The organism is Anaerovibrio lipolyticus LB2005, assembly GCF_000621545.1.
Taxonomy (GTDB): domain Bacteria; phylum Bacillota; class Negativicutes; order Selenomonadales; family Selenomonadaceae; genus Anaerovibrio; species Anaerovibrio lipolyticus_A.
The window spans coordinates 57,672-115,342 of sequence record NZ_JHYA01000007.1 but is presented as its reverse complement, the minus strand read 5'-3'; the positions used below and the strand labels follow the sequence as shown (position 1 = coordinate 115,342).

Genomic DNA, 57,671 nt, shown 5'->3' with positions numbered 1-57,671 from the left:
AGATTCAAGGAAACCTCACGAACAAGACCAGCATTCACATTTTCATCATTCTGGAACTTATAGAACTCATTAACCAGCTCCATAATAGAGCTGATGGCTGTATTGAACATGAAACGGTCACGAATGTCCTCTGTAACCTTCTTGATAGTAACATGAAGAACGCGACGCAGCTCCTTCTCATCATCAGTAAGAGCCTTCTTGTCATACTCATCACCAGCAGACTTAATCTTGTCCTCAAACTGGCTGATAATACGCCATACGCGGTTCAGGAAGCGGAAGGAACCGGCAACTCCCTCGTCACTCCAGTCAAGATCACGCTCCACTGGAGCCGCAAACATAATAAAGAGACGAGCAGTATCTGCACCATATTCGCCAATGATTTCCTCAGGAGAAACAACGTTGCCCTTGGATTTTGACATTTTGCTGCCGTCCTTAAGAACCATACCCTGAGTAAGGAGATTGCTGAATGGCTCCGCAAAATCCACCAGTCCCTCATCACGAAGAACCTTGGTTACAAAACGGGAATAGAGCAAATGGAGAATAGCATGCTCAATGCCACCAATATACTGGTCAACAGGAGCCCAGTAATTAACCTTGTCGCTATCAAATGGCTTCTTGTCATTCTTAGGATCGGTGTAGCGGAGATAATACCAGGAGGAACAAATGAAGGTATCCATGGTATCAGTTTCACGCTTAGCTGGCTTGCCGCACTTTGGACAAGTGCAATTCACAAATTCCTCGCACTGTGCCAATGGAGATACGGAGCCTGCCTCAAAGTTTACATTTTCTGGCAGCATTACAGGAAGCTGATCCTCCGGAACTAGCTGCTCACCGCAATCATCACAGTAAATAACTGGAATTGGGGCACCCCAATAGCGCTGACGGGAAATCAGCCAGTCACGGAGGCGATAATTTACGCGACGCTTACCAAAGCCCTCTCTCTCCGCCTTATCCATAATTCCCTTGCTGGCAGTCTTAATATCCTGGCCATCGAATTCGCCGGAATTACAGAGGATACCATCCTTGTCGGTGTAAGCCTCAGTCATTTCCTCAACCTTCAGCTCAACACCCTTTGGCTGCAGGGTAACAATTACATCTAAATTGTACTTTTGGGCAAACATCCAGTCACGCTGATCCTCTGAAGGAACACCCATAACTGCACCAGTACCATAATCTGCCAATACATAGTTGGTTACCCAAATCTCAGCCTTGTTGCCATTAAATGGGTTAATCATATATACACCAGTGCCAACGCCTTCCTTCTCGGACTCGGAGGAGGTACGTTCAATATCAGACTGGCTCTGAACCTTCTTCACGAAGGCGCGGATTTCATCTGCCTTTTCTGGCTTTGCCTTGCAGATAGTCTCCACCATTGGATGCTCAACAGCCAATGCCACAAAGGTAATACCATAGGCCGTATCAGGACGGGTGGTGTATACGGAAAGGGTTTCATTGAGCTCCGGAACCTCAAAGTTCAGCTCCAAGCCTTCACTACGGCCAATCCAGTTATCCTGCATGATTTTAACACGCTCTGGCCAGCCCTTTAAAAGGTCCAAATCCTTCAGCAGCACATCTGCATAGTCAGTAATCTTAAAGAACCACTGGGACAAATCCTTCTTTACTACTTCGTTATCACAGCGCCAGCACAGACCATCAATAACCTGCTCATTGGCCAATACAGTGCCGCAGGTATCGCACCAGTTTACATAGGCCTTTTTCTTGTATGCCAGACCACGCTTGTAGAACAACTCAAAGAGCCACTGGGTCCACTTGTAATAATCTGGACGACAGGTAGCCACCTCACGGTCCCAATCATAAGACAGGCCCATTTCACGCTGCTGACGCTTCATGTTGTCCATGTTGGAATAGGTCCAATCTGCTGGCTTTACACCATGCTTGATAGCAGCATTTTCCGCAGGCATACCAAAGGCATCAAAGCCCATTGGATGAATTACATTAAATCCCTCCATGGTCTTGTAACGGGCGAGTACATCACCAATGGAATAGTTACGCACATGGCCCATGTGAAGATTTCCGGATGGATATGGGAACATCTCCAGAGTATAGTATTTTGGTTTTTTAGGGTCCATTTCCGTCTTATAAACATTGGACTCAAGCCATTTTTTCTGCCATTTCTTTTCAATCTTTTGTGGCATGTATTTCTCCACAGTGAAGCCCCCCATACGTTTAATTCTTTATTTTTACAAAAATTTATTTTTTCTTCATGGACTGGCCCTTTACCACTGGAGTGATAACGATGTCCCAATCCTCGCGTTTTACTTTAAGGGTATAATTCTTGATGCCCTCGCGGAAAAGCTCCATTTTTAATTCAAGGAGCTTTCGTCCCAGCTTTTCCAGGGTTTCGTCATCAAGACCGGACATGGAAAGACTGTTCTTTCCGGTGCCGAAAATCTTTTCCCGGCGCTTTTTGTCCTCGGCAGCCTCCGCCGCCATAAACTGTGCCTCCATGGTTACCTCTTCAACGTAACCATCCAGCATATCCTTATCAGATAATCCCTTTGGTATCTTTCCCATAGTCTTATCCCTTCCTAGTTTTACTTAGCCCTTCTTGGCCTTGGCCCAGCTGTCCTTCAGACCAACTACACGGTTAAATACCAGCTTTTCAGGGGTGGTATCCTTATCAACTACAAAATAACCGGTACGCAGGAACTGGTAATGGGTTCCCACAGCGGTAAAGCTGGCACTTGGCTCAATAAGAGCGTGCTCTACAACCTCCAAGGACTGCTTGTTTACAGCTGCCAGGAAATCTGCTGGTACTTCGCCATTTTCGTCAGTTTCAATAAGGTAGTCATAAAGGCGAACCTCAGCCTCAATGGCATCCTCTGCAGATACCCAATGAATGGTACCCTTCACCTTGCGGTTAGCAGTAGCGCCGCCAGTCTTGGACTCAGGGTCATAGGTGCAGTGAAGCTCCACCACATTGCCTGCCTCATCCTTAATAACTTCCTCACACTTAATTATATAACCATGCTTTAAGCGAACCTCACCCTCTGGCTTTAAGCGGAAGAACTTCTTGGGTGCATCCTCCATGAAATCCTCCTGCTCAATGTACAGCTCCCGTGAGAATGGTACATAGCGATGGGCAGAGGTATTAGGATTATTATCAGCCACCATAAATTCCTTCTGTCCCTCTGGGTAATTGGTAATAACCACCTTCAATGGGTGAAGAACAGCCATAATACGGTCAGCGTTCTTATTTAAATCATCACGGACACAGTGCTCCAGCATAGCTACATCCACCAGGCTGTTGGCCTTGGCCACACCAATTTCCTCACAGAAGGTGCGGAGAGAATTAGGAGTGTAGCCACGACGACGCAGCCCAGAAATAGTAGGCATACGAGGGTCATCCCAACCGGACACATAGCCCTCCTCCACCAGCTGACGCAGCTTGCGCTTGGAGGTTACAGTATTAGTAAGATTTAAACGGGCAAACTCAATCTGACGAGGACGGGCACCGACCTTGAAGCCCAATGCCTCCAAAAGCCAGTCGTAGAATGGTCTGTGATCCTCAAATTCCAATGTACATACGGAATGGGTTATTTCCTCAATAGCATCGGAAAGAGGATGCGCAAAGTCATACATTGGATAAATGCACCACTCATCCCCGGTACGATGATGGGAAACATGGGCAATACGATAAATAACCGGGTCACGCATTACAATATTAGGCGCTGACATATCAATCTTGGCACGAAGCACCTTCTCACCATCGCCAAACTCACCGGCCTTCATTTTCTGGAAAAGCTCCAGATTTTCCTCCACACTGCGATTGCGGTAAGGACTTTCCTTGCCTGGCTCAGTGAGGGTTCCACGATAGGAACGGATCTCCTCAGCGGTAAGATCATCAACATAAGCCAAACCCTTCTTAATCAGCTCCACAGCATAATCGTAAAGCTTGCCGAAATAATCAGAAGCAAAAAACATTCTGTCATCCCAGCTGAAGCCCAGCCATTTAATATCCTCCTGAATGGAATCTACATATTCCACATCCTCTTTTACAGGATTGGTGTCATCAAAACGCAGATTACAAATACCGCCGTTATTTTTGGCAAGGCCAAAGTTCAGGCAAATAGACTTGGCATGACCAATGTGAAGATAGCCATTTGGCTCAGGCGGGAAACGGGTATGTACTCCCTCAGGATAGTACCCATTCTTTAAATCATCATTTATTTCATTCTGTATAAAGTTGGAACCAACAGAAGTGTTCTCAGCCATATAATCAATCGCTCCTTCTTTCTTTTACCCCACTAACGGGGCTGGGATGACCCTTTGGCCATCAGTAACTTTAAGTATACCATAAAATGAGATTATTCAGTAGGAGTTTTTACACGCCTTCTGTATTTAAGTAAACCGCCTTAGTCCAGCATATCCAAATCTGAGGAATTACACTTTGCCTCCACATATCTGTTTAGCTTGGCGTAACCCTCCTTCACCTTTTCAATCTGAGGCAAATGCTCCATAACCCGTGGGAGATAGCCCTTTTCCCGAATGCGAATCATGGTCCAGGCAAAATTTATATCATAGGCCCACATAAGCCGTACCAATATGCGATCATTGTTGGTACGGATTTCATTGTAGTCCACCTGCTCCCCACGGACGAATTTATCTATAAATCCTGGTGCAAAGAGCATTTTCTCATCCTCAAAAGGAATCTTGGAAAATGTCTGGATTTTCTTGCCCGTAAGATACGGCTCCAGCACCCTGAATATATCCAGCTTGTCCGCATCACGGATAATTCTGGCAAAAAGAAGATGTCGTTTGGTTGGTGGGGCAGCTATATCCTTCTTGTTGTGATTGCCAATGGCAAAAAGAAGAATGTCCCTGTCCTCCTCTCCTAACTCCTGGAAAAATGGCAGCTCCTGTATGACCTTCAAGCCAAGATTAGCATGGTCCTCTGACAAGGCATCAGAAAAGGTGCGATACAGCTTCCACTGACGGAACCGTCCCACATCATGAAACAGTCCCACCAGCTCTGCCAACAGTACGTCATGCTCATCAAGCTGCAAATGCTGTGCCAGCTCTCTGGCATAGGAGGTCACATACCCGGTATGCAGCTCCTTGGTTTTTATGCCCAGCATAACCTCCTCATCATCCTCATAGAAGGTTTTAACGTATTTATCCATCCAAACATGGGCTCTTTTAACAATTTCTTTCATCTGTATCACCGCTTAATTATTCATATTCGATTCTTCTATAATTTTACAAGTAAAAACAAAGGAGCTGTATCCACAGCCCCTTTAATAGGTTACTTATAGAAGTATATCATAATATGAAGTTTTTTAAAATCTCACATCACATCATATTTCATCACATTTTTTAATCTGCAACCTCCTTCACTAAAACCGTAAAATTTTGTAAAATGTTGTAAAAATATATTCCACGAGGTGATGCATTATGTATAAATTTTTATTGACCCTTGTAGTGGCAATTAACATTTGTATCCCCAGCATTGCTAATGCTGGCTTTGGTACGGGAATCGGTATCACCTTCCCTGTGTCCGGCTCCGGATCCAGTGTCCCAAGCACTAATTGTAACTACGCCGCCATCCAATTTGATAATATTATTCAGGAGCTTACCGTTGAAAAACGTAACGGAACACTTTTTATGGAGCTCAAGGTTACCAACAGTGGTGATTTGCCTTACAGTGTGAGCCATCGGGACGGACAGCTTTATGATTTTGTTATTACTGATAAAAACGGTGAAAAGCTCTGGCAGTGGTCCGATAACATGGTCTTCACCCAGGCACTGACATCTTCTTCCATTGACGCCCATAGCTTTGCGGTTTATAAAGTAGAACTGGACAGCAAAATCTTTCACAAAATCAAGGACAGTGCCATCCTTGTCACTGCCTACATGTTAGATACCTCTTATAAGCTGTCAACAAAGGTTCCCACTTGGACTGCTGCCAACGGAACACCTATTTTTATTCATGGCGGTATAATTCTTGGTAATTGACCTGCTGCCAATCATAGAGTAAAAAATAAAAATGGAGGCTCACAACACGAGAGCCTCCATTTTCGTTTGTTGCAGATGATATTCCTTTATTTCACAAATACCACGTTGCCCTGGCCAAGGAAGCCGGTTATCTGGTTTTCGCTTAAAATTCTGGCTGCATCAGTAGAGGATACCACTGGATTTACGAAGCCCTGAACTGACAGCGCTCTTACGATAAGCGGGTTAGAGCCGGCACGGGATACACCGCTGTTGATGCTTCTGGCATAGCCCACATAGCCCTTGTTTACAACCTGGTCATAGCTGAAGTTTGCCTTGCCGTATACCAGCTGATTATCTGCAGTGAATACACCAGGTGCCATGGCAGTTTCAAGACCAAGGCCAGTGCAGTCAACGATAAGACCTGTGTATGGACCAGTGCTTGCTGGAATCTCTGGTACAAATGTAGTGGCTGCTGGAAGTGGAGCCGGAGTAGTGGCAGTTGCTGGCATTACAGCTGCTGCCAGGGACTGGGCACCATGAACAGGGAACTCAATAACTACATGATAGCCATCAGCATCCTTATACCTCTGGACTACCTTGGCTCCCTTAATCATACCATTGATACGGGTTTTGATTACATCACTGGCCATAACGCTGTCCCGGACAGTAGTCTCAGAATCGATATATACTCCCTGAGCCTCCTCCAGTGCATTGCGCATAGCATCCATTTTGGCGGCTCTGTAGCCTGCCGCTGGATTAGGATTTTGCAGGGCACCCACGCCCTCAACCTTGATAGCCCCATCTGTGATGTCAGTTGCCGCAAAAGCTGTACAACCCATGAGCATCATTGCCAAAGCAACAATTACCGAAAATACCTTTTTCATAAAAATTCCTCCCAATTTTTTATTTATATGTACTATTTTTATGACCACTTATTTAAACCTTTTATTTATGTGTACGCCAATATTTCAATGTGCCATTGGCAATATCCTCTGCCGCATCCAGCCCTGCCTTTTCCATGGCCAGTCTTTCCGCTTCCTGAGGGGTATTGGCGAGAATTTCATAGGTTTCATAAAATCCATTCAAAACTGTTTTTCTCATGCAATCGTAGGCCTGCACCTTCACTGATGATTTTGCAATATAGCCTGTTCCTGCAGGAGCGGCTACCAGCTTATCAATACTGGCCTCACCGATAATAGCAAAGTTTGCCATAATCGAGTTATTATCTATCAGACTTTTTACAGAACCAAGATATTTGCCATAGGATTCTGCATCAGATAAAGACCTCACAATTCTTATATCGTCATCTTCTACCTCTGTCTGAAATCCCGAATTGCTAAATCTGTGATAAAATGCCTCATGAAGGCTATCACTAAAGCCCTGATTATCTGAAGTATTCACGGCCCTCATTAATATACTGGCTGTCATAGCATCATTTGTTACCTGTTTATTTCCAACATATTCCTGAAAATCCTTGTTTAGCTTGGAATGATTTACAGTAACCTCAGCAATAACCATCATTTTGGAGTTACTGGTGTCCCTGCTCAGTACCTTGCAGTCGCTGACGTAATCGCCATATCGGTCTATCATCTGTGAAAATATACTGGTGGGATCCCCTTCCGCCCTAGTTTCATGGGATAGCACCTTGAAAACGGCTCTTTTTTTGGCATCCTCCACGGCTTTATTAACCATACCTGCCGGAGCGCTACCACTTATCTTCACCACATCCAAAGGTGATGCCTCGACGTCCCCATGGGTAACTATACCGCAAAGCAAGGATATCAATAAGAAAATAAATAATATTTGCCATTTCATTTTTACGTAGCGTCTGTTCATGGTGCCCATCCTCCTTCCACGGCAATCATGATACATCATAAAAACTTACTGAACCTGAAGAATAATTTTTGTGGTGCTTTCCAAAGGCACAAGAGATAATCCATTACTGGCTGCTGCACTTACTATTTCCTGTGACAGCTCATAAAGATTTTCCCAGCCCTGAGCAATAACCTTCACCTTGTAAGCACCATTTGCAGAAAAGCCGGCTCTGGTAATTCGGCACCTGGCTCCCTCCAACAGACTGTTAAAAAATGCGCTTTGGTTTGCCCTATCCCACAATCCGTGGATTTCCACTGTGGTATTAAGGTTATTTACACCACCACGATTTTCAAACTGCATCGTCTTCAGAGCTGCTCTTGCCAAATGCTCCGTAGCTGTGGCTGCAGCTTCCCTTCTGGCTGCAAACAGGGCCTCATCTGCAGTCTTACCAAGCCCCACAAACTGTTCCATATAACTATTGGCATATCCGTTTTGAATCCCCACAAGAGAGAAGCTTGCTTCCACAACGCCCTTGTAATAGCCACTACTGTCACGACTAACATTTACATCTCTCAAGGAACCCGCCAAAACGGAGTTTGCTTCATTATCACCATCATTTCTGGCAATTCGTCTAAGATCCGAAGGATAAGGGTTAAGGCTGTGGGATAACAGCTGTGACACCCCTTCATTTTCCACCATCTGGATTCCCATGTCACTGAGGTACTGACCTACAATGTTCACAGCCCGTTCATCCCGCCTTATACTTCCATCTATACCGTAATCCACCACAGCCACATTTGCCACCCTGGGCTCCAATGCTGCCGCCATGGCCTTGGCCACATCATCCTTATATTTTGTTTCAATGTTGGTATCATCTGCATCCAAATCTGCCCTTACCACATAAACGTCACCCTCGATGCTTTCTGATACCACCTTATTAATACGAACATATCCAGTGGAACGGGCCATTATTTTGTCTACAACCAATACTCCCATATCCACCTCACTATTGCTGCGGATATACATGCCCACCTTTGATTCCAAAAGGGTTCTCATTGCATCTCTCAGGGCCATTTCCCTGGCCTTCTGGGCGTCCCCGTTATATATAGCTACTCCCTCTACAATTTCTGCAGAGCAAATTTGCTGATTAAGGAATCCGCCGCCAAGCAGGAATGCTCCAAAGGCCATTATAGGAATAATCCATTTTTTCTTTATGCATTTAATCATATTCCCATCATCCTTTTCCTGCCCACTATCATTTCCCTCGTTATTTCAATACATACTATTTATCCTGCCCGCCCAGCTCCTGAGCCAGTCCCAAAAGCAACGCGGCATAAATCTGATTATCATCGGAATCGGTGCTGGTGCCCGGTGGCAGCTTAACTGTTCTCTCATGCAATCTACTCAGCTCCCGCTTTTCCTTGCCATCCACTGGACTCTTTGTCAGCCACACCTTATGCAAAGTCGTGTATACGTTATTCCCTGAATCCACTACTTCACTGGCCAGCCCGGATATATCCAACCGTATAGAATGTCCAGGATTACTCATATGCACATCCACCTTACCATTGGCACTGTCAAGGCTTAGCTTGTAGGCTCCGTTTATCATACTGTTAACCAGCTCCTGTCCGCCAACTGCCGGTGGATACATTACCCGTTTGGTCTTTTTCTGATAAGCCGATGTGAAACAGTAGCCCACCAGAAATTTTAAATCCTCAGCTTCTTTTCCTGTAAATAGCTCCTTGGCCATCTCCGAGGACATATCAACATCTGTCACCTGATATGTATCCATACCCAGCTTTGCCTTGTCATCTCTAAGATTACCAATTATATTGGAAAAGCTGATATGATCCTTCATCATCTGTCGCACCAGGGAAATAAACTTTCCCGTCTTTTCCCATTCGCTTATGGGAGCATTGTGAATATTCTGCCATCTGTCATTGCTGGGATCATATCTGGAAAGGCCTATAGTTTCAGCCTCCACCATAGGCACTAGCCCCAAAAGCCTCAAGCTCACCGGATTTCCGTCTTCAGTTACCCTAGTTATATCCAAATTTTCCTCTGGCATACAGAACATTAGCGAAATCCCTGCAATTACAGTTGAAGTGTATGCCGTTTCCAGTGAATTATTATTAACTGTATCTATAGAAGTGCTGACCATTATAGTGGGGTAAAGAAATATCTTATCACTGTCTGTAATATGCTCATTGGTGCTATGATAGGAATCCGCCGTAGCCACTCTGACCTCATAGGGCAAATCCCCTGCATCAGCGATTTGCTTTAGCCTTTCTCCAATTATCCGCTCCACCTGCCGGCGGGTATCCTCATCAATATTTATCTTATTGATGGAATTTTCGTATGTCAGGGCTGGCTGAATATAAACAACCGGTTTTTCAGCAAATACAATCCTCATTGGAAGTACCACCATAACTACCAATATGAAAAATATACCCAGTGCCCGCCTCATATTTCATCCCCCATTAGTTAGCATCATCAACTTCCTTACAATAAATATAGCCCCTTTGCCCTACAGGGCAATTAGAGGCTAATTAGAAAAAAATTAAAAACTTCCACTTATTCGTTTTTTATCCACTGTCAAAGAATCAGGCTTTATCGTGCAGCCCAGTGTTAAAATCTGTACTTCTGCAGCCCTTGCCTGCTCCATGGCTTCCCCAAAGGCGGGATGGGTTTCAATATTTGGACGAACCTCACTGACCTTAGGCATTTGCACCACAAAGGCAATTCCAGCCCAATACCCTTCCTTTTTTGCCTTAATAAGCTCATGTATGTGCTTCACCCCACGCTCTGTAGGGGCATCGGGGAAAAATCCTATGCCATCTCTTTCAAGAGTACATCCCTTTACCTCAAGTAAATACTTTTGCCCTTGGCACTCCATGTAAAAGTCTATTCTGGAAGCACCATAGGTGTACTCCGGCTTTATATAGTCAAAGCCCTGAGCGGCCAGCCATTCTGCCATAACCTTATTAGGAGCCTGACTATCTATGTTTATAAGGCCCAATCCTGCTTTCTCCACAGCTATTAAATCATAACGGGTTTTGCGATTAGGGTTGTCTGCCTCTGAAAGCACCACATCCACTCCGGGCAGGAGAAGTTCCTTGCACCTGCCCGTATTTTTTACATGCACCGTTTCCAACGTACCATTTATTTCAACCTTGGCTACAAAACGATTAGGCCGTTCAATAAACTTAGCCCATATTACTTTTCCATACTGCATATATTTCTCCCAGTATTTATCCCTTCCGCAGGCGATCAGCGGCTTCTTTTATTTTCCTCTGATCCACTTCCACTTTATTCATGGCCCGAAGGGAATTCTCAAAGTTCTGATAATTTACTCCTGTGGAGCTGTCCACACTGTCCTTCCACTCGTTCAGGAGCATAGCACTGCCTATAAGCATAGCTATATTTCTGGTCTGGTCACCACCACAAAGTAAGGCCTGTGCTGCAAGGAAAGTTCCTTCGTCCCTTCCACGGGCAAAGCATTCATCCTTTAGCATAACCAGCTTCTTGGCCTCTGCCAGACGGGCATCCTCAGCAGGTATCATATTAAAGAACCTGTTGGCATCTATTTCAGGCATCTTCACTGTCTTGCCGGAATTGCCCTTCTGCATTACCATATCCACCGAGGAATCATATCCAGCGGTGGAAGCGTTTATGCCGTTTACATTTACCAGCTCCGCCTCTACTCCATAATCATTGAGCAGCTCGTGGGAAACTGCAGCCGCCCGGCTGCTCAGTTCAAAGCCTGCCATGTAATAAGAAATCATCTTTTTGTAGGAATTCTGAATTTCCTTCTTGGACGGAGCAAAGAGGCTGAAAATATTAAAGGCCTCCGCCCGGCTGTTTAAACCCATTTTAGCGGTAAAATCATTTTGCACTATCTGCCCCAGGCCCATATTCAGGCCTACCGCCAGGGCAATAGCAACTGCCAATTTCTTTTTCATATCCATCACCCTTTTTCCATTTTTCCATTATTCTTACCCAAAGAATAACACGCAAAAAAAGTAACCGCAATACGTCAAGCCCTTATTTAACGCAAGTTTAATGAGTAATGAGCTTTTATAATTTATTTTTTAAACATTTATAATTAAATTTTAATCATTAGAAAAGGCTATAACCATCCCATGGAAACGGGACGACTATAGCCTTTAATTTCATATTAAGCTTTAATAATTAAGCTCTAAACTTGCGCTTACGAGCTGCCTCAGACTTCTTCTTACGGCGAACACTTGGCTTCTCATAATGCTCACGCTTTCTAACCTCAGCGATGGTACCAGCTTTCTGGCTCATGCGCTTAAAGCGGCGGAGTGCGCTGTCAATGCTCTCGTTCTTACCAACTTTAATTTCGTTTGCCATCTATTTTTCCCCCCCTCCAATTGACTTGGGAGTGTATTTCATAACTACACCCGATTATTATACACAAAGATTTTAGCCATGTCAATATTTCATGGGAATTAATCCCCCATGCCCCAATGGTGTATGTTAACCTGGAGGCCACTGCATTGAACGACCACCTAACAGGTGGAAATGCAAGTGGTTGACGGTCTGGCCGCCTTCTGCGCCAGTATTGGCAACTACGCGGAAGCCACTATCGGCAACGCCCTGTTCCTTTGCAATCTTAGGAATAACCTCACAGAGAATATGGCCTGCCAGATCCTTGTCCTCAGACTTTAAGGCTGCAATACTAGCAACATGCTTTTTAGGGATAACAAGCACATGTACTGGTGCCTGAGGCTCCAAATCCTTAAAAGCAATGACTTGGTCATCCTCATATACAACAGTGGAAGGAATTTCCTTATTTGCAATTTTACAAAAAATACAATCTGCCATTTTGGTACACCTCCCTTTACATTATGCTTAAATGTTACTCACACCTCTGTATTTTACCATATAAGCCGTCTTTATACAATTTTTCGAGGCGCACTTTATATAGTTCCCCGGTCTCAACTTCATCATCGGTATAAACCCGAATATAAGTATCAGTAAGTCCATCCGTAATACCATCATTATTGGTTTCAAAGAGGACCTCCTGAACTGTGCCCAAATACTGGCTATGGAAATCCTCGGCCATCTGCTGGGCCAGGGCTTGAAGTCTGTGTACCCTATCCTTTTTCACCGGCTCAGGCACCTGATCCGGCATCTTGGCAGCCGGAGTACCCGTTCTTGGAGAATATGGGAATACATGCATTCTGGCAAAGCCAAGGGTCTTTATATACTCAAGGCTTTCAGCAAACATTTCCTCTGTCTCTCCTGGGAACCCCACAATAACATCGGTGGATATAGCCACACCTGGAACACTTTCCTTCACATTTTTTATTAGACTGGTGAACTCATCCCGATTATAGTGGCGATTCATCTTTTTCAGCACCTCATCTGAGCCCGCCTGTAACGGCAAATGAAGATGATGACTGAACTTAGGATGATTCTTAATCAGATCCAGTAGCTCCTTAGACAGTTCAATGGATTCCAAGGAGCTTAGTCGAAGCCGACGAAGGCCAGGCAATTCCAATACCGCCTTAGCCGCATCATAAAGGGATGTGCCATCCTTGAAATCCTTGCCATAGGCACCAAGGTGAATACCAGTCAGCACGATTTCCTTAAAGCCGTGGTCCAGCAGCTTTTTGGCTTCACTGCGAATGCTTTCCAGCTTGCGGGAACGAAGGGGCCCTCTGGTATAAGGGATAATACAATAGCTGCAAAAATTGGTGCATCCCTCCTGAATTTTAAGGAAGGCTCTGGTTCTTGCAGGCATTTCATAAAGAGGAATGTCCTCAAAATCCCGTGCCTTCATAATATCATCGACCCTGTCAATAATACCATCCTCTGCCATGGCCTGCTCAACATAGTTTACAATATTGGCACGGTCACTGGTACCAAGAACAACACGCACCCCCTCAATGGCCTTTACTTCATCTGGAGCCGCCTGGGAATAACAGCCAGTGACGGCAATAATTGCTTTAGGATTAAGGCGCTGTACCCGGCGAATAAGCTGACGGGACTTCTTGTCACCAAAGCTGGTAACAGAGCAGGTATTAATAACATAAACATCAGCCACATTGGTATTGGGAACAATATCATAGCCGGACTGCTTAAAAAGTCCTTCCATGGATTCCGTTTCAAACTGGTTTACCTTGCAGCCCAGCGTTATAAACGCCACTGTCGACATTAATTTCTACCTCCTAAATCACCTTTTTCATACTGGATAATGGACATGGCGGAAATAGCCGCCGTTTCTGCCCTCAAAATTCTGCTGCCCAGACTTACGGAAGGTATCCCCAGCTTTTTGGCATACTCCGCCTCATCAAGGGAAAAGCCCCCCTCCGGGCCAATAACCACAGCAAACCGTTTCTGGCTGCACTTTGCCAAAAACTCCTTTATTCCGGTCTGCTCCTCATTTTCGTAGCACATACAAAGGGCCACATCATCCTGATGAGCCGCCATTTCCTTCAGCCATTGCTTCAAAGGTTGAATTTCCTCCACTTCAGGGAGACGGCTTCTGCCACACTGCTTTCCAGCCTCATTGGCAATCTTCTGCCATTTATCACGCTTAGTCTTGGCTTTCTTGGCATCATAGCGCACGACACAGTTATCGCTGGTCAGGGGCACAATGGAGTTAATGCCCAGCTCCGTAGCCTTCTGGGTAATAAGCTCCAGCTTATCTCCCTTGGGCAGACACTGAGCCAAAGTAATCTCCACATTGGATTCGGTATTTTCATCAATATATGCCACCAGCTTCAACTCCACCTTATCCTCTGTAAAGCCAGTCATGACATATTCCCCAACCCTGCCTTCATCATCAGCCACCACAATATGGTCTCCCTCTTTGGAACGCATCACCCGAGAAAGGTGATGGGCATCAGGGCCGGTTATGGTTATATTTTCTTTTAATAAATCAGATATAAAGATTCTTCTCATTATTAAGCCTGCTTCTTAAACGTTATGCACGCCCAGCCCTTGTTTTCCATGCGCTTAACCACACCGTAGCCATGGGCCGTAGCAGCATTTATCACATCGTCAATACGATCCTCAATAATACCGCTGGTAAGGAGAGTGCCATCCTCCTCAAGATGGTCGTCCAGCTGATCAAAAAGACGAATTATAATGTCAGCCACAATATTAGCAATTACCAGATTGGCCTTGCCGTGAACATTCTGCATCAAATCGCTCTGGGCAACTGAAATCACATTTTCCACGTGATTTTCCTCCAGATTTTCCTGGACGATTTTCAATACGGAATCATCGTAATCCACTGCCTGAATATCCTTTGCTCCCAGCTTGGCAGCAATAATTGACAAAATACCGGAGCCTGTGCCCACATCAAAAACCTTCATGCCTGGCTGCACCAGCTTTTCCAGTTCGCAAATGCACATGGATGTGGTGGCATGAGTGCCCGTTCCAAAGGCAGCTCCTGGGTCCAGCTCCACAACGATTTCATCATCCTTTGGCTCATATTGCTCCCAGCTAGGCTTGATAACAATGCGATCTCCCGGCTTTTCTGTATGAAAATACTGCTTCCATGTATCTGACCAGTCCTCATCTGCCAGCTCGCTGGTGGTAATAATACCAGGTGCAATGCTTACGCCACGGCCTTCAAGGGCCTTGACCTCCTGTTTGAAGGTCTGGAGCTTGCCCTCCAGTTCTCCATCCACTGCCAAATATGCCTTTTCTGTAACCACCTCAGTTTCAGTGGCAATAGGAATATCTGTATAATCCCATTTGCCGGAGGTAATATAGTCGTTTACCAGCTCTGGATCCTCAATAACCACCCCGGTGGCACCCAAGTCATTGAAAATCTCTGCAATAAGCTCCGTAGCCTCATGGGTTGTCTGAATGCTTATTTCACACCACTTCATATTTCTCGCTCCTTAAAAATTCTCCTATACATGACGAATACCCTAGACGCATAATGCGCCCAGGGTAAATACATCAATTAATTCTTAAACAACTTCTTCATCTTATTAAAAAAGCTGTCCTGTTCAGGATTTACTTTTTTCCCGCTGATTTCGCCAAACTCCTTCAGGAGTTCCTTCTGCTTATCAGACAGCTTCTGTGGAGTCAGAACCTTGATACGAACGTGCTGGTCTCCAAAGGAACCAGAACGCCTCAAAATAGGAATTCCCTTGCCACGGAGACGCATAATGGTGCCGGACTGAGTACCAGCTGCCACCTTCATCTCAACCTTCCCGTGGATAGTAGGCACCTCTATGGTGTCACCCAAAGCAGCCTGAACAAAGGAAATAGGTACCTCGCACATTACATCAGCGCCCTCGCGGCTAAACAGCTCATGACGCTTAATGTAGATATATACATAGAGATCACCGTTGGCACCGCCGCGCTTACCAGCCTGGCCACCGCCAGCAACTCTGATGCGCTGCCCCTCGTCGATACCAGCCGGGATATTAACCTTGATCTTCCGCTGAACCTTCTTCTGCCCCTTGCCACCGCACTCCTTACATGGAGTTTTTACAATCTTTCCAGTACCACTGCAACGACCACAGGTGGAGGTACTCATCATACGGCCCAATGGGGTATTGCGTACAGTCTGAACCTGGCCAGTTCCATGACACTGCGGACATTCCTCAGGGGATGTTCCCTCTGCAGCACCAGTACCATGACACTTCTCACAGTTCTCAGTACGAGGAATGTTAAGCTCCACTTCCTTGCCAAATGCAGCTTCCTCAAAGGTAATCTCCAAGTCATAGCGAAGGTCTGCCCCCTGCTCAGGACCAGGACGACGGGAACGGCCGCCAAAGCCACCGAAGCCGCCACCACCGCCAAAGAAGGTTTCAAATATATCTCCAAAATCTCCGCCGCCAAAGCCGCCGAAGCCGCCACCGAAACCACCAGCTCCACCGCCGGGACCGTCAAAGGCTGCATGGCCAAACTGGTCATACTGTGCCTTCTTCTGAGGATCCTTGAGAACGTCATAAGCCTCGTTGATTTCCTTCATCTTGGCTTCTGCTTCTTCCTTGTTATCACGGTTACGGTCAGGATGATATTTTATAGCCATCTTGCGATATGCTTTTTTTATTTCAGCCTCGGAAGCACCCTTCTGGAGTCCCAGGACCTCATAATAATCTCGCTTTTCGCTCATATAATCCACCTTATCCTATCAAGTATGGGCTGCCACCATAAGGCAGCAGCCCATATATACTACAATACTTTTATGCATTATGCAATAGCTGCATCTATGCCTTCAATAAAATCGGGATTACTTATCTTCCTTAACCTCAGTGAAGTCTGCATCTACTACATTATCATCCTTTGGCGCCTGCTGGGCACCTGCACCGGACTGACCGCCCTGTGCTTGCTGAGCCTGCTGTGCAGCCTGATATGCTGCAGCGCTGATTTCGTAAAGTGGCTGCTGGAGCTCTTCAGTAGCCTTCTTGATAGCTTCGTTATCAGTACCCTTCAGTGCTTCCTTAACCTTCTCTACGCCAGCCTTAACCTTTTCGATCTGAGCCGCATCAGCCTTGTCGCCCATCTCCTTAATAACCTTCTCAGCCTGGTAAACCATGGAGTCAGCATTGTTGCGGATTTCAATGTTTTCCTTCTGCTTCTTGTCCTCTGCTGCGTGAGCCTCAGCTTCCTTAACCATGCGGTCAATGTCTTCCTTGCTCATGCCACTGTCAGACTGAATGGTAATATTCTGGGACTTGCCGGTACCAAGATCCTTAGCGGATACATGTACGATACCATTGGAGTCAATATCGAATTTAACCTCAATCTGAGGGATTCCACGAGGAGCTGGTGGGATATCAGTAAGATTGAAACGGCCCAGAGTCTTGTTGCCTGCTGCCATCTCACGCTCACCCTGGAGTACGTGAATCTCTACTGCTGGCTGGTTATCAGCTGCGGTGGAGAATACCTGGCTCTTGGAGGTAGGAATGGTGGTGTTACGCTCAATAATCTTGGTGCAAACGCCGCCCAAGGTCTCAATACCAAGGGAAAGTGGAGTTACATCCAAAAGAACTACGCCCTTCTCGTCATAATCGCCGGAGAGAACGCCGCCCTGGATAGCAGCACCAACAGATACGCACTCATCAGGGTTAATACCACGATGTGGCTCCTTGCCAAGATACTTTCTGATAGCTTCCTGAACTGCTGGAATACGGGAAGAACCACCAACCAACAGAATCTTGTCAATATCGTTGCCAGTGAGGCCAGCATCTTCCATAGCCTTACGGGTAGGAACCATGGTGCGCTCAACCAGATCAGCAGTGAGCTCATCAAACTTAGCACGGGTAAGGGTGAGGTCAAGATGCTTAGGACCGGAAGCATCAGCAGTGATGAATGGCAGGTTGATGTTGGTGGACATCATGCTGGACAACTCAATCTTAGCCTTCTCAGCAGCCTCAATAACACGCTGTGCGCTCATCTTATCTGCGGACAAATCAATGCCGTTTTCCTTCTTGAATTCCTCAACGATCCAGTTCATAACAGCCTGATCGAAGTCATCGCCGCCCAGATGGGTATCACCATTGGTAGCACGAACCTCAAACATACCGCCATCAATATCGAGGATAGATACATCGAAGGTACCACCACCAAGGTCGAATACCAAAACGGTGTGAGCATCTTCCTTATCAATACCATAGGCCAGTGCAGCAGCAGTAGGCTCATTGATAATACGGAGAACCTCCAAGCCTGCAATCTGACCGGCATCCTTGGTAGCCTGACGCTGGCTGTCGTTGAAGTATGCTGGAACAGTGATTACTGCCTGGGAAACGGTCTCACCAAGATAAGCCTCTGCGTCAGCCTTCAGCTTCTGAAGAATCATAGCAGAAATCTCTGGTGGAGTATAGCTCTTGTCATCTACAGTAACGGTGTAGTTCTTCTCACCCATGTGACGCTTGATGGAAGCGATGGTACGGTCAGGGTTGGATACAGCCTGACGCTTTGCCAGCTGACCTACCAGACGCTCACCAGTCTTGGTGAAGCCAACAACAGATGGGGTAATACGGCTGCCCTCAGGGTTAGTGATAACTGTAGGCTCGCCGCCTTCCATAACAGATACAACAGAGTTAGTTGTTCCTAAGTCAATACCAATAATCTTAGACATTTTATATTTCCTCCTTAAAAGTAACAAACTATTTTATTAAAACAAGCCTTAATTAGATACAACCTGAACCATGGAAGGTCTGATAACCTTATCCTTTACCATGTAGCCCTTTTGAAGCTCCATGACAATGGTATCGTCCTCCAGCTCAGGATTCTCCACACGCATTACTGCCTGATGGAAGTTTGGATCAAACTTTGCATCCTTGGTTTCAATCTTTTTCAGCCCCCGGTTCTTCAAAATTTCCATGAGCTGATTAAATATCATATCCACGCCCTGCTGGAAAGCTGCGGCATCAGTAGCCTCAGCAGCCATAGCGCGTTCAAAATTGTCAACCATTGGCAAAAGCTCAGTAATAAAATTCTGAACTACCAGAGCTGACAACTCTTCCTTTTCCTGGCGGGTACGACGACGGAAATTTTCAAAATCTGCCTGAAGTCGCTTATATCTTTCCTCATCCTCAGCCAGCTTTTCCTTTAATTCCTCCAGCTCATCCTTTTCCTCCGGAACATCCTCTACAACCTCAGTTGCAGCTTCAGCATCGGCAAGCTCCTCAGAAGATTCATCATGTTCATCAATCTCCCTCTGCATTTCCTCTAACTTTTCTTCATCCTTTTTCTTAAGCTTGTCTTTATCGAAAGGCATTCTGTTTTTTCACCTCTTTAGTATTCTACCAATTCAGCCTTTTTACGACTTCATTGAGATTTTGGTTCATATAATTTAAAAGGGACATTGTACGTCCATATTCCATTCTGGTTGGCCCAAGAACTGCCAATGAGCCAAGCAATTCTCCATCCAGATGGTATGTTGCAGTAATAATACTACAATCCTTAATGCCGCTGTATTCATTTTCCTGTCCTATGGATACGGTAAGACCATCTCCCAAATGGGAACGAAGAATATCCTTCATGAGCTGATCCTCCTCCAGCATGAGCAGAATCTCCTTAACCTTATCCACATTGTGAAATTCCGGCTGTGTCATCAGCTCCGTGGTGCCCCCCAAATAGAGGCGCTCCTTGCGGTCTGAATCCAATGCCTTGCTAATGAGGTCAAAGGCTGAATCATAAAGGCCCTTATCGCCTATAGCGGATTCTATCTGCTTCAAGCTCTTGGTATGAATGGTCTCCAGTGTGTGACCAGATAAATGGCCATTGGCCACCTGAGCCATACGCTGAAAATCTTCAAAGGACGCGCCATCCGGCATTTCCATAATGCGGTTTTCCACAAAGCCCGCATCAGTCATCAGCACTGCAATGACCCGGTGATCATCCAACGGAAGGAACTGCATACATTTAAAAGCTGCCTTTGAAATCTGTGGTGCCAACACCAGAGACACATTCTTGGTCATCTTGGAAATCAGCTTGGCCGTTTCCTGGAAAACCTGGTCTATGCGCTGAACCTTGGTCTTGTACCACTTATCAATGATAGCCTTTTCAGCATCAGTCATAGGCTTAACTGGCAGAAGAGAGTCTACATAAAGACGATAACCCTTGGAAGAAGGGATACGGCCTGATGATGTGTGAATATGTTCAAGATATCCCAGCATCTCAAGGTCTGCCATTTCATTTCTTATAGTTGCAGGACTTACGCCCAAATCATACTTACGGGCCAAGGTTCTTGATCCCACTGGCTCCGCTGATGATATATAATCCTGAATGACGGCCTGCAGTATATGCTGCTTTCTCTCATCAATCATAACAATCTCTCCTGTTGTTAGCACTCCATGTTGCTGAGTGCTAACTTCTATAAAGACTATAAACCTAAAGAACATAAAAGTCAATAAGTCAAGACAAAATATTTGACTTTTTACAATACAAAAGGTTTTATACGTCCAAAACTTGGTAATCTATTCAATTATGAATGCTCCAAATACCATATTGCCGTATTTCATACCCATTGGAGTTAAAGATAATACCCCATCATTTTCCTGCAAAAGGCCTTTGGCCGTCATTTCTTTTATGGCATTGCCAAAGACTTCATAGATGTCCCGATTGAATTTTTCCATGAATTTTTCCTTGTTAATGCCCTTAGTCATGCGCAAACCCAGAAAACAAAATTCTTCCATGTGGGCCTTTTCGCTGACAGCCTCCTCCACAATATGAAGGAATTTGCCCTCTGCTGTGGCCTTAATATATTCACAAATGTCCACTGGATTTTCATAGCGGTTTCCCCGCCAGTAGGAATGGGCACCAGAGCCAAATCCAAGATATGGTACATCCTGCCAATAAAGGGTATTATGGCGACTATAATATCCATCCATAGCATAATTGGATATCTCATAGCGGCTAAAGCCATGGGCCGGCAAATACTCCACTAGATAATCGTACATTTTCTCCACTGCTTCGTCATCCGGCAGCTCCAATCTGCCCATTTCCTGTTGCTTTGCCAGCACTGTACCTTCCTCCAGCTGAAGCCCGTAAACAGAAATATGTTGAATGCCTAACTCCATGGCCTTGTCCAGTGATTTCTTAAGCATATCCAATGTCTGCCCCGGCAGGCCATACATAAGGTCGATACTGATATTATCAAAACCAGCCTTTTGGGCCAGCCTAACCTTTTCAATTGCCATGCTGCTTTTGTGAATCCTGCCAATGCGCTGCAAGCAGCCATCATCAAAGCTCTGCACGCCTATACTTACACGCGTTATGCCATTAGCCTTCATTAAATGAAGTTTTTCTTCATCTATGGTGCAGGGATTTACTTCCATGGTAAATTCTGCCACATCTTTCACCTGCATATTAGCACGAATAGCTTCAAACAGCATTTGCATTTGAGATAAATTCAAATGACTGGGGGTTCCGCCACCAATATAAATAGTATGGGGAGTCAATTTCCCCTTTTCAGCGATTCTTTCTGCCCCCAGCTCCATTTCATGGTGCAGACTGTTAAGGTACTCATCTATGTACTTCTCCCGCCCCGCAAAGGATGGGAAATCACAATAAAAGCATTTCTGCTTACAAAAGGGGATATGGATATATACGCCAAAATCAGTTGTCATAACCTACACCAGCTCTATTATAGTCATAAAAAAAGAGGTATGTGATTACATGGCAATACGCACACACCTCTATTATATAGTCGTCGAAAGGGTGATTGTCCTGAGACATTAGGCTGAGGAACGTTAATAAACTGTTTTTTTCATACTTACACAGTGAGAAAACATCCACTGTTTGAGCGAAGCAACACCAATCGTATAAAGGCGAGCGAGTTTGGATTTTTCTCACTGACTAATTGAAAGAAAAAAATAGTTTTAGTGACGAAGCCGAGCGAAGGACAACACTCTTTTGACGTATTTAATCTATATTGAGTATCGCCATGAATGCTTCCTGTGGCACCTCTACCCTGCCCACAGCCTTCATGCGCTTTTTACCTTCCTTCTGTTTTTCCAGCAGCTTGCGCTTACGGGAAATATCACCGCCATAGCACTTGGCCAAAACGTCCTTACGCAATGCACGGACATTTTCACGGGCAATAATCTTATTGCCAATAGCTGCCTGAATTGGAATCTCAAACATCTGCTGAGGAATAATGGTCTTCAGCTTAGCAGCCAGAGAACGACCACGGGAAGCCGCATTATCCACATGAACAATGGTAGACAGAGCATCCACCGCTTCACCATTCATAAGGATATCCAGCTTAACCAGCTTTGCCGGCTGATAATCCGCCAACTCATAATCGAGAGAAGCATAGCCTCTGGTGGAGGATTTCAGCTTATCAAAATAATCATAGATTATTTCACTAAGAGGAATATGATAAATTACCATAACCCGGTTTACATCCAGATAGTCCATACTCTTGAACTCACCGCGCTTATTCTGGGAAATCTCCATAACAGCGCCCACGAAATCCTTTGGAACGATTACAGTGGCTTTAACGAATGGTTCCTCGATATGGTCAATAGTGGTTGGGTCAGGCAGGTCGGATGGATTATCCACCGTTACCATTTCCCCGTCAGTCTTAAATACGTGATAAATAACACTTGGAGCGGTTGTTATAAGCTTCAGATTATACTCACGCTCCAGACGCTCCTGAATAACGTCCATGTGAAGCAGGCCCAAGAAGCCACAACGATAACCAAAGCCAAGGGCAATGGAGGTCTCTGGCTCAAAAACCAGGGCAGCATCGTTAAGCTGCAGCTTTTCCAAGGCATCCTTTAAATTATCATAATCTGCACTGTCCACAGGATAAAGGCCGCAGTACACCATCGGAGTAACGCCCCGATAACCAGGCAAAGGCTCAGTAACGCCGCCCTCAGCAAGAGTTACAGTATCACCAACCCGCACATCACGAACCTGCTTAAGGGAACCAGCCAAATATCCTACAGAGCCGGGCCCCATTTCCTGAAGCTCCGTGGTCTGAGGACGGAAGCAGCCAATTTCTGTAGCATCAAACACCTTGCCTGTAGCCATCATTTTAAGCCCCATGCCCTTTTTAAGAACGCCGTCCATAATACGGATATGGGCAATGGCACCCTTATAGGAATCAAAATAGGAGTCAAAAATCAGCGCACTTAAAGGTTTGTCCGCCTCTCCTGATGGTGCAGGAATACGCTCCACAATGGCATCAAGGATTTCCTCGATACCCTGCCCGGTTTTGGCAGAAGCCAAAATTGCCTCAGAGGCATCCAGGCCAATAACATCCTCAATCTCCTGCTTAACTCTGTCGGGATCCGCGCTTGGCAAATCAATCTTGTTAATAACAGGAATAATTTCCAGATCATGCTCCAAAGCCATATAAACATTGGCCAGAGTCTGAGCCTCGACGCCCTGGGCAGCATCTACAATCAGCAGGGCACCCTCACAGGCAGCCAAGCTACGGGAAACCTCATAGGTAAAATCCACATGGCCCGGTGTATCGATAAGATTCAGGCAATACATTTCCCCGTCCTTGCCCTTATAATCAATGCGCACCGTCTGAGCCTTGATAGTAATACCACGCTCCCGCTCCAAATCCATATTGTCCAGCACTTGATTTTCCATTTCACGCTTGGAAAGGGTACCTGTATATTCGATAAGACGATCGGCAATAGTGGACTTGCCATGGTCAATATGAGCTATAATTGAAAAATTACGAATTTTCTTTGTATCCATAATCTCTTCCCTTCGAGTTAAAAGTAAACACAAATAGTCAAATTATTATAACCCAGTTATTAATATTTTTCCATATTTATATAGAAAAAACTCCCATTGACAGAAAAATAATCATAAATAAAATGTTGCATTTTTCATTTTACCATGCTAGAATACATAGGTACTGAAATTTCAAGGGGGTGAACTAATTGCCAAACATTAAATCTTCTATTCTGAGTGTAAAGACTGACGCGAAGCGCCATGCTAAGAACCTGGCTGAGAAGTCTCGCGTAAGAACTGCTTCCCGCAAGGTTATGGACGCTGTTGAAGCTGGTAACGTTGAAGAAGCAAAGGCCCTCCTTGCACTTGCATGCAAGACTATCGACCAGGCTGCTGCAAATCATGTATATCACAAGAATTGTGCAAGCCGTAAGAAGTCCCGTTTAGCTCGCAAGGTTAACGCAATGGCATAATGATTCGCATGAAATAAAAGCCTGTCTCCCATGGAGGCAGGCTTTATTACATTGCACTTTATTTATTATTGGCACAAAGACTAATGATTACCCCTTCCACCTCAGCATTATCCAGACGGCCTGTTTTGGCTCCCAAATCACACTCTGCCAACTGGAGGAAGGCATTTTTAAGGGTTTCCTCTGAAAAGCCCTGACATTCTCTAATTATTTTTTTTATTATAAAGGGGTGAGATACCCCAATGGCCTGTCCCAAGGCCTTATCCCTAAGCCCCTTGTTCAGCATGGTTTTCGCCTGCCACATCTGACGAACGAAATGTACCAGCTGACCTATTATAGGTACTATATATACTCCCTGCTCCTGCTGCTTATTAAACAGGTACAGGGCTTTTTTTATGTCGTGATTGCTTATGGCATCATTCATGGCAAAGCCGTAAATCTCCGGCATATCAGAAAAGACCTGTACCAGAGTATCACGATCTATCAGCTTCTGCTCCGGCCCCATAAATAGGGAGAGCTTTTCCATTTCCTTATCTAAAAAGCCCAAAGGAATATTCTCCATCATACTCACAGCCCGGACAAAATAGGCATGGGCCTCCCTGTCCATGGTTTTATGAATCTCCTGGAGCTTCCCCTGAAGCCATTCATCAATATTATAGGCCTTTACTGACGCAGCCTCCATAATCTGAGCGTGCTTGGAAAATTCCTTATAGAGCTTCTTCCTGCCATCCGCCTTTCCCCGAAGCTCAAAAATAACAATGCTGAAATCAGGCATATTGGCAAACAGCTTATATAGACGATCCTCCATTGCAGATGCCTGCTTGGCAGAGTCCTTGCCAACAGCTTCATTTTCTGCACTCTTTTTTGCCTTAAACATGATGGCATCTCTTACAATAATTACATTTTTAGGCGAAAAAAACGGCACTGTTTCCACCATACCAACAAAATCCACAATAGACAGACTGGTGCCGTCTACAAGCTGTACATCCTCAACATTATATCCCTTAGGAAACAAGGTATTTAAAATTGCTTCTTCAGCCTTCTGTATATAATAGGATTCCTCACCGGACAATAAATAAAGCCGGCTGACATCACCTTTTTTTAAGCGTGTTTTCAATTCCCCAAAATTCATATAATCACCTTCGTATATCATACAGTGCTTATTTATCATACACTATTTGAGCATCAACACGCAATTTTTCTCCATCACTATAAAATACAACCGCCCCATTTTCATCTGTTCTCAAAACCTTACTGTCAGTACAGCTTTCCAGTCTTTGCAAAATTTCTTTTTTAGGATGACCAAAGCTATTGCCATATCCCACACTGATAACGCTCCATTTAGGCTTTACTGCCCTCAGGAACTCCTGGGAGCTTGAGGTATTGCTTCCATGATGGCCCACCTTCAAAACTGTACTTTCCAGAGGTGTCCCCCTGCTGCACAATATGCTTTCATGTTCACTGGACAAATCCCCGGTAAAAAGAAAGCTATGCTTACCATAGGATACCCTTATCAAATTAGAAAACTCATTTCCCGTACTTCCACCGGTTTTATTTTCCTCCGGAGCATATAATACCTGAATCCGTACACCGTCAAGGTTCATCTCAGTACCTTCCTTAAGAACCACCATGGGCTCTGTTTTCACGGCCGGATTTAAGCCACCAAAGGTTTTTAAATAGGCCTCCTGGCCTTCATGGCCTATCATAACAGCCCCCACTGGTATTTTTCCCAATATGCCACTTACTCCCTTGGCATGATCATCATGGGCATGGGTAAGCATTATAAAATCCAGCTTTCTTACCCCATAGTGAAGCAAATATGGCACATCCACCCTGGCACCTATATCATAAGCCCCCTGACGGGTACCTCCCGTATCAATCATAAAGGCATGCCCATTTGGAGTTATTACAAGAGCCGCATCACCCTGCCCCACATCAATAAAGTGAACCTGCATTTCATTTGGCCTAATTGCATAGCTAATTACAGCTACAGCCAACAGCAACGCCACTCCACCACCAATTATTTTTCTGTCTTTCCTTTCGTTTTTTACAATACAACACAAATTGCTGAGCTTATTGCGAAAATAAGCTCTTTTATCCTCAGGCATAATAAAAATTAACAATAATACATAGTACATCCCCCAAAATGTTATGCAAAGGGTTGGCAAATAGACCTGACTCCCCGGCAGCCTGGCTATAAGGCGGGTTAGCTCGTATGCCAAGCCCAAAAGCATAGAGGATACAATAAAAATGAACTGCCCCAGCACCGGAAGAAACCCAACCAAGACACCTGCCAGCAGGCTTATCACAATAATCAGTTCCACCACGGGAGCCACCACAAGATTTGCCAGCAAGGAACTTATGGATATTACATTGAAGTACCAGGCCATGAGGGGCAAAACAGCCAGCTGTGCACCCAAGGTTACTCCCAAAGAATCAGCCATATAATGAGGTAAATACTTTCTCAAATATCTGCCAATTAGCGGTGATATATAAAGCAATCCAGCCGTAGCCCCAAAGGATAGCTGAAAGGATATATCAAAAAGGGAAAGTGGCCATATCAACAATAATCCCAAGGCCGTAACGCTCAAAATATGCCGGGCATCCTTTTCCCGTCCCAAAGACAGGGCCATAACAGTTAATATTCCCATAATTGCCGAGCGAATAACCGGGGTGGTAAAGCCTGCCAACAAACTGTATACTACAATAATCACTGTTGCCAAAAGGGAAGTCAGGCCACCACTCAATCCCAGTAATCGCCCTATAACATTGGCGGTGCCAGCCATCAAAGTGATATGGGAACCGGATACTGAGAGAATATGAATCAAGCCTGTAATCGTAAAGGCCTCTAGCAGCTCCGGCTTAATACCTCCATAACCTCCAAATAACATGGCAAATATGGCAGCACTGTCCTCTCTGGGCATAACAGCCTCCAGCTGACTTTTATATAAATGACGTATTTTCTCAGCCACCCGTGACATTATATTTTTTTCTTGCCCCGTAAGCTCAATGCTGTATTTCCCTGCAGACATCTGACCATGAATTCCCTGGGCAAAATTGACCGTTATCATATCTATACGCCCGGGATTTTGATAGTCATGGAGCTTCATCAATTTACCGCTGACTTTGATTTGATCCCCTGAACGACCATATTTTTCTTCGCCGTATTCCCCTTCCCTCAACAGCCCCTTATGAGTATCGAAAGAAGTATCATTGGCATACAAAATAATTTTTCCGTGGGTATCGGTCCATTTCCCTCCTACAAGAACCTGATTACTGGCTATTACATATTTTATATGACGCTTACCAGCATCATCAATACGCATCGCAGGTGCATTCACCAGCTCTCCCACCACTGTAATCTCCCGCTCCGCCCATTGGCCAATATCTCCCTGATCCATATTCATGCCGGGTAAACAGGCAAACTTCCTTCCAAGTAGTATTGCCACAATAAGCAAAGCCAGCAACCCGTTTACCAATACCTTAGGTGACAGCCGTCCATTAAACATATTGTTCTCCATCATTCTTCCGCATCGAATAAATCCCATTTAAATATCAGCAAGTTAAATGGTTATTTTAGGCGCCATTTTTTCAAACTTCGCCTTGCCAATCCCCTTGATTTTCTTTAAATCTTCTATATCCTCAAAAGTACCGTTCTGAGCTCTGTAATCAATTATTCTCTGGGCTGTTGCCTTGCCTACACCTGGAATCCTTGTCAATTCCTCAATGCCGGCTGTGTTGATATTGATTTTGCCATCAGCCGATTCCCCTTTTCCTGGTAAGGCAGTCCCCTGCCCCATTCCCTCACTACCGGGATTCATATTCCTTGACTGTACCTTTATCTGCATCCCATCCTTAATCCCCTCCGCCAAATTAATGTTTTCTGCATTGGCATTGGGAAGCAGGCCTCCACAACTGTTTATGGCATCTCCCACACGACTGTTGGGACTTAGCAGCACTACTCCAGGATTCTTCACCGCCCCACAAACATATACTGCAATATTAGCTGCTCCACCACGCTCCTCTGTGGTATTATCCAGTGTCTGTCCGCTGGTTGCCCCGTTTTCAAGGTTTTCATCACTGCCCAGTTGCCAATAGATTATACCAACTGCAAGTAATAATATCCCCGCTAACATTAGTAGTGATTTTTTAACAATATCCATGTTCTCACCTTCTTTTTTAATTAAATTATATATCATTATTAAATATTTTCAATATGATACTCTATTTATTTTTCTATTTTAATGTAAAAAAATACCCCTGCATAAAATATACAGGAGTATTCTAAACACTCATTAATAATTATTTTATCGGTTATCCACTTTGTCCATAAAGGCCAAATCATGCTGCTGAAATCTGTGCCAGGCCAGCTCCTCAAACTTGGTTCCAGGGCGACCATAGTTGGTATAAGGATCAATGGAAATACCCCCCCTTGGAAGGAACTTGCCCCACACCTCAATATACTTTGGGTTCATAAGCTTAATAAGATCCTTCTTGATAATATTCACCACATCCTCATGGAAATCACCATGATTGCGGAAACTGAACAAATACAGCTTCAGTGACTTGCTTTCCACCATCTTAATATCAGGTACATAGGAAATATAGATGGTAGCAAAATCCGGCTGCCCTGTAATAGGGCACAGGGAAGTAAATTCAGGACAGTTGAACTTTACCCAATAGTCATTGTCTGGATGCTTGTTATCAAAGGTCTCCAGCACCCCCGAATCATATTCGAAACCATATTTAGTATTCTGATTGCCCAATAGGGTAATCTCCGGCATTTCTTCCTTATCTCTTGGCATAAAATCTCCTAAAACAAACTACAACTTTACAAAAACACTCTATTCCGCGCGGGTGGATTCACCTTTAAAATATTTCAATTCGAAGTTTTCCGGCGACTCAGGACGACCAAACAAATATCCCTGAATACAGTCAGCATGGCATATATCCCTAAGGAGGGCATATTCCTCCTCGGTTTCCACGCCTTCTATACAACACTTGATATTAACACTATGGCACAAATCCACAGTAACCCCTACAAGTCGACGGTCAAAGGCATTATCCTTCTCTGTAATGTGAGTAACAAAGGCCCGGTCAATCTTTACGATATCACAGGACAAATTTTTCAAATAAGCCAAAGAAGAATAGCCTGTACCAAAATCATCCATGGCAATCCTTATACCCAGCTTGCGGAAATCATCAAACTGGCGGTTAATATTGCTCCAGTCAGACACGATGGTTGATTCCGTCAGCTCCAGCACGATTTGCTCCGGGGCAATCTCATACCGCTTTAGACAATCCACCACAAAATCCTTGAAGGAAGCATCCTTAATCTGCTCATAGGACAAATTGATGCTGATGCTCATGTCCGGATTAATCTTCTGCCACTCCTTGCATTGCTTAACAGCAGTTTCAAAAATCCAGTGTCCCACCGGAATAATCATCTTAGTTTCCTCAAGAATACGGATAAATTCCATTGGTGAAACCATGCGTCCCTTAGGATTGCGCCAACGAAGCAAAGCCTCCGCACCAATAATTCTATTTTCCTTGGCGCTGACCTGGGGCTGATAAAACAGAGAAAATCCTTCACAGCCCCGCTCAATACTTACCCTGAGATCATCACGCATACTCAGTGAACGTATCCAGCGATTGTAGTTCTCCTTTGAGAAAATACAATTCTTGTTTTTACCATCCTTTTTGGCCAAATCCAAGGCAGCCTCTGCATGCTTATGAAGAACCAGATAGTCCTTGCCAGCCTGAGGGAACAACACAGTACCACAGGAAACAGTACAGAAAAATTGCTTGCCGTCAATATTATGAGGACGGGCAAAGCTTTTCTGAATACTTCCGTAAATATCTTCAACCTTTTCTGTGTCCACATCCTGTATAACCAGGGCGAATTCGTCACCGTCCATCTTATACAGCATTACCCCAGCTGGTAATACATCTGATATCATCTTTGCAGCCAGCTTCAGCACCTCATCACCGTAGTGACGGTTATAGGTTTCATTAACAATTTTAAAATTATCGATTCCGAGCACCATCAGAGCCCCGCCGGTTCCATCCACGCGATACCGGTTCAAGGCTACCTTGACAGCATGTTCAAATTGATACTTGTTCAGCAATCCCGTAAGCTCATCGGCATGATTCCTCTGGGCCAGCTTTTTGATACAGCCAAGAAACAAGAAAGGCTTATCCGTACGGGTATCAAAGGCATACTGCCCCCGACAACGCACCCATACGTAATCTCCTTTTCTGTTCTTCACACGATATTCATAATCGTGACCAATATTAGCCTTTCTGGATTCCGGTATCTTCATGGATTCATAAAAACCGTCCAAATCATCCGGATGAATCAACGGGGTCCAATAACGATCCATATCGTAGAAGCACTCACTGGGAACCTCAAAATCATTGACCATATTCGCCGACACAGTAATCAGATTCTCATCAATGTCCGTAGCAAAATAGTAATCATCCGTGGTTCGCTGAATCATTTTGAAAAATAAGGATATTCGTCTGAGAATAGAGCCTTGTGGGATATTCGTACGCTTATTCATTGATATCACTCATCCCCCAATCGCAGATACTAGCACTCTTATATACAATGATATACAAATTCCCCTGTTAATTCAATATTTTTAGCTAAAAAAGAAGCACCCTGAATTACATTTTAAAAGTAATTCAGGGTACTATTTTTCATGAAATTAAATGTTATGCACCAACAGGTTCAGAATCCTTGTGACGTTTTCTCTGCAACAGCAAAATTGCCATGAGAATAATCATACCTGGAATATCGGTTTCAACACCAGGAATGATCATCAAAATACCACCTACAAAGAGGATAACTCTTTCAATAGGCTTGCTGTGATCTGCCAGATAGCCAATCATTGCAGAGCTTACACCCACCATTCCCAATATTGCCGTGACCGTGGAGAATATTAATCCAAAGGCCGTGGCATTTATCATCAATATCATTGGCGACATTACAAATATATATGGTATGATGAAGGCTCCTATAGCCAGCTTCGACGCATTTACACCTGTCATCAGCGGTTTACCACCACTGATACCCGAGGCCGCATAGGCCGCCAAGGCTACAGGTGGTGTTACATCCGCAATTATTCCGAAGTAGAACACGAACATGTGGGCAGCCAATACTGGTACACCCATCTGCACAAGAGCCGGAGCCGCAATAGTTGATGTAATTACGTAGTTTGCGGTGGTAGGAACGCCCATGCCCAAAATGATTGAAGTAATCATGGTAAAGAACATTGTAAGGAGCAAATTGCCTCCGGACAATGCCAAGAGACCAGATGCCAGCTTCAAGCCAATACCAGTCTTGGTTACAACACCAATAATGATACCTGCGGAAGCACATGCAATAACAACGCCCAATACATTACGGGCACCAGCCTCCAAGCCCTTGATAATCTCGATTGGCTTCATGCGGGTGGACTTTCTTAAAGCAGATGCCACAATAGAAAGCACAATTGCTACCAGTGCAGCACGCATTGGAGTATAACCGGTTACCAACAGATAAACAATAACTACCAGCGGAATAGCCAAATGACCGCGTTCCTTGAAGATAACCCATGCCTTTGGCAGCTGATCACGAGGTACACCCTTCAAATTATTGCGCTTGGCTTCCAGATGAACCCCCAGCCACAAGCCTGTAAAGTACAAAATTGCTGGAATTACAGCAGCTGCGACGATATCAATATAAGGCACACCTACAAACTCCGCCATGAGAAATGCAGCAGCGCCCATTACTGGTGGCATCAGCTGACCACCAGTGGAGGATGCGGCCTCAACTGCTCCCGCAAATTCCTTGCGATAGCCCAGCTTTTTCATCATTGGGATAGTAAAGCTTCCAGTGCCGGCAACATTGGCAACGGAGCTTCCGGATACAGTACCCATAAGAGCACTGGAAAGTACAGCTACCTTTGCCGGGCCGCCACTGGCCCAACCAGCAATTGCATTAGCAATATCAATAAAGAATTTGCCCAATCCAGTTGATTCCAGATAAGCACCAAACAAAATAAACAGGAATATGAAGGTCGACGATACACCCAACGGAATACCAAAAATACCCTCAGTAGTAAAATACAAGTGACCTACCAGCTGTTCTATGGACAATCCTCTGTGAGCAAGAACACCAGGCATATAAGGTCCTGCAAATGCGTAAGTTAAAAATACCAACACCACAACAACCATTGGGATACCAACTACACGGCGAGTGGCCTCCACCACCAGCAGCAGACCGAGAACACCAATTATCATATCTGTAGGTGTTACCATACCAGCACGCATGGCCAGCTCACGGTACATAATACAGATGTAAGCAGGTGCTGCAGCACCCAATATTGACAGAAGTACATCAAATGGGTGGACTTTGGTTCTGGACCAGGATTTTCTGGTAGGATAAAGTAAATATGACAGCGCCAAGGCGAACCCTAAATGCACAGCTCTCTGGAGCTGGGCATCCAGTACACCAAAGATAGCGGTATATAACTGGAATACTGAAAACGTAATTGCAATGGCCGAAACGATCTTGGCCATAACCCCTGTATACAGCATAGTATCTGACTCTTTATCGTACTTTTTCAGCACTTCGGCGGCCAGTTCTTTTTCATCTTTTTCTTCTGCCATAGCTGTATAATCCCTCCTTCTTACCGTTACCTTAAAAAGGTCTTATATCTAGGTATAATAACAATATCTATTTTTTGACCAGGCTCAAACATTTCATAAAGCTCAAATTTCTGATCATCAACCGTAACCGTCAGCTTAGTACCCACTCCAGTACGCAGGTTCAATTCATTGAAGTGACGGTTCATATCATCCATAATAAAGGCATTTCCTTCCTGTCGAAAGGCACCATCTGACTCCATAAAAGGCAATCCAACACCAAAGGAATGATATTTGGTGGAATTCAGCACAAAACCTTTTAGCTTCTCATCGGGGACGAGAAACTCCTCCACTAAAGTCTTTTGTACTGAATGTATAAAGCTTATTTCCAGTTTGGTTTCTGGTGTAACATTCATAGTTACAACTTTTTGAGTTTCATTTCCATATATACTGAGCATTGGCCTTGTCAGCCACCAACCGGTACAGCACAAGACCAATACCAGTATACATGATACAAGTATTCTTTTTATCATTTTAAAAAGGGGAGCTGAAAGAATAGCTTCTATAACAGCTCCCATAGCTTTCATATTCTCTTACTCTTTAAAGAACTTCTCAGCACCGGCATTCATAGGAATTGGCATACCCTTAACTGCGCCTTCCTTGCTAATAGCCTTTGCTGCTGCATGTGCTGCCTGAATGCGATCAAGGTGAGTGAAGAGAGCCTTGGTGATTTCATAACCAAGAGCATCGTCAACCTTGTCAGAGCATACGAGCATAGCCATAACAGAAATAGCCTCTACTGGCTCAGTCATGCCATAAGTACCTGCTGGAATAGTAACCTTGGTGTAGAATGGATACTTGGCAATCAAAGCATCAGCCTTTGCAGCCTCTACAGGAAGCAGACGAACCTTGTTCTGGGAAGCGATATCCTGTACTGCAGCAGTAGGATAACCAGCGGTGAGGAATGCTGCATCAACGTTACCGTCCTTTAATGCGCTTGCAGCCTCACTGAAGGAAAGGAACTGCTCATCAATATCATCATAAGTAATGCCATAAGCGGCGAGAATCTGACGTGCATTGGCCTCAGCACCACTACCCATAGCACCTACAGCAACGCGCTTGCCCTTCAAATCTGCAATTGTCTTGATGCCCTTACCATCAAGAGTTACAATCTGACAGGTCTCTGGATACAGAGTAGCAATACCCTTAATGTTTTCTACCTTCTTGCCTTCGAACATCTCTGTGCCGTTAGCAGCATAGTAGGTAATATCGTTCTGAACGATAGCCAGATCCACCTGACCTTCTTTCAACATATTGATGTTTGCTACAGTTGCACCAGTACTCTGAGCGCTTGCGTTCATGCCCTTAATCTCATTGTTCAGGATCTCAGACATTGCGCCACCGATTGGATAGTAGGTACCAGCAGTACCACCAGTAGCAATGTTCAGGAATTTCTTACCGCCATCGCCGCCGCAACCTGCAACCAGTGCAATAATTGTCACCAGCATGACGCTTAACAGAGAAAGTTTGCCAAACAGTTTCATTTCTTATTCCTCCTTATACATTTACACCTCAAAACCCCTTATAAAGTTTTGGCATACAACAAATAATATTATATCATAATATTATTTTATTGTCATAGTAGATATAACAAAATTGTTAAATTATAATGTATACACGGAAATAACCAAACCAAGGCTAATTTTATCGTTCAATTAACCCATTACACAGATCCTTCACTACCTCACTGGCTACGATAAGGCCGGCAACTGAAGGAACGAACGACACGCTGCCTGGAACAGCCTTTTTTGATGCACCATTGGAAATATCATCTGTCTCCCCAGATTTTTTCTTTGGCTTAATAGGTTCTTCTTTGGAATAGACCACCTTAAGCTTCTTCACTCCCAGCTTTTTCAGCTTCTGACGCATCACTCTTGCCAAGGGACACACGCTGGTTTTATATATATCCGAAACCTCAAATTCTGCCGGATTCAGCTTATTGCCAGCTCCCATGCTGCTGATAATCGGTATTCCCATTTTATCAGCCTGCACAGCCAAGTCTATTTTGGCTGTCACTGTGTCTATGGCATCCACAATATAATCAATCTTCCCCTTGAGGAATTTATCCCGGTTATCTGGCAGATAAAAATCCTCAATTGTTTCTACCACCGCCTTTGGATTAATCTCCTTTATGCGTTCAGCCATAAGCCTGGTCTTGTACTGCCCCACTGTACTTGTGAGTGCATGTAACTGCCGGTTGATATTGCTTACACTGACTACATCATTGTCTATAAGCAAAAAATGCCCGATACCGCATCTGGCCAAGGCTTCAACGGTATATGAACCAACACCACCAACACCAAAAACAACTACACGGCTACCGGACATCTTCGTCAGAGCCGCTTCTCCCAGAAGCAGCTCTGTCCTTTCAAAACGAGTTTCCATAAATCTATTTATTAATCTTTCTTCTCTTCTATTTTAACTGCATTTACACTGCTGCCTCCCATATGGGCAGGACGCTTCATAAAGCCAATAAGCTCAGGACCATCATTGGTCTGAACATTTCCCTCTGCATCTGGCTGAGGCTCTGGCTTCTTATCCACGTAAAGCGGTGGAACAGGATTAGGTGCTTCCACCTTGCCAAACTGAATTGGCTTTACAATGCTGTTTTTATCAGCAAGAACAGCAGGGTCAAAGTTAGTGGCTATAACTGTAGCTCTTACTCTGTCCCCCATATTATCATCAACAACCAAACCAATAATATTCTCTACATCCGGATGGGTGTTATCATAAAGGAATTCATTGGCTTCCCTAACATCATGGAGAGGCAAATCCTTGCTGCCTGTCAGATTTACTATAAGTCCACGAGCACCCTTAATGGATGTCTCAATAAGCGGAGAACTAATTGCAGTCTGAACAGCCTCCAAGGCATTGGCTCCCTCACCCATACCCATGACAGCATCACAGTTCTCACCACTCTTAAAAATGGTTGTAACATCTGCAAAATCCACATTAATAACGCCTGTGGTCTGAATCATTTCCACTATGCTGCTGATGGACTGACGCAATACATCATCCACCATGCTGAAGGACTCACCGACAGACTTCTGTTTAAACTCAGGCAGACGCTGAATATTATCATTTTTAACCTCAACCAGTGCATCCATGTGTTCACGCAGGAGCTTTACACCATCCCGTGCGACTTCCATTTTACGGCTGCCCTCATGGGAAAATGGTAATGTTACCATACCTACTGTGAGGATGCCCATATCATGGGCAATCTTGGCCACTACAGGTGCCGCACCGGTACCAACGCCTTTACCCATGCCAGCAGTAATGAATACTAAATCAGCTCCCTGAATTGCCTCTGCAATCTGATCCGCATCAGAAATAGCTGCTGACTGTCCTTTTTCAGGATCGCCACCAGTACCACGGCCTCTAGTTAAATTTGCACCTATCAAAACTGCAGGAATACCTGCAGCATCAAGGATTCTGAGCTGACGCACGTCCGTATTAACAGCTACAAGCTGGCTCTTGTCCATGCCATCCTCAGCAAGACGGGCCAAAACATTATTGCCGCCACCACCGACACCAACGATTTTTATAGTAACAACTGCTCCTCTTATTGAAGAATTAGATTCAGTCATCCTTACAATCCTCCCCATAGTGTAAAAGAATCCTTTATTTCTTCTATACTATACTATATTTTAAACGAATGATTTCTTATAATAACGCTACCCTGAGTAATCAGCATCCCCATTAGCATCATCATACAGCCAAACACTTCTATATGGGACATTTGCTCATTAAGCACGAACCAACCTCCCACAGCACCAAACACTGACTCAAGACTCATTATAATAGCTGCATGAGCTGGTTCCGCATATCTCTGCCCCACAATCTGCAAGGTAAAGGCTATCCCGGAGGACATTACCCCGGCAAAAGCTATTGGAAACCAAGCATCTACAATGTGTTGCCAAACTACACTCTCCATGGCAAAGGCGGCTATACCGTTAAGCACAGCACAAACCACCAGCTGTGATGCCGATATATCTATGTTATCCTTTTTATCTGCAAAACGGTCAATATACATAATATGCAATGACCAAAATATAGAGCAGATAAAAGCAAGAACATCACCGTAATTTAAATCAAAATCTCCTTTTATGGACAAGCAATATAGCCCAATAAGAGCTGCCAAGGCGCCTATCCAATTTTCCAGCTTCAATATTTTTCCTATGACCACCGAAATAATCGGGACAAAAATAATATATAAGCAGGTTATAAATGCTGTTTTGCCGGCAGTCGTATACTGCAGCGCACACTGCTGAAAGGCGGAAGCCACAAACATAATTACGCCGGCACCCATGCCAGCCTTCCAGCCTGAATAATACTCACCATGCTCCTTGGCATCACGGCGTTTTCCTCTAAAGCCATACCAAATAACAAATATGGCCATAACGCCTACCACATAGCGGGCAAAGCCGTAGGTAAAGGGGCCAATATTGTCCATTCCTACCAGCTGGGCCACAAAAGTGACACCCCAAATAAAAGCTGCCAGCAACAGACATAAGCTTCCTCTTAACTTCAATCGCTACCCCTCCCGACTACTTTATTATAGCATATTTTGTAAAGAAAAAGGAATATTTTAACAATTTCAAATCATCCTTTTGCTAATTTTTTTAGCCAATTTGTTGTCTAATTTATATATGCCATGTAAATTTTCTTTTTATTATAAAGACTATGGTACTATTTCATATTATGTATAAAGAAAAAACTGCGGATGTATGACATCAAACAGACATATCCGCAGCCTCATATTATGTATTGTTATATTGGTAAAACCAATCAGTTATCTAATTTTTTAGTATCTCTTGCTTCATCAACCTTTTCCTGAAGCTCCTCCAACGGAGTACCCAGTGATGCTTCCAGGGCTACTACAACGCCGCCTTCCACAACAGGACCATCCAGCATAACAATCTTACGGCCTTCCATTGCCTCAATAACCATTTCAGTGGTCATTACAGCACTGCCCATATCCATGAGAACTGCAACACCGTCATCAGAATAAACTTCCTCAACTGCATTGTAAATCTTCTCAAAGCTGGTACCAGGAGTACCATCGTCAAGACCGCCCGCTGCAACAATCTTTGCATCAGAAGCCATCAGTTTTGCCAATTCAACTACGCCCTCGGCCAAAGTCTGGCTATGGGAAACAATAACTACACCAACCATATTTCAATTCTCCTTAAAAGAAAAGCCAGGCCCAGGAGCTTCCCCTAAGCCTGGCTCTAGAAAACTTAATTATCAGATGTTTGCCAACAGGGTCTCCAGCATATAGAATGCGGAGGTTGCGCCAGGGTCCTGATGACCAATACTACGGTCACCAATGTAGCTTGCGCGTCCCTTGGTAGCCTTGATGGTCTTGGTGTACTCCACACCATCTTCAGCCGCCTTAACAGCCTTAGCCAAAGCATCCTTAAGATCCTCACCAGCCTCTATGCCTTCCTTCAATGCATCAAAAGCAGGGCAGAGAGCGTCCAGCATGGTCTTTTCGCCGGTGGTAGCCTTGCCACGCATCTGGATACCGCCAATTGCAGCCTCCAATGCATCAACAAGGTCCTTGCCATCCATTTCATTCTTGCCAGCCAGCTTGGCACCAGCCTTCATAAAAGCAGTACCATAAAGAGGACCGGCAGAACCGCCAACGGTAGATACCAGTGTCATACCAGTTGTTTTAAGGATACTTCCAATATCCTTTCCAGCCATAGCGTCCAATTTTGCTACAACTGCATCAAAACCCTTAGCCATGTTTACACCGTGATCACCATCAGCAATCTCGTTGTCAAGTTCAGTGAGATAATCCTTTTCTTCATCGATCTTGGCAGCAATAGCCTTCAAGATGTCAATCATCTGTGCATTAGTAATCGTTTTAAACAGCTCCCCTCAGTTTATTAGCGCTTCAGAGCTGGTGTATCTGCCTTTGCATTGTACAAGGACTTAAGTTCATCATCCAGACGAAGCAGAGTAATGGAGAAACCAGCCATCTCGATAGATGTCATATAGTTTCCTACCATAGTATCATAAATCTTAATACCCTTCTTGTCCAGATAATCATGAACGAAATTGTTAACAATGTACAATTCCATGAGAGGAGTACCACCCATGCCATTGACAATAACAGCTACTTCCTTGCCAACAAAGTCAATATCATCAGTAATCTTGTTGAGGAGCTCCTCAGCAATTGCATTAGCAGGCTTTAAAGCCTCACGGGAAGTACCTGGCTCACCATGGATACCGATACCGATTTCCATCTCGTTGTCAGCAAGCTCGAAACCAGGCTTGCCAGCTGCTGGCATGGTGCAAGCAGTAATAGCCATACCCATAGTACGAACATTAGCAATAACCTTTTCAGCTACAGCCTTAACCTCTTCCAGGCTAGCACCCTTCTCTGCCAATGCACCGGCAATCTTGTGTACCAGAACAGTACCAGCTACGCCACGACGGCCAGTTGTATAAAGAGAATCCTTAACAGCAACGTCATCGTTTACTACTACATAATCAGCCTTGATACCCTCATCCTTGGCCATATCAATAGCCATCTCAAAGTTCATGATATCACCAGTGTAGTTCTTTACGATACAGAGAACACCTTTATCAGTTGCTACAGCTTTAATGGCCTCATAAATCTGGTCTGGAGTAGGAGATGTAAATACAGCACCTGCTACTGCACCATCCAGCATGCCTTCCCCAACATAACCGCCATGTGCAGGCTCATGACCACTACCGCCACCGGAAACCAATGCAACCTTGCCTTCTTTCTTGTTGGCTCTTACTACAACAGTACCGCAATCCAATTTACGGAGCTTGTCTGGTGCAGATTTTACCAAACCAAGAATCATTTCCTCTTCAACATTTACAACTTCGTTAATAAGCTTCTTCACAAAAATCCCTCCTGAAAAGTTAATAAAAACTAATACCCCTGTTTAATAAAAGCATCCCCACCTATGAAGCCACAAGTGGGGATGTTTAATTAACTCATACTAGCAAATGCTATCAGATAATACCGAGAGCGCTGGATACAACATAAGCTGCAACACCACCGCAAAGAGGAGCTACTACTGGAACCCAAGCATAACCCCAGTTGCCGTCGCCCTTGTCAGGAATTGGCAGGATTGCATGAGCAATTCTTGGACCAAGGTCACGAGCAGCGTTCATTGCATAACCAGTGCAGCCGCCAAGGGAAAGACCAAGAGCCCAGATCAAGCAACCTACGAGATAAGGGCCAAAGCCAGGAGCAAGGCCGATGGAGCCCTGAACACCCTTGGAGAAGATGCACCAGATACCGAACATCAGGAAGAAGGTAGCGATAAACTCGCCGAGGAAACCAGTCATCTGGTTACCGCAAGCATTTGCAGTGGAGAATACACCAAGCTTGCTGCCTTCAGTCTCTGCCCAATGTGGGAGATATGCCAGGTAAACAATGATTGCACCGAGGATACCACCGAGAATCTGAACGATGGAAGTAGCAGCAAACTGATCCCAAGTGTAAACGCCTGCCAAAGTCTTGGCAATAGTAACGGAAGGATTGATATCAGCCTGAGGAGCGCCCAGAGCTACAGAGGTGTAAACACCCATTACTACTGCAAAACACCATCCAGTGGTTGTGCAGATCCAGCCGCCACCGCGACCATAACACTTAGCCAAAGTCATGTTTGCATTAACACCGCAACCAAATACCATCAGTACCATAGTGCCGACGAACTCGCCTAACAAATTATCCATTTTCTTATCCCTCTTCTTTCAAAAAAATAATAAAAATAATTGCTGCAATTCATATCCAGTACCAGCCCCGGATGGGGCCGGTACCAGAAATTGAATTCTTAAAAAATGAACAACTTAATTTAAGAAACTAATCTTTTTTGATTAGTCCTCATCCAGCCAATGCATGGAGTGCTTAACAGCCTTCTGCCAGCCCTTGTAGAGCTTATCAGCTTCGGACTTATCCATTACTGGCTCGAAGCGAACATCCAACTTCCAAGCAGTCTTCAGTTCTTCCTTGTTGCTCCAAACGCCTACAGCAAGACCTGCCAGGTAAGCTGCACCAAGAGCAGTAGTCTCAATAATCTGAGGACGATCTACTGGAACGCCGAGGATATCAGCCTGGAACTGCATCATCAGATTGTTGGCAACAGCACCACCATCAACCTTCAGGGAAGCCAGCTTAATGTTGGAATCTGCTTCCATTGCACCCAGAACATCTCTGGTCTGATATGCAAGAGACTCCAGAGTTGCACGAACGATATGTGCCTTGGTGGTACCACGGGTAATACCGATGATCATACCACGAGCGTTCTGATCCCAGTATGGAGCACCAAGACCTACAAATGCAGGAACGAGGTATACACCAGCAGTGTCACGAACCTTCTTGGCAACCCACTCAGAATCTGGAGCGGAATCAACCATGCGAACGCCGTCACGCAGCCACTGAATAGCGGAACCTGCTACGAAGATGGAACCCTCGAGAGCATACTCAACCTTGCCATCGAGACCCCAAGCGATAGTGGTTACCAGACCATTCTTGGAATCATAGATATCAGTACCAGTGTTCATCAGCATGAAGCAGCCAGTACCATAGGTGTTCTTAGCCATACCTGGCTCGAAGCAGTTCTGACCAAAGAGAGCAGCCTGCTGGTCACCTGCAGCACCTGCAACAGGAATAGCAGCACCCAAAATGGAAGGAACAGCCTCACCATACACGCCAGAGGATGGACGAACCTCTGGAAGCATGCACTTAGGAACACCGAGATATCCGAGAAGTGCATCATCCCACTTCAGTTCCTTGATGTTGTACATCAAAGTACGGGAAGCGTTGGAATAATCAGTTACATGAGCCTTACCACCGGTCAGCTTCCAAATCAGCCAAGTATCGATAGTACCGAAGAGCAACTCACCCTTCTCTGCGCGCTCACGAGTACCTGGTACATTCTCGAAAATCCAAGTAATCTTGGTACCAGAGAAATATGCATCGATAGTCAAACCAGTCTTGGACTTGAACTCCTCAGTGAGCCCCTTCTTCTTCAAGCCATCTGCGATATCAGCGGTCTGACGGGACTGCCATACAATTGCATTGTATACTGGACGACCAGTGTTCTTATCCCATACAACTGAAGTCTCGCGCTGGTTGGTGATACCGATAGCTGCGATGTCGCTAGCTGCGAGGCCACTCTGCTCCAGAGCTTCTTTCATAACAGTAGTCATGGTGCTCCAAATCTCATCTGCATCATGCTCAACCCAACCTGGCTGTGGGAATATCTGAGTGAACTCTTTCTGAGAAACACCTACGATCTTGGAGTTCTCATCAAAGATGATAGCTCTGTTACTAGTGGTACCTGCGTCTAACGCCATTACATACTTCTTTGCCATTTTAAAAAATCCCCCTCTAAAATTAAAATACGGCAGCCGATATAATCCCCCGATTTATCGGCTCATAAAAGGTGAAGTTAATTTTTTAGCCTGGCCTATCTCTCTGCAAGCAACTACATGATACCCGAATCAAAAATGTTGCTCCAGCAATATGGTGCCAACCATCACAGGTGCTATACCATTCACGACCTTTTCTCCTTGGTCTGGCAGCACATACAAGAATCCTCTCTTAAGGTACGGCGGCTAAACTCATATTACCAGGAGCAGTTGATAGATGGTTTCCTCTGCCATATTGGCATTTGGAACGCATCCAAGCCTATTAACTTTTTCCTCGCGTGTATATTTCGCCATAATAAACTAAATTCCTTCTTTCTTCTGAAAATTTTTAAAAAATTTTTTGAACAATTATTCTGAGCACTTGTAATCACTGATTTTACACTGAAAAAATAATTTTCAGGGCAGAAAAAATGTGCTTTCTGAAATCTCAACGAGATACCAGAAAGCACATTTGAAACTTTTTACATACAAGCTTTCAACTGTATTTTATTTGTAATAGGCTACTCCAGCCTCGAAGATCTGCTGATCCTGCTTGCCTGGAACATTCTTGGCAACACAGCCACCAATACGCTCAGAATGCCCCATTTTGCCCAGCACACGTCCATCAGGGCTTGTAATACCTTCGATGGCATTAACAGAGCCATTTGGATTAAATGGAATATCTGCTGAAGGAGCACCAGTAGAACCCACATACTGGGTGGCTATCTGACCGTTAATACGGAGCTTGCCCACAACAGCTTTGTCAGCTACAAAGCGACCCTCGCCATGGGAAACAGGAATGGTGAATATATCTCCCACCTTTACATTGTTAAACCACGGAGAAAGGTTTGACACAACCTTGGTGCGCACCATACATGATACATGGCGGCCGATCTGGTTATGAGTAAGGGTTGGGGAACTATCATTCAGATCGCGAATTTCGCCATAAGGAACCAATCCTAATTTTATCAATGCCTGGAAGCCATTACAGATACCCAGCATCAGACCATCACGCTTCTGAAGAAGCTCATGGACTGCATCCTTTATGCGAGGATTGCGGAACATAGCTGCAATGAACTTACCAGAGCCATCCGGCTCATCACCGCCACTGAACCCACCAGGCAGCATCACAATCTGGGAATCCTTAATCCCCTTTACAATGGCCTCTACAGATTCCTCAACTGCAGAAGGAGTCAAATTGCGAATAACCAGGGTCTGTGGATCGCCACCGGCCCTCTCGAAGGCCCGTGCAGAGTCATACTCACAGTTAGTGCCAGGGAATACAGGAATAAAAATCTTTGGCTTGGCAATGGTAATCTGCTTCTTTATGCGGTTGCCGCTCTTATACAGAAACTCGTTAACCGGCTTCTTGTCTATTTTTATCTTTGTTGGGAAAATCTTCTCCAATGGATTGGTATATGCTTTAAGGGCATCAGCCAAGGTAATAACCGCATTGCCACAAACAATACTGGTAACTGCTGTAGTTTCACCAAGTTCAATATAACGAACACCCTTGAGAGCTTCCTTCACATCAACATTATCTGCCAATTCCAGAATAATTCCGCCATAGTCTGCACGGAACAAATCCATCTTTTTCATATTGGCACTAAACTTAAAGCCAATATTGTTACCAAGACACATCTTTGTAATGGCAGCTGCCACACCGCCCATGCGAACACTGGAAGCAGCAAATACCTTCTTTTCGGCAATCATCTGGCTAATCTTGCTGTATGCCTTTTTCAGATATGTAAAGTCAGGCATCTCAAACTCATTACGAAGAGATTCAACATAATAAACCTTGTTGCCAACATACTTAAATTCAGGTGAAATGGCATTATCAGCCTTCATAACATCCACAGCAAAAGCCGTAAGTGTAGGAGGCACTGTCATATCCATAAAGGTACCAGACATGGAATCCTTACCGCCAATGGCAGGAATCTCAAACTGATGCTGTGCCCAAAGAGCACCTAAAAGGGCACTGAACGGCTTGCCCCACTTGGCAGCATCTCTGCCCAGACTTTCAAAATACTCCTGGAAGGTCATACGAATAGTATCAGCACGACCGCCCAGAGCCACCATCTTGGCCACAGCCTCCACTACAGCATACAAAGCACCATGGAACGGACTCCACTCCATAAGATATGGATTGTAACCATAGGTCATAGCAGTCGCTGTTGTAGTTTCAGCACCAAGAACAGGCAGCTTGGCCACCATACCTTCAGTAGGGGTTATCTGCTGGGTTCCTCCAAATGGCATAAGAACGGTATTACCGCCAATGGTGGAATCAAAGCGCTCAGCCAGCCCCTTCTGACTGCATACATTAAGATCCTTTAAGTTTTCCAGCCAAGCCTTTTCTATATCAGAGCCCAAGGCCTCAATTTTCTTAGGCAGCCTTCTAAAGTAGCAATCTTCCTTGGCTGGAGCTGCCACCTCCACATCAATATGCTGCTTAACGCCATTGGTGTCCAGGAAGTCACGGCTGAGATTAACAATATTATTGCCACGCCATTTCATCACCAGACGTCTGTCGTCAGTAACCAGGGCAACAACTGTTGCTTCTAAATTTTCCTCATCGGCATATTTAATAAAATCGTCCACATTGCCGGCATCAAGAACCACTGCCATACGCTCCTGGGATTCGGAGATAGCCAATTCTGTACCGTCAAGGCCTTCATATTTTTTCTTTACGGAGTCAAGATTAATCACAAGGCCATCCGTCAGCTCACCGATAGCTACGGAAACACCGCCGGCGCCAAAGTCATTGCACCGCTTAATCATCTTGCTCACAACAGGTATACGGAAAAGTCGCTGAATCTTTCTCTCTGTTGGAGGATTACCCTTCTGAACCTCTGCCCCGGCAGTGGTCAAAGACTCAGTGGTATGCTCCTTGGAAGAGCCAGTTGCACCGCCACAGCCATCACGGCCGGTACGTCCGCCTACCAGGACAACTACATCGCCCTTCTTTGGAACCTGACGAACTACGTTTACCTTTGGAGCAGCAGCAATAACGGCACCTATCTCCATGCGCTTGGCCATAAAGCCCTCATGGTAAACCTCAGTCACCTGGCCAGTGGCCAAACCAATCTGATTGCCATAAGAACTATAGCCTGCTGCGGCCCCCTGAGTGATCTTTTTCTGTGGCAGCTTACCCTTTATTGTCTCAGAAACAGGACGACGAGGATCAGCAGCACCGGTTACGCGCATAGCCTGATATACATAAGAGCGTCCTGAAAGAGGATCACGTATAGCACCGCCAAGACAGGTTGCAGCACCACCAAATGGCTCAATCTCTGTAGGATGGTTATGGGTCTCGTTTTTAAACATAACCAGCCATTCTTCGTTTTCGCCGCCAATATCCGCATTGACAACGATACTGCAAGCATTTATTTCCTCGGACTTATCCAAATCCTCCAGTTTTCCCTGCTGGCGAAGGACCTTCATACCGATAACAGCCAGATCCATGAGAGTAACGTCACGATCTTCATCACTGTATACCAGATTTCTGTCCTCCTGATACTGTCGATATGCCTGGGCTATAACTGGTGTATATGGTCCTTGTTCAATCCCCACTGAATCAATTGCAGTGGTAAAGGTGGTATGACGGCAATGATCAGACCAGTAAGTATCAATAACCCTAATTTCAGTAATGGTTGGATCACGATGCTCTATATCCCGGAAGTAATTCTGACAGAATTTCAGGTCCTCAAAGCTCATGGCAAAGCCACGATTATTCATGAAGGTCTTAAGTTCACTATCCGAAAGAGATGTAAAACCTGTAAGGACCTCAACATCCGCAGGCGCCTTCAGCTTCATCTCCAAGGATTCCGGCTTTTCCAGCTTAGCCTCACGGCTTTCCACTGCATTAATATAATAATCCTTTATTTTGGCAAAAGTGACATCATCGATGCTGCCCACCAGAACCACAACCCTTGCAGTCGCAATAATAGGGCGTTCCTTCTGGGTAACAAGCTGTACGCACTGAGCGGCAGAGTCCGCGGTCTGGTCATACTGTCCTGGCAGATATTCGGCAGCAAACATCCTGGAATTTGCAAATTCAGGAAGCTTCTCCTCGTATACTACATCAACAGGTGGCTCGGAAAAAACCACAGACTTTACTGTAGCATATTCCTCATCACTAAGGCCCTCGATATCGTAGCGGTTAAACAACCGTACAGCTCTAAGATCAGTCAGGCGAAAACTCTCAATAAGGTCATCGCAAAGCTGCTGAGCCGGGATATCATAGAAACCCTGACGCTTCTCCACGTAAATTCTTCTTACAGTCATCAATCATGCCTCCAAAAACTTAATAAAAAAACAGCATCACTTTATGTAATCCACGGCAATCTTTACGACTACCTTGGTAACTGGTGCGAGTTTTCCATCCACGGAACCGCAAGGACGATGTACGTCAGCAGGATAAAGAACAGCAAATGTACCCTCATCAAGCACTACACTGCTTCCAGGTACAAGCTTTTCATAAAATACTATGTCTTTTTCAATATCGTATGGGGAAGCCTCTATAAGCTCAGGATTCAATGGACACCAGCCCAGCTCCTCCCTCCCCCTGACAATATACTGGATATCCACATATTGCCTATGGGCCTCTGGTTTGCCGCTTTCCGGCAGTCTGGTACTATAACGCTGCAAAATTGCATAGCTGTTTTTACCATCAATGGGGTAAGTACCGTCTTTCATTTCATTAAAATTGTGTTCAGCCAGGAAAAACAGGGCTTTCCGTATGGCATCCGGGAACTTTGTGAAACCTGAACTTACTTCTTTGATTTTTCCAAGTACCAAAATAATCGACTCCTTTAACAAGCAGCGAATTTACTCCTTTTTTCATTGTACTCAAATATTCGCTTCAATGCAACGAAAGGAAGTAAACAATTCTGCACCATTGGAAACAATATCAAACAAGACCTCTTGCAAAATGAAATTCAATGTGCTATAGTATGCAAAAGAATTTTAAATTGCTAAGGCGATGATTGAAAAAGTACGCTTACGAAATAATTCAGAGAGGCAATGTCTGGTGAAAATTGCTATTATTAATAAGCGGAAAGCTATTCATGAGCCGCAGATTATTATATCCTGCAAGGGGTAAAAATTCTGCCGTCAGCCAGCGATAATGGCAGCTTAAGTGGCTCTCATCAGTAGAGCCGAATAAGGTGGTACCACGGGAATATGCCTCGTCCTTTTGTTGGACGGGGCTTTTTTTATTATTAACAATGACGACAAAGGAGTATTTACAATGCGTGAACTTTTGGAGCTTTTAAAACACGATGCACGCCGCCCGGCCAAGGAGCTGGCATCAATGCTGAATATCAGCGAATATGAGGTTGAGGAAAAAATGGCCAAGCTGGAAAAGGATAAAATCATTCTCAGCTACAATACCCTCATCAACTGGGACAAAACCGGTGAAAATACCGTTACCTCCATTATCGAGGTAAACCTCACTCCACAGAGAGAGGTGGGCTTCGACGCCATTGCCGAGCGCATTTACCGCTTCGACGAGGTGCGCACCGTATATCTCATGTCCGGTAGCTTTGATTTGCTGGTAATTATTGAAGGAAAATCCATGCAGGATGTGGCCAATTTCGTAGCCACCCGTCTGGCAACCATTGAGGGTGTAACCCAGACCCGCAGCCATTTCCTGTTGAAGCCATACAAGAAAGATGGCATTATCATTGATGATAAAGAAAAAGATCGTAGGTTGGTGATGAGTATATGACAAACTGGAATGACAGAATTTCACCTATCGTAAAAAGTGTGCCGCCTTCTGGTATAAGAAGATTCTTTGATATTGCTTCCGAAATGGAGGATGTTATTTCCCTTGGTGTTGGTGAGCCTGACTTCGTCACTCCATGGTCCATTCGCGAAAGCTGCGTATACGGGCTGGAGCAGGGCTACACATCATATACTGCCAATCGTGGTCTTATGGAGCTTCGTGAAGAAATTTGCTTCATGCATAAAAGACGTTTTGATCTTGATTACGATCCAAAGACCGATGTACTCGTTACTGTAGGTGTAAGTGAAGCTCTGGATATTGCCATGCGTACCATTCTCTCCCCTGGAGATGAAATTCTCATTCCGGAGCCATGCTATGTTTCCTACAAAGCCTGTGCTACTCTGGCAGGTGGTATACCGGTGCCTGTACCAGCCAAGGCTGAAAATGATTTCCGCATCACGCCTGCTGATTTGGAGCCTCATGTATCTCCAAAGACCAAGGCTCTTCTTATTGGGTATCCAAACAATCCAACGGGAGCCATTCTTTCCAAGGAAGATTTGGAGGCTATTGCCCGCTTTGCCGTAAAGCATGACCTTATCGTTATTTCCGATGAAATATACGGTGACCTTACTTATGGGGACACCAAGCATGTATGCTTTGCCGGACTCCCTGAAATGAAGGACAGAACCATCCTTCTAAATGGTTTTTCCAAGGCTTATGCCATGACTGGCTGGCGAATTGGCTATGCTCTGTCCAATCCTGACATCATTGCCGCCATGACCAAGATTCATCAGTATACCATGCTCTGTGCTCCAATCACCGCCCAAATTGCTGCTGTGGAGGCCCTGCGCCACGGTGAGAAATACATGAGAAAAATGGTTTCAGAATATGATAAGCGCCGTCGTCTCATTTACGACGGACTTCAAAAGGCTGGTTTAAAGTGCTTTGAGCCAAAGGGTGCCTTCTATATTTTCCCTGACATCACCTCCACTGGTCTTTCGTCAGAGGAATTTGCCGAGAAAATCCTCATGCAGGAGCATGTGGCACTGGTACCAGGAAACGCCTTTGGTGAATGTGGCGAAGGCTTCGTAAGATGCTCCTACGCCACCTCCATAGAACAAATCTCCGAGGCCCTGGCCCGTATCGAGCATTTTGTAAATCATTTATAATTATTTTTAAATACAAAAGGCACTCTATCCTCTCCATGAGATAGAGTGCCTATTTTTTATGCAAAATATTATTTTTAAACATCAATGTCTTGGGTGTGCCTCCACCTGTTCGATGGCCGCAGCAATTTGTTTGACGATTTCCACTTCACTTTGACTGTTAAAGCATTCCACACGGGCAAAAACATGTCCCTTATCCGTAGATACATATTTAGGTGGCAAGTGATTAAGTGCCAAATTTACTATATCCATCCTACAATTTTCGCAAAAACAACATCCAGGATATTTTGGAATAAGCTCCTCCAGCTTATTCAGAACACATTCCTCCATGTAGTTCTTCAATACCATCCCATTAATCCTCCCTGATTAAATTAGCCATCCCTTGGCTAAGACTAATAAGTATAGCTATTAGAAATTATCCACTGACTATAATTCTAACATCATACCAATTTCCAGGCAATGTATTATTAATATTTATTGAAAAATATACTGTATACATATTTAGGCCAAAAAAGTTTATCTAAAATTGGATTTAAAGCATAATAAGCAAGATGAAAGCATATGGGCTTTCATCAGCCCTTACACGAAATCTAAAATTCATCTTCATCTTTCAGATTTGATTCACTAAGATTTCATAGTAAAAATAGGGTCCATGACAAGGCATTTATCTCGTCACAGACCCTATTTTTTATTATCAATTAATATCCTTACTGCAGGAAAGTATATGCAGCCAAATTCGTAAGCTCTGCCAGCTTCTCAGGCCATACACCAAAGAGAATAGTAGCGATGACACTCAATACAGCGGCAGCCCTAACTGCACCGCTAATATGAAGCTCCTTGCCATCACCCTCGGCCAGATACATAGCCTTGGCTACCTGTAAATAGTAGTAAACGGAAATCATGGACATTATAAAGCCCACAAAGGCCAGCCATAAATAACCCTGATTTACTACAGCTGTAAAGAGATACAGTTTTCCGGCAAAGCCAGCTGTAGGCGGAATACCCGCCATGGACAGCAAGGAAATGGTCATGACAGCCGCCAGAACAGGGGCCGACTTGGCAAGCCCAGCCAATGACTTGTAATCAGATCCCCCGCGCTGCTGTTCCACCACTGTAAGAGCCGTAAAGGCACCTACATTGGCAAATACGTACAGCATGCCGTAGAACATTACAGCCTTCATTCCAGGATAATCAGCAGATACCATACCCACCATCATGTAGCCTGCCTGTGCAATAGATGAATAGGCCAGCATACGCTTTACATCATTCTGACGAATGGCCATAATATTACCGCCAATCATACATACTGCAGACAAAACTGCCAAGATTGGCAACCAATAGAAGCCAATCAACGGGAAGGCAACATAAATCACACGCATGAACACCGCAATACCAGCAGCCTTGGAACCCATGGCCAGCATGGCCGTAATCGGTGTTGGTGCCCCCTGATATACATCAGGAGCCCACATGTGGAACGGAATAACTGACAGCTTGAAGAAGAAGCCAATCATTATCATAGTGGCTCCAGCAAGCCCCGCAGCTGAAAACAAATGCTGGTTGTGGAACATCTCATAAAACTGCACTGTACCAGTAGAACCATATACCAGGCTGATACCATAAAGCATGATAGCCGTAGATACAGATCCAACAACCAGATACTTTACCGCAGCCTCAGAGGAATTCACGGAAGAAATCCTTGCACCAACCAAAATATAGAAAGAAATTGTCATGAGCTCCAGACCAATGAAGGCAGTCAGGAAATCATTAGCAGAAGCAAGAACGCACATACCGAGAAGTGCTGTCATCAGGAGAGCGTAAAACTCACCCTTGTAACGAAGCACGGTCTGCATATAATCCATGGAAAACAGTAGCGTAAACACAGTGGCAACCATAAATAACTGTTTAAAGAACAAAGAATAGTTGTCCACGATATACATCATATCCATGAAATATCTTGTTGTTGCTGAACCATCGGCCACGGCAGTCTCTGGCACATACATGGAAAACATATACAGAACCCATCCGGTGAGGGCAAATACCAGAACCCCACCAATGCTCTTGCGGGACTCATTCTTAGGTAATACCAGGTCCATAACAATAGCAAAAAGGCCAAGGACCAAAATGAAAATTTCTGTACTAATAGCTTCAAAATTCATTATCTGATCCCTCCTATGAACCCAGGTACTTCTGCAATACGATCAAGCAATGGCATGAGCTGCTCCGTGCCGGAGCCAACCATTCCCATGAGCAACTGTGGGAATATACCAAAGCCAACCAGTGCAATACCCAGAATTACCAGTGGCATCATCTCCACGCCTCTGGCATCCTTATATCTGTCAAATTTAGAATCCCTAGGTCCAAACAGCACCTTCGCCAATACACGCAGGGTGTAAAGGGCGGTGAAGATGATACCGGAAATTGCCAGAATAGCAAAAACAGGATATACACTGAAGGAACCGACGAAAATCGTAAACTCCGGAATGAAGCCGATGAGTCCTGGCAGCCCCAAAGATGCCATACCAGCCAGCATAAAGCCGGTGGCTACACGAGGCATCTGATGAGCCAGACCGCGGAGCTCAGTAACGCTTCTCAGATGAGTCTTTTCATATACAAAACCAATCATGGAGAAGAACAGGGCACTCATTACACCATGAGCCACCATATTGGCAACAGCACCGCTTACAGATACCACATTAAGGCAGGCAAAACCAAGAAGAACGTAACCCATGTGTGATACAGAGGAATAACCGATTACATACTTCAAATCCTTTTGGGCAAGTGCTATATATGCGGCATACATTACATTTATGATGGCCAGAGCCGCAATAACCGGAGCCCAGAATCTGGCACCCAATGGAAGCACCAGAAGGCCAAGACGGATAAGACCATAGCCACCGATTTTCTTAAGTACGCCAGCATGAATCATTGAAACCGCAGTTGGTGCACCAGCATAACCATCTGGAGACCAGCTGTGGAAAGGGAACATGGAAAGCAGTGAACCAAATCCCAGGAGCAACAACAGGAACGCAAAAATCTGGAATTCCTCACTGAGAAGACCATTCTGCCCTGCCACAGCCAATGCCTGCATATCAAAGGTTCTGAAGCCAACCACATCACCAACAGTAAGATAAAGGGCAACTACACCCACCAGCATAAAAGCAGATCCCATCAAAAGATATATGGTGAGCTTCATACCCGCATATTCCTTGGAAACCCTCTTGGTGGAGCCCCAAATAATTACCATGATGTAAATAGGAATAACCACTACCTCATAGCAAAGAAGGAATATAAACAGATCAGTTGCAATAAAGGTACCCGTTACACCCGCAATGAGAATCATCAGCAGAATGTAAAATTCCTTTGGGCGATTGGTAATATTCCAGGAGCTGTACACTGCCGCCAAACCAATGAGATCTGTGAGCAACAGCATAGGAAGGGAAATTCCATCTACACCTAATGCGTAGTGAACACCTAAATCCTTAATCCAGGGAATACTTTCGGTAAACTGCATGCCCCCTGCTGTCATATCATAGCTAAAGAAAGCATACAAGGTAAGAGCCAATGCCACAGTCATGGCTGAAGCAGCAATAACCCTTACGGACTGTGCTGCCTTTGGAGAGACAAAGCACAGAATTACAGCAGCGCAGATAGGTGCCAGCAGGACTGCTGATAACAAAGGAAAGCTAGTCATTACAATGCACCTCCCAGAACTGCCAAATAGTAGAGGCTATAAGCCACAAGGATTACCACACCACAGATGAAGACTCCGGAATAATGCTGAGCCTGTCCATTTTGTGCCTTGCTTAAAATCCAGCTGATGCCCCCTACCAGATGAGCCAGACCGTTGACAATGCCATCAACGATGTAGATATCAATCCAGTAGAATACCTTGGCAACGCCATCTACAAATACCTTGATAAGGGCTTCATAGATTTCGTCAATATAGAATTTGTTATAGCTTAATTTGTAAAGAATACCCGTTTTCTCCGCTATTGTATCAGAGCTCCAACGCTTAGCCACATAAATGTTCCATGCGATACCAAAAGCAATGAAGGAAAGAATAGTGGATGAAACCGCAATAGTCATATCAATACCGGCTTCATGAGGATGGCCGAAGCGTACCCACTCCCCAAAGCCCTCCAGATGACCCCAAAGACCGCTGACAACTGCCAAGGCAGCCAAAACAATCAATGGGAACAGCATAAACTTTGATGGTTCATGGGCATGCTCATAAGATTCCTCGTTGGCAGGTTCAGCACAGAAGGTCACAAACAGCAGACGGGCCATATAGAAGGCCGTCATAAAAGCTGTTAACGTAGCCAGCACATAAAGAGGTGTGCTCACCTGAGCTGCAGCCAGCAGGATTTCATCCTTGGAGAAGAAGCCTGCAAAAGGCGGGATACCGGCAATAGCCAACACACCAATGGTCATGGTGGCAAAGGTTATCGGCATCTTCTTTCTGAGTCCGCCCATTTTAAAGATATTTGCCTCATCCGCCATGGCGTGCATTACTGCACCAGCACAGAGGAATAACAGTGCTTTAAAGAAAGCATGGGTCATCAAGTGGAAGAAGGAGGCAGTAAGGGAACCAACTCCCAGAGCCAACATCATGTAGCCCAGCTGACTTATAGTGGAATATGCCAAAATACGCTTTATGGCAGTCTGGGTAAAGGCTATGCTGGCAGCAAAGAAGGCTGTAAAGCCGCCCACCCAGGCTATAACATTCATAACACAAGGCAGCTCGGTGAACATGAAGAAGGCACGTCCTACCAAATATACACCGGCAACAACCATGGTTGCTGCATGAATCAGTGCAGATACGGGAGTAGGACCCTCCATGGCATCAGGCAACCACACATGAAGTGGGAACTGACCAGATTTGCCAATAGGACCAACAAATACCAGCAGGGCAATGACTGTCATCAAGCCAGTGCCAGCCATAGAAATGTAGGCTGGAATTATCTCCCTAAGCTCCATGAAATCAAGAGTTCCAAAGTTAATCTGTAACAGGAGAATACCAAGGAGCAGGCCAAAATCACCCACACGGGTAGTCATAAAGGCCTTCTTGGCAGCTTCCCTTGCAGAAACCTTGTAATAATAGAAACCGATTAACAGATAGGAGCAAAGACCAACCAGCTCCCAGAATACATACATCTGAAGGAAGTTTACTGCCAATACCAGCCCCAGCATGGAAGCAGCAAACAACGAAAGGAATGCAAAGAACCGTCCGTAGCCCTTATCTCCTTTCATATATCCCACAGAATATATCTGAACCAGCAATGATACTGTGGAAACCACCATCAGCATCATGGCCGTCAGCGGATCAATAAGAACACCCATGGAAATGCTGACGCTACCAATATGCATCCAGTTCAACTGCTGCACAAAAGGCTGCTCAACACTGATTCCATAATTTACCAAAGCATAGGTAACACCAGAGGAAAGCAAAAAGCTGATAAAGCTCATGCAAACAGCAATAGCCGCTGACAGCTTTCCGTAGGAGCGGGTTATCATGCCAATAATGACAAAGGCCATTGCCGGTAACAGAGGAATCAACCAGGCATGTTCAAGTGCAAAATCATAAAACATCTTAAACTCCCCCTTATCCCTTCATATTATCCAGCTCATCCACATTGATAGTTAATCTGTCATTGTAGATGCGATAAGCCAGTGCCACACCAATTGCCACCTCAGCTACGCCCACGGTAATGGCAAAAACTGTCATCAGCTGACCTGTCAGGTCTGAAACAACAGTGAAGCGGTTGAAGGCAACAAAATTGATATTTACAGCATTAAGCATAAGCTCAATACCCATGAGAATTGCAATAATATTACGCTTTGCCAGCGCTCCGTAAAGGCCAATGGAAAACAGCATTGCAGCCAGGAGCAGGCAATGACCTAATCCGATACTCATGCTTCTCCATCCCCCTTCGCCAAGATAATAGCTCCCACAAGGGCAGCCAACAGCAGCGTTGCTGCAATTTCAAATGGCAGGATATACTTGTTCAGCATCATATCCGCCAGCTCGTTGACAGTATCAGGAGAAACGTAGCCACCGGCAGGAGCTGGTGTAGAAATTACCACACCAATCATAACCAGAACAAACAGTCCGGCACCGCCTAATGCCAGAATTGTATTGTTGTTAAACGGGTTCCCCGGAGGTCCGTCATGACGCTTGGTAAGCATTACACCCATTACCACCAGAATTGCTACACCGCCTGAGTACAGCATAAACTCCATGGCGCCCAGAAAATCAGCGTCAAGATAGAAGAACAAAATACCAACACCGATAAAGCAGGCAGTCATCAAAAGTGCGCTGTGAACCAGATTACGGCTCATCACAACACCTAAGGCTGTGCCCAAAATCACCATGGCCAGTACATAGAACACCAGGGTACTAATCATTTCATTCATTATTACCCCTCCTGTTCCGAGCCTCTACCAATGCATCATAGGTCATGTCCTCCTTGAAATAAGAAGCGAATTCATAGTTCTTATCCCAGGAAATTGCCTTGGTCGGACATGCCTCAATACACAAATCACAATACATACAACGGCCGATCTGATGAACATAGGATTCCATGTGACGCTTTTTATTTTCGTCCACAGACACTGTAAGATCCAGTGCCGCATTTGGACAGCCTATGGCACACAGCTTGCAGCCGATACATTTTTCTTCATCAAATGCCAGATGACCACCACGGAAGCGTTCAGTCATTGGCAGCTTTTCTTCAGGATAATAAACGGTTTCCTTCTTGCCAAACCAGTGGCCCCAGGTAACCTTCATTCCTGTAATAAGTCCTTTGCCCCACATAATGAAGCCTCCTATCACATTACATTGTAAACATAGATACCAACACCAGTCAGCAGTACGTTAATAAGAGCGATTGGCAGCAGCACCTTCCAGCCGAAGGACAGCATGCTGTCCACTCTGGCACGAGGGAAGGTCCAACCAACCCACTGATAAAACAGTACACATAAAAAGGTCTTTATCCAGAACCAGCAGAATCCCGGCAGGAAATCAGGGCCATGCCAGCCTCCCAGGAACAGGGTGGTGGTTAAAATACCGATGCACATGAGATTTGAAAACTCAGCCAGGAAAAACAGTGCCCAGCGCATACCAGTATACTCCGTAAATGGACCGGCAATAATCTCAGATTCACCCTCTACAATGTTGAATGGAGGACGGTTGCTCTCTACAAGAGCAGTAATAATATAAATGAGGAATGCCAATGGCTGCAGCACGATAAACCAAACGTCGCTTTGTGCCTCCACAATGGCACTCATTTTCAAAGAACCAGTAATCATTACAATACCCATAAGGGCGAATACCATAGGTACCTCATAGCCCAGCATCTGAGCTACAGTACGCATACCACCTATCAGGGCGTACTTACTGTTTGAGGAATAGCCGCCCATGAGAAATGGCAAAACGGTCTGGGACGTAATGGCAATAAGCAGGAACAAGCCCACATTAACATCTGCCAATATAACACCATCATCAAACGGGAAGAAGGCATAAATCAATGCAGATGGTACCAACAAAAGGATTGGGGATAACACCCAAAGCCAAGTATCAATACCACGAGGAACTATGTCCTCCTTGTCCATCAGCTTAAGCATATCTGCCACAGACTGAAGCAAACCACCGGGGCCTACCCGGTTTGGTCCGATACGGACCTGGATAAATGCGCAGATTTTTCTTTCTCCAAGGGTAAATACCAAGGCTGAGGTAGCCATAATTAAAAGGAGAATCGTTGCGCATATTATCGTCATAAGAAGATCTACTAAAATAGGAACGCCTATCAATGACGTCAGAATTTCTCTAAGGGACTGCCCCAAAGAGTAAAGAATTCCGCTATGCATATTTCCACCTGCCTATCTGTATTAACAATCTACCTCGCCCATGAGAGGGTCAATGGTAGCAAATGCTGTAACGGCATCAGCCAGCAGCATTCCCTTACACATGGTGTCCAGTGCCTGAAGATTTACAAAGGATGGACGACGGATGTGAACACGGTACGGCTTGGTGGAGCCATCACTTACAATATAGAAGCCAAGCTCACCACGGGTATTCTCCACGCGGTGATATGCATCGCCCTTAGGTGGACGCAGAACCTTTGGCACCTTGGCCATATAAGGTCCCTCTGGCATATTATCCAGTGCCTGCTGAATAATCTTTGCACTTTCAGCAATTTCCTTCATGCGGATCATATAACGATCCCAGTTATCGCCACGCTTACCCAAAGGTACATCAAAATCAAATTTGCCATAGGCACCATACTTATCTATCTTGCGGAT

At 44.9% G+C, this 57,671-nt stretch carries 52 protein-coding genes and 1 other annotated feature (2 of these 53 cut by a window edge); of the genes, 4 read left to right on the top strand and 48 right to left on the bottom strand.

The window, feature by feature from the left end; all coding sequences use genetic code 11:
* The 4 genes from leuS to T355_RS0108010 form a co-directional block, all read right to left on the bottom strand.
* Positions 1–2,168, bottom strand: partial view of a leucine--tRNA ligase gene (leuS, locus tag T355_RS0108025; RefSeq protein WP_027397302.1) — the 5' portion only. 316 nt of this gene lie to the left of the window's left edge; the window shows 2,168 of its 2,484 coding nt (coding positions 1–2,168); it begins with the start codon at positions 2,166–2,168; its stop codon lies beyond the left edge, outside the window.
* Positions 2,169–2,211: 43 nt separating this feature from the next.
* The gene (locus T355_RS0108020; RefSeq protein ID WP_027397301.1) at positions 2,212–2,535 is read right to left on the bottom strand and encodes a hypothetical protein; all 324 of its coding nucleotides are present in this window, start codon (positions 2,533–2,535) and stop codon (positions 2,212–2,214) included.
* Positions 2,536–2,559: 24 nt separating this feature from the next.
* Positions 2,560–4,236: a glutamine--tRNA ligase/YqeY domain fusion protein gene (locus tag T355_RS0108015; protein WP_027397300.1), complete on the bottom strand. Its 1,677-nt coding sequence runs from the start codon at positions 4,234–4,236 to the stop codon at positions 2,560–2,562.
* A 140-nt stretch (positions 4,237–4,376) separates the two neighbouring features.
* The gene (locus T355_RS0108010; RefSeq protein WP_027397299.1) at positions 4,377–5,177 is read right to left on the bottom strand and encodes an HD domain-containing protein; all 801 of its coding nucleotides are present in this window, start codon (positions 5,175–5,177) and stop codon (positions 4,377–4,379) included.
* 238 nt (positions 5,178–5,415) lie between these two features.
* Between T355_RS0108010 and T355_RS0108005 the strand changes: the two genes are divergently transcribed.
* Positions 5,416–5,976, top strand: a complete 561-nt coding sequence (locus tag T355_RS0108005; protein ID WP_027397298.1) for a BsuPI-related putative proteinase inhibitor — start codon at positions 5,416–5,418, stop codon at positions 5,974–5,976.
* Between the two features lie 86 nt (positions 5,977–6,062).
* Here the strand turns inward: T355_RS0108005 and T355_RS13960 are convergent, their stop codons facing one another.
* From T355_RS13960 to lepA, 17 genes are all read right to left on the bottom strand, one after another.
* Positions 6,063–6,839: an LPP20 family lipoprotein gene (locus T355_RS13960; protein WP_051555469.1), complete on the bottom strand. Its 777-nt coding sequence runs from the start codon at positions 6,837–6,839 to the stop codon at positions 6,063–6,065.
* Between the two features lie 61 nt (positions 6,840–6,900).
* Positions 6,901–7,791, bottom strand: a complete 891-nt coding sequence (locus T355_RS0107995) for a hypothetical protein (RefSeq protein ID WP_027397297.1) — start codon at positions 7,789–7,791, stop codon at positions 6,901–6,903.
* Positions 7,792–7,836: 45 nt separating this feature from the next.
* A complete protein-coding gene (locus T355_RS0107990; protein ID WP_027397296.1) occupies positions 7,837–8,997 on the bottom strand; it encodes a hypothetical protein in 1,161 nt (386 codons plus the stop codon).
* Between the two features lie 55 nt (positions 8,998–9,052).
* On the bottom strand, positions 9,053–10,237 hold the full coding sequence (locus T355_RS0107985; RefSeq protein ID WP_027397295.1) for a hypothetical protein: 1,185 nt from the start codon (positions 10,235–10,237) through the stop codon (positions 9,053–9,055).
* A 93-nt stretch (positions 10,238–10,330) separates the two neighbouring features.
* A complete protein-coding gene (gene sfsA, locus T355_RS0107980; protein WP_027397294.1) occupies positions 10,331–11,005 on the bottom strand; it encodes a DNA/RNA nuclease SfsA in 675 nt (224 codons plus the stop codon).
* 16 nt (positions 11,006–11,021) lie between these two features.
* Positions 11,022–11,732, bottom strand: coding sequence for a hypothetical protein (locus T355_RS0107975; RefSeq protein WP_155851695.1), 711 nt, complete (start codon positions 11,730–11,732; stop codon positions 11,022–11,024).
* 229 nt (positions 11,733–11,961) lie between these two features.
* A complete protein-coding gene (gene rpsU / locus T355_RS0107970; RefSeq protein WP_027397292.1) occupies positions 11,962–12,144 on the bottom strand; it encodes a 30S ribosomal protein S21 in 183 nt (60 codons plus the stop codon).
* Between the two features lie 126 nt (positions 12,145–12,270).
* Positions 12,271–12,618 carry a histidine triad nucleotide-binding protein gene (locus tag T355_RS0107965; protein WP_027397291.1) on the bottom strand — a complete coding sequence of 116 codons (348 nt, stop codon included), beginning with the start codon at positions 12,616–12,618 and terminating at the stop codon, positions 12,271–12,273.
* 34 nt (positions 12,619–12,652) lie between these two features.
* Positions 12,653–13,954, bottom strand: coding sequence for a tRNA (N(6)-L-threonylcarbamoyladenosine(37)-C(2))-methylthiotransferase MtaB (gene mtaB / locus T355_RS0107960; RefSeq protein ID WP_027397290.1), 1,302 nt, complete (start codon positions 13,952–13,954; stop codon positions 12,653–12,655).
* Positions 13,954–14,703 (bottom strand): 16S rRNA (uracil(1498)-N(3))-methyltransferase, encoded by a 750-nt coding sequence (locus T355_RS0107955; protein ID WP_027397289.1) that lies wholly within the window; start codon positions 14,701–14,703, stop codon positions 13,954–13,956. The genes mtaB and T355_RS0107955 overlap by 1 nt, the downstream gene beginning before the upstream one ends.
* Positions 14,704–14,705: 2 nt before the next feature.
* The gene (gene prmA / locus T355_RS0107950; protein WP_027397288.1) at positions 14,706–15,641 is read right to left on the bottom strand and encodes a 50S ribosomal protein L11 methyltransferase; all 936 of its coding nucleotides are present in this window, start codon (positions 15,639–15,641) and stop codon (positions 14,706–14,708) included.
* Between the two features lie 77 nt (positions 15,642–15,718).
* Positions 15,719–16,882, bottom strand: a complete 1,164-nt coding sequence (dnaJ, locus tag T355_RS0107945; protein WP_027397287.1) for a molecular chaperone DnaJ — start codon at positions 16,880–16,882, stop codon at positions 15,719–15,721.
* A 117-nt stretch (positions 16,883–16,999) separates the two neighbouring features.
* Positions 17,000–18,850 carry a molecular chaperone DnaK gene (gene dnaK / locus T355_RS0107940; RefSeq protein WP_027397286.1) on the bottom strand — a complete coding sequence of 617 codons (1,851 nt, stop codon included), beginning with the start codon at positions 18,848–18,850 and terminating at the stop codon, positions 17,000–17,002.
* A gap of 48 nt (positions 18,851–18,898) precedes the next feature.
* Positions 18,899–19,492 carry a nucleotide exchange factor GrpE gene (gene grpE / locus T355_RS0107935; protein WP_027397285.1) on the bottom strand — a complete coding sequence of 198 codons (594 nt, stop codon included), beginning with the start codon at positions 19,490–19,492 and terminating at the stop codon, positions 18,899–18,901.
* 25 nt (positions 19,493–19,517) lie between these two features.
* Positions 19,518–20,543 (bottom strand): heat-inducible transcriptional repressor HrcA, encoded by a 1,026-nt coding sequence (hrcA, locus tag T355_RS0107930; protein WP_027397284.1) that lies wholly within the window; start codon positions 20,541–20,543, stop codon positions 19,518–19,520.
* A 150-nt stretch (positions 20,544–20,693) separates the two neighbouring features.
* Complete coding sequence (gene hemW / locus T355_RS0107925; protein ID WP_027397283.1) at positions 20,694–21,845, bottom strand: radical SAM family heme chaperone HemW; 1,152 nt, start codon at positions 21,843–21,845, stop codon at positions 20,694–20,696.
* Positions 21,846–22,140: 295 nt separating this feature from the next.
* Positions 22,141–23,937: a translation elongation factor 4 gene (gene lepA / locus T355_RS0107920; protein ID WP_027397282.1), complete on the bottom strand. Its 1,797-nt coding sequence runs from the start codon at positions 23,935–23,937 to the stop codon at positions 22,141–22,143.
* A 188-nt stretch (positions 23,938–24,125) separates the two neighbouring features.
* On the opposite strand from lepA, the gene rpsT reads away from it, so the two are divergent.
* The gene (rpsT, locus tag T355_RS0107915; RefSeq protein WP_027397281.1) at positions 24,126–24,389 is read left to right on the top strand and encodes a 30S ribosomal protein S20; all 264 of its coding nucleotides are present in this window, start codon (positions 24,126–24,128) and stop codon (positions 24,387–24,389) included.
* Positions 24,390–24,447: 58 nt separating this feature from the next.
* Here rpsT and holA read toward each other — a convergent pair whose 3' ends face one another.
* The 18 genes from holA to T355_RS0107825 form a co-directional block, all read right to left on the bottom strand.
* A complete protein-coding gene (holA, locus tag T355_RS0107910) occupies positions 24,448–25,518 on the bottom strand; it encodes a DNA polymerase III subunit delta (RefSeq protein ID WP_027397280.1) in 1,071 nt (356 codons plus the stop codon).
* Between the two features lie 28 nt (positions 25,519–25,546).
* Entirely contained in the window at positions 25,547–27,895 is a 2,349-nt protein-coding gene (locus tag T355_RS13955) for a DNA internalization-related competence protein ComEC/Rec2 (RefSeq protein WP_051555467.1), read from the bottom strand.
* A gap of 54 nt (positions 27,896–27,949) precedes the next feature.
* A complete protein-coding gene (locus T355_RS0107900) occupies positions 27,950–28,549 on the bottom strand; it encodes a ComEA family DNA-binding protein (protein ID WP_027397279.1) in 600 nt (199 codons plus the stop codon).
* A 144-nt stretch (positions 28,550–28,693) separates the two neighbouring features.
* Positions 28,694–29,191 (bottom strand): preQ(1) synthase, encoded by a 498-nt coding sequence (queF, locus tag T355_RS0107895; RefSeq protein WP_027397278.1) that lies wholly within the window; start codon positions 29,189–29,191, stop codon positions 28,694–28,696.
* A 39-nt stretch (positions 29,192–29,230) separates the two neighbouring features.
* Positions 29,231–30,949, bottom strand: a complete 1,719-nt coding sequence (locus T355_RS0107890) for a GGDEF and EAL domain-containing protein (RefSeq protein WP_027397277.1) — start codon at positions 30,947–30,949, stop codon at positions 29,231–29,233.
* 154 nt (positions 30,950–31,103) lie between these two features.
* Positions 31,104–33,041 carry a TRAP transporter permease gene (locus tag T355_RS0107885; protein ID WP_051555466.1) on the bottom strand — a complete coding sequence of 646 codons (1,938 nt, stop codon included), beginning with the start codon at positions 33,039–33,041 and terminating at the stop codon, positions 31,104–31,106.
* 26 nt (positions 33,042–33,067) lie between these two features.
* The gene (locus tag T355_RS0107880) at positions 33,068–33,604 is read right to left on the bottom strand and encodes a DUF1850 domain-containing protein (protein ID WP_051555465.1); all 537 of its coding nucleotides are present in this window, start codon (positions 33,602–33,604) and stop codon (positions 33,068–33,070) included.
* Between the two features lie 6 nt (positions 33,605–33,610).
* Positions 33,611–34,561, bottom strand: coding sequence for a TAXI family TRAP transporter solute-binding subunit (locus tag T355_RS0107875; RefSeq protein WP_051555464.1), 951 nt, complete (start codon positions 34,559–34,561; stop codon positions 33,611–33,613).
* A 160-nt stretch (positions 34,562–34,721) separates the two neighbouring features.
* Positions 34,722–35,462: a tRNA threonylcarbamoyladenosine dehydratase gene (locus T355_RS0107870; RefSeq protein ID WP_027397273.1), complete on the bottom strand. Its 741-nt coding sequence runs from the start codon at positions 35,460–35,462 to the stop codon at positions 34,722–34,724.
* Positions 35,463–35,473: 11 nt separating this feature from the next.
* Positions 35,474–36,664, bottom strand: a complete 1,191-nt coding sequence (gene ftsZ / locus T355_RS13950; RefSeq protein ID WP_051555463.1) for a cell division protein FtsZ — start codon at positions 36,662–36,664, stop codon at positions 35,474–35,476.
* Positions 36,665–36,717: 53 nt separating this feature from the next.
* On the bottom strand, positions 36,718–37,608 hold the full coding sequence (locus T355_RS0107860; RefSeq protein ID WP_027397272.1) for a DMT family transporter: 891 nt from the start codon (positions 37,606–37,608) through the stop codon (positions 36,718–36,720).
* Between the two features lie 257 nt (positions 37,609–37,865).
* Positions 37,866–38,252 (bottom strand): dihydroxyacetone kinase phosphoryl donor subunit DhaM, encoded by a 387-nt coding sequence (gene dhaM, locus T355_RS0107855; protein WP_027397271.1) that lies wholly within the window; start codon positions 38,250–38,252, stop codon positions 37,866–37,868.
* 72 nt (positions 38,253–38,324) lie between these two features.
* Positions 38,325–38,930 carry a dihydroxyacetone kinase subunit DhaL gene (dhaL, locus tag T355_RS0107850; RefSeq protein WP_027397270.1) on the bottom strand — a complete coding sequence of 202 codons (606 nt, stop codon included), beginning with the start codon at positions 38,928–38,930 and terminating at the stop codon, positions 38,325–38,327.
* Positions 38,931–38,971: 41 nt separating this feature from the next.
* A complete protein-coding gene (gene dhaK, locus T355_RS0107845) occupies positions 38,972–39,961 on the bottom strand; it encodes a dihydroxyacetone kinase subunit DhaK (RefSeq protein ID WP_027397269.1) in 990 nt (329 codons plus the stop codon).
* Positions 39,962–40,073: 112 nt separating this feature from the next.
* Complete coding sequence (locus T355_RS0107840) at positions 40,074–40,802, bottom strand: MIP/aquaporin family protein (protein ID WP_027397268.1); 729 nt, start codon at positions 40,800–40,802, stop codon at positions 40,074–40,076.
* Positions 40,803–40,943: 141 nt separating this feature from the next.
* Positions 40,944–42,443 carry a glycerol kinase GlpK gene (gene glpK, locus T355_RS0107835; protein ID WP_027397267.1) on the bottom strand — a complete coding sequence of 500 codons (1,500 nt, stop codon included), beginning with the start codon at positions 42,441–42,443 and terminating at the stop codon, positions 40,944–40,946.
* 543 nt (positions 42,444–42,986) lie between these two features.
* A complete protein-coding gene (locus T355_RS0107830) occupies positions 42,987–46,763 on the bottom strand; it encodes a phosphoribosylformylglycinamidine synthase (RefSeq protein WP_027397266.1) in 3,777 nt (1,258 codons plus the stop codon).
* 36 nt (positions 46,764–46,799) lie between these two features.
* Complete coding sequence (locus tag T355_RS0107825; RefSeq protein WP_027397265.1) at positions 46,800–47,276, bottom strand: YhcH/YjgK/YiaL family protein; 477 nt, start codon at positions 47,274–47,276, stop codon at positions 46,800–46,802.
* A 175-nt stretch (positions 47,277–47,451) separates the two neighbouring features.
* Positions 47,452–47,676 (top strand) — a binding site (T-box leader).
* A 51-nt stretch (positions 47,677–47,727) separates the two neighbouring features.
* On the opposite strand from T355_RS0107825, the gene T355_RS0107820 reads away from it, so the two are divergent.
* Together T355_RS0107820 and T355_RS0107815 are read left to right on the top strand one after the other, a co-directional pair.
* Positions 47,728–48,207, top strand: coding sequence for an Lrp/AsnC family transcriptional regulator (locus tag T355_RS0107820; RefSeq protein ID WP_027397264.1), 480 nt, complete (start codon positions 47,728–47,730; stop codon positions 48,205–48,207).
* Positions 48,204–49,373 carry an aminotransferase class I/II-fold pyridoxal phosphate-dependent enzyme gene (locus T355_RS0107815; protein WP_027397263.1) on the top strand — a complete coding sequence of 390 codons (1,170 nt, stop codon included), beginning with the start codon at positions 48,204–48,206 and terminating at the stop codon, positions 49,371–49,373. The genes T355_RS0107820 and T355_RS0107815 overlap by 4 nt, the downstream gene beginning before the upstream one ends.
* Positions 49,374–49,454: 81 nt before the next feature.
* Here T355_RS0107815 and T355_RS0107810 read toward each other — a convergent pair whose 3' ends face one another.
* The 9 genes from T355_RS0107810 to T355_RS0107770 all read right to left on the bottom strand — a co-directional run.
* Complete coding sequence (locus tag T355_RS0107810; RefSeq protein ID WP_037330022.1) at positions 49,455–49,718, bottom strand: late competence development ComFB family protein; 264 nt, start codon at positions 49,716–49,718, stop codon at positions 49,455–49,457.
* A 359-nt stretch (positions 49,719–50,077) separates the two neighbouring features.
* Positions 50,078–51,526 carry an NADH-quinone oxidoreductase subunit N gene (locus tag T355_RS0107805; RefSeq protein ID WP_027397261.1) on the bottom strand — a complete coding sequence of 483 codons (1,449 nt, stop codon included), beginning with the start codon at positions 51,524–51,526 and terminating at the stop codon, positions 50,078–50,080.
* The gene (locus T355_RS0107800; protein ID WP_027397260.1) at positions 51,526–53,061 is read right to left on the bottom strand and encodes a complex I subunit 4 family protein; all 1,536 of its coding nucleotides are present in this window, start codon (positions 53,059–53,061) and stop codon (positions 51,526–51,528) included. The genes T355_RS0107805 and T355_RS0107800 overlap by 1 nt, the downstream gene beginning before the upstream one ends.
* Positions 53,061–54,959: an NADH-quinone oxidoreductase subunit L gene (gene nuoL, locus T355_RS0107795; RefSeq protein WP_027397259.1), complete on the bottom strand. Its 1,899-nt coding sequence runs from the start codon at positions 54,957–54,959 to the stop codon at positions 53,061–53,063. Before nuoL ends, T355_RS0107800 begins: the two co-directional genes overlap by 1 nt.
* Positions 54,960–54,972: 13 nt before the next feature.
* Complete coding sequence (gene nuoK / locus T355_RS0107790; protein WP_027397258.1) at positions 54,973–55,284, bottom strand: NADH-quinone oxidoreductase subunit NuoK; 312 nt, start codon at positions 55,282–55,284, stop codon at positions 54,973–54,975.
* Positions 55,281–55,784: an NADH-quinone oxidoreductase subunit J gene (locus T355_RS0107785; RefSeq protein ID WP_027397257.1), complete on the bottom strand. Its 504-nt coding sequence runs from the start codon at positions 55,782–55,784 to the stop codon at positions 55,281–55,283. The genes nuoK and T355_RS0107785 overlap by 4 nt, the downstream gene beginning before the upstream one ends.
* Positions 55,777–56,184 (bottom strand): NuoI/complex I 23 kDa subunit family protein, encoded by a 408-nt coding sequence (locus tag T355_RS0107780; RefSeq protein ID WP_027397256.1) that lies wholly within the window; start codon positions 56,182–56,184, stop codon positions 55,777–55,779. The genes T355_RS0107785 and T355_RS0107780 overlap by 8 nt, the downstream gene beginning before the upstream one ends.
* A gap of 14 nt (positions 56,185–56,198) precedes the next feature.
* On the bottom strand, positions 56,199–57,236 hold the full coding sequence (nuoH, locus tag T355_RS0107775) for an NADH-quinone oxidoreductase subunit NuoH (RefSeq protein ID WP_027397255.1): 1,038 nt from the start codon (positions 57,234–57,236) through the stop codon (positions 56,199–56,201).
* A 21-nt stretch (positions 57,237–57,257) separates the two neighbouring features.
* On the bottom strand, positions 57,258–57,671 hold the end of the coding sequence (locus T355_RS0107770; RefSeq protein ID WP_027397254.1) for an NADH-quinone oxidoreductase subunit D. 684 nt of this gene lie beyond the right edge of the window; 414 of the gene's 1,098 nt are visible here — the last part of the coding sequence; the start codon falls outside the window, past its right edge; the stop codon is at positions 57,258–57,260.

Bases quoted from the DNA above. Each gene is read 5' to 3' on its own strand.
- T355_RS0108020 (WP_027397301.1), bottom strand. From the start codon at position 2,535: ATGGGAAAGATACCAAAGGGATTATCTGATAAGGATATGCTGGATGGT.
- nuoL (WP_027397259.1), bottom strand. From the start codon at position 54,959: ATGTTTTATGATTTTGCACTTGAACATGCCTGGTTGATTCCTCTGTTA.
- T355_RS0107870 (WP_027397273.1), bottom strand. From the start codon at position 35,462: ATGGAAACTCGTTTTGAAAGGACAGAGCTGCTTCTGGGAGAAGCGGCT.
- rpsU (WP_027397292.1), bottom strand. From the start codon at position 12,144: ATGGCAAACGAAATTAAAGTTGGTAAGAACGAGAGCATTGACAGCGCA.
- dhaL (WP_027397270.1), bottom strand. From the start codon at position 38,930: ATGATTGACATCTTGAAGGCTATTGCTGCCAAGATCGATGAAGAAAAG.
- T355_RS0107890 (WP_027397277.1), bottom strand. From the start codon at position 30,949: ATGAATAAGCGTACGAATATCCCACAAGGCTCTATTCTCAGACGAATA.
- lepA (WP_027397282.1), bottom strand. From the start codon at position 23,937: ATGGATACAAAGAAAATTCGTAATTTTTCAATTATAGCTCATATTGAC.
- sfsA (WP_027397294.1), bottom strand. From the start codon at position 11,005: ATGCAGTATGGAAAAGTAATATGGGCTAAGTTTATTGAACGGCCTAAT.
- T355_RS0108015 (WP_027397300.1), bottom strand. From the start codon at position 4,236: ATGGCTGAGAACACTTCTGTTGGTTCCAACTTTATACAGAATGAAATA.
- T355_RS0107780 (WP_027397256.1), bottom strand. From the start codon at position 56,184: ATGTGGGGCAAAGGACTTATTACAGGAATGAAGGTTACCTGGGGCCAC.
- dhaM (WP_027397271.1), bottom strand. From the start codon at position 38,252: ATGGTTGGTGTAGTTATTGTTTCCCATAGCCAGACTTTGGCCGAGGGC.
- mtaB (WP_027397290.1), bottom strand. From the start codon at position 13,954: ATGTCGACAGTGGCGTTTATAACGCTGGGCTGCAAGGTAAACCAGTTT.
- T355_RS0108005 (WP_027397298.1), top strand. From the start codon at position 5,416: ATGTATAAATTTTTATTGACCCTTGTAGTGGCAATTAACATTTGTATC.
- T355_RS0107820 (WP_027397264.1), top strand. From the start codon at position 47,728: ATGCGTGAACTTTTGGAGCTTTTAAAACACGATGCACGCCGCCCGGCC.
- T355_RS0107985 (WP_027397295.1), bottom strand. From the start codon at position 10,237: ATGAGGCGGGCACTGGGTATATTTTTCATATTGGTAGTTATGGTGGTA.
- T355_RS0107830 (WP_027397266.1), bottom strand. From the start codon at position 46,763: ATGACTGTAAGAAGAATTTACGTGGAGAAGCGTCAGGGTTTCTATGAT.
- T355_RS0107885 (WP_051555466.1), bottom strand. From the start codon at position 33,041: ATGGCAGAAGAAAAAGATGAAAAAGAACTGGCCGCCGAAGTGCTGAAA.
- T355_RS0107880 (WP_051555465.1), bottom strand. From the start codon at position 33,604: ATGAAAGCTATGGGAGCTGTTATAGAAGCTATTCTTTCAGCTCCCCTT.
- T355_RS0107900 (WP_027397279.1), bottom strand. From the start codon at position 28,549: ATGGATATTGTTAAAAAATCACTACTAATGTTAGCGGGGATATTATTA.
- T355_RS0107965 (WP_027397291.1), bottom strand. From the start codon at position 12,618: ATGGCAGATTGTATTTTTTGTAAAATTGCAAATAAGGAAATTCCTTCC.
- T355_RS0107840 (WP_027397268.1), bottom strand. From the start codon at position 40,802: ATGGATAATTTGTTAGGCGAGTTCGTCGGCACTATGGTACTGATGGTA.
- grpE (WP_027397285.1), bottom strand. From the start codon at position 19,492: ATGCCTTTCGATAAAGACAAGCTTAAGAAAAAGGATGAAGAAAAGTTA.
- T355_RS0107955 (WP_027397289.1), bottom strand. From the start codon at position 14,703: ATGAGAAGAATCTTTATATCTGATTTATTAAAAGAAAATATAACCATA.
- ftsZ (WP_051555463.1), bottom strand. From the start codon at position 36,664: ATGACTGAATCTAATTCTTCAATAAGAGGAGCAGTTGTTACTATAAAA.
- T355_RS0108010 (WP_027397299.1), bottom strand. From the start codon at position 5,177: ATGAAAGAAATTGTTAAAAGAGCCCATGTTTGGATGGATAAATACGTT.
- T355_RS0107975 (WP_155851695.1), bottom strand. From the start codon at position 11,732: ATGAAAAAGAAATTGGCAGTTGCTATTGCCCTGGCGGTAGGCCTGAAT.
- dnaK (WP_027397286.1), bottom strand. From the start codon at position 18,850: ATGTCTAAGATTATTGGTATTGACTTAGGAACAACTAACTCTGTTGTA.
- hrcA (WP_027397284.1), bottom strand. From the start codon at position 20,543: ATGATTGATGAGAGAAAGCAGCATATACTGCAGGCCGTCATTCAGGAT.
- T355_RS0107995 (WP_027397297.1), bottom strand. From the start codon at position 7,791: ATGAACAGACGCTACGTAAAAATGAAATGGCAAATATTATTTATTTTC.
- glpK (WP_027397267.1), bottom strand. From the start codon at position 42,443: ATGGCAAAGAAGTATGTAATGGCGTTAGACGCAGGTACCACTAGTAAC.
- prmA (WP_027397288.1), bottom strand. From the start codon at position 15,641: ATGAAGTGGTGTGAAATAAGCATTCAGACAACCCATGAGGCTACGGAG.
- T355_RS0107810 (WP_037330022.1), bottom strand. From the start codon at position 49,718: ATGGTATTGAAGAACTACATGGAGGAATGTGTTCTGAATAAGCTGGAG.
- T355_RS0107800 (WP_027397260.1), bottom strand. From the start codon at position 53,061: ATGACTAGCTTTCCTTTGTTATCAGCAGTCCTGCTGGCACCTATCTGC.
- nuoH (WP_027397255.1), bottom strand. From the start codon at position 57,236: ATGCATAGCGGAATTCTTTACTCTTTGGGGCAGTCCCTTAGAGAAATT.
- queF (WP_027397278.1), bottom strand. From the start codon at position 29,191: ATGCCAAGAGATAAGGAAGAAATGCCGGAGATTACCCTATTGGGCAAT.
- T355_RS0107875 (WP_051555464.1), bottom strand. From the start codon at position 34,561: ATGAAACTGTTTGGCAAACTTTCTCTGTTAAGCGTCATGCTGGTGACA.
- T355_RS0107805 (WP_027397261.1), bottom strand. From the start codon at position 51,526: ATGAATTTTGAAGCTATTAGTACAGAAATTTTCATTTTGGTCCTTGGC.
- T355_RS13955 (WP_051555467.1), bottom strand. From the start codon at position 27,895: ATGTTTAATGGACGGCTGTCACCTAAGGTATTGGTAAACGGGTTGCTG.
- hemW (WP_027397283.1), bottom strand. From the start codon at position 21,845: ATGACAACTGATTTTGGCGTATATATCCATATCCCCTTTTGTAAGCAG.
- T355_RS0107990 (WP_027397296.1), bottom strand. From the start codon at position 8,997: ATGATTAAATGCATAAAGAAAAAATGGATTATTCCTATAATGGCCTTT.
- T355_RS13960 (WP_051555469.1), bottom strand. From the start codon at position 6,839: ATGAAAAAGGTATTTTCGGTAATTGTTGCTTTGGCAATGATGCTCATG.
- nuoK (WP_027397258.1), bottom strand. From the start codon at position 55,284: ATGAGTATCGGATTAGGTCATTGCCTGCTCCTGGCTGCAATGCTGTTT.
- T355_RS0107815 (WP_027397263.1), top strand. From the start codon at position 48,204: ATGACAAACTGGAATGACAGAATTTCACCTATCGTAAAAAGTGTGCCG.
- holA (WP_027397280.1), bottom strand. From the start codon at position 25,518: ATGAATTTTGGGGAATTGAAAACACGCTTAAAAAAAGGTGATGTCAGC.
- dnaJ (WP_027397287.1), bottom strand. From the start codon at position 16,882: ATGAGCGAAAAGCGAGATTATTATGAGGTCCTGGGACTCCAGAAGGGT.
- T355_RS0107785 (WP_027397257.1), bottom strand. From the start codon at position 55,784: ATGAATGAAATGATTAGTACCCTGGTGTTCTATGTACTGGCCATGGTG.